Origin of the sequence: Anaerobiospirillum sp. NML120448 (genome assembly GCF_023050945.1) — a bacterium.
In the GTDB taxonomy this organism is placed as follows: domain Bacteria; phylum Pseudomonadota; class Gammaproteobacteria; order Enterobacterales; family Succinivibrionaceae; genus Anaerobiospirillum.
Genome location: NZ_JALKIM010000013.1, coordinates 1 through 57,671 on the forward strand (window position 1 = coordinate 1; position 57,671 = coordinate 57,671).

Below are 57,671 nucleotides of genomic sequence, written 5' to 3' on the forward strand. Positions count from 1 at the left end.
CATCAACAGGCTCTAAAATGAAGCTGGTAACATCTTCAGTTTCCTTTTTCTTGTTGGAAATTCTAAAGCTACGCCAGCCAGACCAACCACCAACAGAGTTAGCGCAGTCTTCATAAAGCTCAGACTCGGTCTTAATTAAAATCTCTGCTAATTGAGCATAAGCTGCTGCCCAAGCATCTAAAATCTCATCATTAGCCTGATCTCCTAAGACCTTTTCAATAGCATCAAGCAAGTGCTTGCCTACAATAGGATAGTGTTTGGCGCGAATATTTAAGGATACGTGCTTGCTGGCAATGTGCTTAACAGTATTGAAAAGAACAGTTGGGTTTTCAATGTTTTGGGCATAAGCTAAAACTGCAGCAGCTAAGGAGATCTGTTGTCTACCTGTTCGCTGGTGTCCTTGGTTAAAAATCTGTCGGAACTCTGGATTGTTAGCTAGCATCTGGCTGTACATGATGGAGGTAATTTCTACACCATGTTCTTGTAAAAAAGGAACAGAGCTTTTAATTAGTTCAATCTGTTTTTCCGTGAGCATCGTGGTGTCCTATTATCTTAACAACAGCAATAAAAATTTTTACGAGCGCATTTAAGAGCGCAAGTTCTAGCTAAATAACAATACTAACATGAAAGAGATTTTTCTAATTTAAGCGAGATAGTAATTATCAATTAAAGGTAAATAAAAGCTTAACTAAAGGCTCATAGCCTGTTTAGTTGTCTATTGGCTATTGATCAAAAGAATTGAGTAGACCTTATGGGATTTGATAGTTGATATGGCTTTTGACTATCAATTCAACAATGGCAAATACTATTTGAACAGTGAATATAATGTACTAAGCAGAGTGGCTATATTGCTAATAGGTTTGCTTGGATCAAACTGTTTTAAATCGATGGTAAAAGCATTGTCCATCATTTACATTTATGAGCCAACTGTTAACTGTAGGTTTAGGCACTTTCATAATAAAGATGTGGGGTATCAATAGGTGGTGCGGGCGATGGTGAAAAGTAGGGGTGAATCTTGCATTAATTTAGTGCGTTAATAAAATCAAAGCTAATTTAATGGGTAATAATGGTGCAAAAATGACCTTATGGCTAAAAGTTGCACTTGAAATAGGCAGGGAAAAACACTGTCGATGAGGGGCTAGCAAACCGCTTAATTATCGGCTTTGATTGAATGGCTGCTAGGTATTTTAGATTTTTTTATCACTAAATCCTGTCTTATGTTTATCTTTTCTAGATTCTATAATGTTTAGCACAATCAAACATACTTAATTGTTTGTATAACTCTTAATCACGGGCTTTTAAGAGGGCAATCAAGAGAGCTTGCATTTTGCATGTTTTGTTGATTGCCAAAATCATGGTTTAAAACTTTAAGCCATGGCTCTTAGGGCCCTCCAACAGAGGTCTAATCTTGTTTTAGACACAGCTTTGCTGAAGATGGTTTTATTATGAATTTACACGAGTATCAATCTAAGGAGCTTCTCCGCTCTTATGGCTTACCTATTGCTGATTTTCGTATTAGCACCAAAGCTCTTGGTATTGGTAAGTTTGCTTATGAATTAGCCCCAGGCCCTTTTGTTTGTAAATGTCAGGTTCACGCTGGTGCTCGTGGCAAAGCTGGTGGTGTAGCTGTGGTTAATACCCCAGCAGAGGCTGAGGCTTTTGCTGCTAAGTGGTTAGGTGCTCGTTTAGTAACTAATCAAACTGGCCCAGAGGGTAAGTTAGTTTCCCGTATTTTGATTGAGCGTGCGACTGAATCAGTACGAGAGCTTTATGTAGGCGCAACTATTGATAGAACCAGCTCTAATTTGACTATCATGGCCTCAGAGGGCGGTATGTCTATTGAGGAGCTAGCTGCCAAAGATGCCTCCAAGATTTTAAAGGTTAATATTGATTTATTAACTGGCCCACAACCTTATCAAGGTAGAGAGTTAGCTTACAAGTTAGGTCTAAAGGGCAAGCAAGTTAACGAATTTGCCAAGATCTTTATGGGTATTGCCCGTGCTTTCTTAGATAAGGACTTATCTTTAGTAGAGATCAATCCATTGGCAGTAACCACTGATGGCTCATTATTATGCTTAGATGCCAAGATTAATATTGACTCTTATGCTCTTTATCGCCATCCAGAATTTTTAGATCTTGACGACCCTTCACAAGAAGATCCTCGCATTGCTCGTGCTGTGGCTTCCAACTTCTCTTACGTTCCATTAACAGGCTCGATTGGCTGTTTAGTTAATGGCGCAGGCTTAGCCATGGGTACTATGGATATTATTAAGGCCTGTGGTGGCGAGCCTGCCAACTTCTTAGATGTAGGCGGTACTGCAACTAAAGAGCGTGTGATGGAGGCCTTTAAGATCATTCTTGAGGATAAGAATGTAAAGTGCATCTTGGTTAATATCTTTGGCGGTATTGTACGTTGCGACTTGATTGCTGAGGGTATTTTAGGCGCTGTTCATGAGGTGGGCACTCAGGTACCTGTAGTGGTTCGTTTAGAGGGTAACCATGCTCAAGATGGTGCAGCAATTCTAGCCAATAGTGGACTAGATATTAGCTCTGCAACTGGTTTGCGTGAAGCTGCTTTATTAGCCGTTCAAAAGGCATCATTATAGTGTTGGGCCGTGTAAGATAAGGTTTTTTCATCATGAGTATTCTCATTAACAAAGATACCAAGATTATTTGCCAAGGTATTACTGGCTCTCAAGGTACTGTTCATTCTGAGCAATGTTTGGCTTATTGTGATACCAAGCTCGTAGGTGGTGTTACTCCAGGTCGTGGAGGTGCTACCCATTTAGGCTTGCCTGTATTTAATACTGTTCGTGAGGCTATGGACGTTACTCACGCAACTTGCTCTATGATTTTTGTACCACCTCCATTTGCTGCCGACTCTATTTTTGAGGCTATTGATGCAGGTATGGAGCTGATTATTTGTATTACTGAGGGCATCCCTGTACTTGACATGTTGCGTGTTAAGGCCCGTTTACGTCAATCAAACTCTATGTTAATCGGCCCTAACTGCCCAGGTGTTGTAACTCCTGGTGAGTGTAAAGTAGGTATTATGCCTGGCTCTATTCACTCCAAGGGTAAAGTAGGTATCGTATCTCGTTCAGGTACCCTTACTTATGAGGCAGTAAAGCAAACTACTGATGCAGGTTTTGGTCAGTCAACCTGTGTAGGCATTGGTGGTGATCCTGTTCAGGGCTCTAACTTTGTTGATATGCTCAAGCTCTTTGAGCAAGATCCTCAAACAGAGGCGGTAGTTTTAGTAGGTGAGATTGGTGGTACCTCTGAGCAAGAGGCTGCTGCTTGGATCAAAGATAATATGACCAAGCCTGTAGTTTCCTATATTGCTGGTGCCTCTGCTCCTGCTGGTCAAAGAATGGGCCATGCTGGTGCTATTATCTCTGGCGGCCAGGGTACTGCTATTGCTAAGCAGCAGGCACTTCGTGATGCTGGTGTCACTGTAGTACCAACAGCAGCTGATATTGCTGATGGTCTACGTGAGGCTACTGGCTGGAATTAATAGTTTAATCATTTCTAAATATGTACTATTCAAGCCCAAAGAGTATTTCTTTGGGCTTTTTAGCTTTATGGAGCTCTAAGTTTCTTTTCATAGATGGCTTATCTGAGCTATTTATCAGCTAACAATAGTTGTCTTAGAAAAGAAGGAGCTAAGCTCTTAACAAAAATGAAAAGGTAGCCTAATAGGGTCACATCTTCCCCTCACCACAGTGATGAATATGGTGTTTTTTAATTGTTGATAAAAACCATAGCCATAACTATAAGTTGGGCGCTGTCAGTTTGTTTGTTTTGTGGTCTGTAGGTTGATGTAGTCGGGGGTGCTTTGCGGTGTTTGTGGTGTGTCTTGTGCTTTGGCACAACAGTATTTTTAGTTGGCTTAGTAATACTGTTAGAAAATTCGATAAATAAGGTAAATAAGCTCCTTAATAAAGTCACTTGATTTTGTGCCTTTTCTTGTGACCTGCGTTAAAGTTTTCTTAATTAATCGCAAAACTGATTATATTTATCGCATTTTATTATCAAGATGCTGCGATAATAGATAGATATTACAACACCATATTTTCTTCCAATGCAACATTTGATGTAGTGTACTATTTGTGGGTTTTTTAGTGTTGATTTAGTGCAGTAGCGTCAGAGGCTGCTTGCTTTGAGTGCATAATAGAAGAATTGTGATGGTTTTTTATGAAATGAAGTGTGTTTGCTATTATTAGCGTTTAAACTAACACTACAACATGCTTACATTAGTGGTAATTTCAACTTTTAAGAGCTCTGCCTTAAGGCTAATTTTGCTTAGCTAAACTATTTTATAGGGCATCTTAGTTCCTTGTTTTAATCCATCCAAGCGTCGTTCTTTAAAGGTTTGGTTAATGAGTTAACACTACTTTATGGAGTTTTCAGCTATGGAAGATCCATCCAATATTCGCAATCAATATCATGGTTCATATGAGCAGTCATTAAACAGCCAAAATGAGTCACAGTTTGATTCATCTTATGGTGCAGTAGGTTCCAAGCTAGTAAAAGGCTTGAGTTCCTTACGCTCATGTATGGATATGGATGGTTTACCTAAGCAATTAGGTCAAGCTACAGGCAAAATGCTTGCTATAGCCAAGGACTCTCTTAATGATAGCTTGCCACAACAAAGCGCTGGTGCCTTGGTTTATGCCTACCATGACACTAATGAGCCTAAATTATTAGCTTATAGTCCAACTAAGATCGCAGCCAATGCGGTAATTCCTGGTGGTAGCTGGGATCAGATCCCTATGCAAGCACAACGTGATAGCGCAACCTGCGCTAGCAGCAATTATGATTTCCACCATATTTCATCGCAAAATATTTGGCAAAAAGTGCGCTCAGCTAAGCGCACCTGGTCTCAATCAAGTAACAATAGCTCTAATAAAGCTAATTCATACTGGACACGAGGCCGTCGTACTTTAAAAGAAACAGCTGATTTCTTTAAAAACTTACCACGCTTAAATTCTAATGAAGACAGTGCTTATTTGGATTTTAATGATCCAGCGCAGACTAATGATTATCCATTAGCCCAAGATAGTCAGCTGATTGTAAATCAGGTGTTAGCTAATCCTTATCAGCCTCATTTTGCCAAAAAAGAGGAAAGTGATTTTTGGGTAGCACCTAATAACGATGATATTTGTGTGCATGGCAGCTCTGATGATAGCATTCGCTCCTTATTATCTTTAATCGAAGATGAAATTGAGGATGAAAATTGCCAGCGCTTAGACTTTGTATCTCACTCTACTAAGAGTGCCACTCAGCCCCATAGTGCTTATGATAAGGTATCAGCCTCAAGCACTAGCGCTATTTTTGATGGCCAAGAGTGCTCTGTCATATCAACTAAGCAACAAAAGAATGCTGTCTATTCTGCTGCCGCTGCGTCAGATTCTGCCATTACTAACGACTCTGCCTCTGACCATGAGGTTGAAGTTGAAGTAGTAGGGTCAAGTAATTGGTCTAAACATTGGCATCAAAGATCGGCCTATCCTAATCAAGAACGCTCTCAGGTTGCTCCTGTGTTGAGCCAAGACCAAAACCTTAGCTTTGGCCAAGGTCTGGGCCTTGACCAAGTTCCAGGCACTTACTCAGGGACTGGGTATGACTATGGTCTTGATGCTAGCTTGGCTAGCAGCTCTCAATTGGCTAATAACAAGCTTGCTAAGGCTGATGTTAATTGTAATGTCCAAGCTCAAAGCAAAGAGCGACATAAGACCAGTAAGAGCTGGGGTAATAATTTATATGTGCAATTATGCGCAGAAAATGCTCCTCCCAGTAGTAGCCAAAGCTCCACTTTTCGCCAGACTGCCTCTAAAGCGCTTAGTGAGGTATCACAGGCATTAGCTTCTTTACTGGGCTTTAATGCTATGAATGAGGCTTATGCTCAGGTAGCTAATAGAGATGAGGTAGGGCTGTTTACCAAGGCTTTAGTTCATCGACCTGTAGCTCAAGGCTTATCACATTTTGTACTGCACCAAAATCCTTTACAATTTAATACTGGACAACTATTGGATAATAAGAGTTTGGCTATGGATTTTACAAACAATAAAGAGCTTGTAGAGAAGCAAGCTGCTAACCAAACATCTAGCTCCTTATCGCTAGCAGATAAGGACAGCCATGAGCTCAGTATGAGGGCTTTTAGTGGTAAAAATGATCTTAACTCTATGAGTAGTGAGCAGGCCTTAAGTAGGGTTTCTGAAAATGATCGTCGCTCTGAGCGCTCAATATGTTCTTACTTTATGCCTAATGATTTAAGTGATCATGGTGCCATTAAAGAGCAAAAAAATATTCGCCCAGCAGACGTGCTGGCCTATGGCATATTTAAGCAGTGGATGCGTCGCAGAGCTTCTGTCCTACGTCCTGATGGTACTTTAGAAGAGGCTAATGAGTCTGCCTTATATGATACTGTCTTAGTTTTATTGCAAACTATGATTTTTGCTATGAGAGCTGATGGTCGTATTGAAAATGATGAACATCAATCACTAGTAGACTTTTGTAGTTCTGTGGCTCCTAAGAGCTTGTTTAACAATATTAGAGGTGAGATTGATAGGCTCTTAACTATAGATTTAGATCCAGCTTTATTAGCTAAAAAGGTACGTTTCCCTGAGGAAAGTTTAGATATTTACCTGCTCTCAGCTGTGTTTTTAAACAATAGTCATTTTTTAGAGTTAGGATATTTGGAAAACTTGGCCGCTTGTTTAGGTATCGACCCAAGTTTAAGACGTAGTTTGGATGATAATGCTCACAAGCTGATATTAAATTATCCCAAGCTGAATGAATCCTGCTCATAGAACATTAAAGCCTTATTTAGACCTCTAACTATTACTTACCAGTTAGAGGTCTTTTATTTTGTAAATAATCACCTCTTACTTAACAATTCCCTCCCCAAGCAGCTAAAACGCAAGCTTTACTAAAAGGGCTGATATGGCCTTAACCTAAGTGAAAATTATTATTTGTGTAAAAAGTGTGATGGATATTGCAATGGGTTGCAATTAGTGTATACTATCTTATGTAAGCTAAAGCTAACCAAGGTTAGCCTTGGCTTTGGTCGAGTTTCTAATTGATCGACTTTAAGTTCAGCATAGGTCTGGGTGCTTATATTCAAAGTAAGCACCTAAGTTTCTAAAGACGAGACTGACGACCTCCTAACAATAGTTAGTCCTTGTCTAAGCCTGATGCTCCTAGCACCAATAAAAGGCTGCCTCTTAGTTTGTGATACCGCTAAAGCACCTTTTAGTGCCCAGTTTCTTCATCATTAAATAAGTTTTTTGCCCAAAGGTAGTTTGGGCAAGAGACTTTACAGATTTCCCTCTAAGAATATGTGTCATCTCAAGCTGTTCTTAGAGTTTAAGCCAAAAATTGGCGTATTTATCCTGAGATATTCATTTTAAGGAAAAGACATGAGCGCAATTGCAGATATTAAAGCCCGTGAAATCATTGATAGCCGTGGTAACCCAACTGTAGAGTGTGATGTTTTATTAGAGACTGGCGCTTTTGGCCGTGCTAGTGTTCCATCTGGCGCTTCTACTGGTGTTCGTGAGGCTATTGAGTTACGTGATGGCGACAAATCACGTTACGATGGTAAGGGTGTGCTTAAGGCTGTTGCTAATGTCAATACCGAGATCCGTGATGCCTTAGTAGGTATGGAAGCAAGTGATCAGGTATTAATTGACCGTACTATGATTAAGTTAGACGGTACTGAGACTAAGGCTCGCCTTGGCGCTAATGCTATTTTAGCTGTGTCTATGGCTGTTGCTAAGGCAGCAGCTGAGGACGCTGGCTTACCTTTATACAAGTACTTAGGCGGCTGCTCCAAGATGGAAATGCCAGTACCAATGATGAACATCATCAATGGTGGTGCACACGCTAACAACAACCTTGATATTCAAGAGTTTATGATTATCCCTGTAGGCGCTCCAAGCTTAGCTGAGGCCGTACGTATGGGTGCTCAAACTTTCCACGCTTTACGTAAGATCATTAACTCCAAGGGCATGACTACTGCTGTGGGTGATGAGGGTGGTTTTGCTCCTTCTATCGATTCCCACGAAGAAGCTATTGAGCTTATTATGGAGGCTATTAAGGCTGCCAACTATGTTCCAGGTAAGGACATTTACATTGGCTTAGACTGCGCCTCTAGTGAGTTCTATAACGCTGAAAAGAATGTTTACGAGTTAACCAAGCAAGGTAAGACCTACACTATTGACCAGTGGATCGACGTATTAGAGTCTTGGGTTGATAAGTATCCTCTTATCTCCATCGAAGATGGTGCCGCTGAGGGTGATTGGGATGGTTGGAAGAAGTTAACCGATCGCTTAGGCTCTAAGTGCCAATTAGTGGGTGACGACCTCTTTGTAACTAACCCAGCTATCTTAAAGGAAGGCATTGTCAAGGGTGTAGCTAACGCTATCTTAATTAAGGTTAACCAGATTGGTACCTTAACTGAGACCTTCGAAGCTATTGAAATGGCTAAGAGAGCAGGTTACACCGCTATTGTTTCTCACCGCTCTGGCGAGACTGAGGATGCTACTATTGCTGATATTGCTGTGGGTACTAATGCTGGTCAAATCAAGACTGGTTCTATGTCCCGCTCAGATCGCTTAGCTAAGTACAACCAATTAATTCGTATCGAAGAGGAGTTAGAGGGTGCTACTAACTACGGTGCAGCCAACTCTTTCTACTCTATCTCTTTAAAGTAAAGCAATGCTAATACTGTAAGGTTAGGCTTTTAGACCCCTTAGTTTATCTTTACAGTAAGTGGCGCTATATTTTCCAAGTCCAATTAAGGCAGAGCCGTAAAGTTCTGCCTTATTTGTCTTTAGCGTTGATAGGATGGCTTGCTAAGCGCTATGGGCTCTAAATTTTTTGCTACCCATAAAACTGCTAAATGGCATAAGCTATCTAAAAGATCGAAGTCAAAGTCGCCTGAGGCCTTAATACTATGGCTAATAGTTTTAGCATTTAATAGTTGACTCTCATCCAAACTATTATGACTCTTAAGGTGCTTTAATAAAGCATTAAGCATAGATCTATAAGTTCTATCCCAATTAGCCCCGCCATTTTGGAAAAATTCGTGTCTTACCCGTCCTGCAATACGAATTACCTCACCTTGTACTGTCGAAGCAGGCCCATTATTAGGCACTAATAGTTCCCAAAGATACTCATATTGCTTATCTAAAGTCCCCTTAGGCAGAGTAATTTTAGTACCAATACTTGGCTTAATTTTATTAGCTACAGGCTCAACCCCAAAAAGCTCATAGAGCTTAGATAGGGCATGATCAGTGTCTTCTAAAAAATTAGGGTTGAAATCGTCCCTATAGTGCTCAAATTGCTCTCCAATATTTCTCACACTCTGGCGCATATTAGGGCTAATCACCATGCCTTGATCGAGCATCATTTGAGAGATTTTAGCCATAGCAACAATATCAACGTTTGAACATAGAGACAGGCCATACTCAAGAGCATTGAGCTTGAGTTGATTTTTAGCATTAATGTTAGCGCCATGCTCTAAAAGTATCTTAGTTGCATCAACTCTGTGTGCTGCTACAGCAGCTATCAAAGGGGTGTTGCCCATACTATCAACACTCTCGATTTGAGCTCCCAACTCAAGCAGTACAGAAACTAAATTAGTGCCATAGGAGCAGTGAGCATGCAAGGGCCGCTTACCATAAGCATTTGGGCACTCAATATCAGCCCCTTGTGCGATTAGGTATTTAAGCAAGTCTTTATTGAGATAGTAATTGTGCAAGGCTGTATTTTTAGCATAGCCTCTTTCATAAGCATCTAAAGCACAAAGTTTGAAAACCTCTTTTTGCTCCTCAGGGCTTCCTTTTTGTAAGATTTCATCGAAATTCTGTGGCAATGTCTTTCGTTTCTTAGTGGCCATAGTTTAACCTCACTCAATAGAAGAGATGCCTTAGCGATAGCAGTAAAGTAAAAACACCTTTTGGGGCTAAAAGCCACCAAAGATAACCCATGCTCATTAAAACGACCATCAACATGGTGTCAGATAATTACTTAGCCAAGCTCCCCAATATCATATAGTGCCCTCTTATTAGTAGCAAATAATCTTCATCCTAAAGTAAAGAGCAATAAAGTACAGAGCCAATTCCCACTTTTGCGTGGCCTAAAGCAACCCAAGACAAGCTCTAGTCATTGCCACAGCATTAAATAGGCTGCTGGTAATTATCTGACCATAGCCATAGTGGCTGAGCCCTTATTATTAGTAGTAAATAGGGCCCATGCTAAAGTACAGTACAATACAGTGCTAATTTCCCATTTTTAAGAGGCCAACAGCCGCCTAAGAAAAGCTCTAGTCATTGCCACAGTGTTAAATAGGATGCTTGGTTGTTGTTTGGCTATAGCCGTAGTGGCTGAGCCCTTATTAGTAGTAAATAGGGCCCATGCTAAAGTAAAGAGCGATAAAGTACAGAGCCAATTACCTTTTTTACGTGGCCAAAAGCAACCCAAGACAAGCTCTAGTCATTGCCACAGCGTTAAATAGACTGCCTGGTTGTTGTTTGGCTATAGCCGTAGTGGCTGAGCCCTTATTAGTAGGAAATAGGGCCCATGCTAAAGTACAGTACAGTACTAATTTCCCATTTTTAAGAGGCCAACAGCCGCCTAAGAAAAGCGATAATCATTGCTATAGCGTTAAATAGGATGCTTGGTTGTTGTTTGGCTATAGCCATAGTGGCTGAGCCTTAGTATTGTTTTGGGAAAGGCTACATGTGTCTTAAGAATAGGGCCAAATTAGTGCAGGTTAGGGGAAATTTAGCTAGTGTAAAAAATTTGCGCACTTTTTAGGGGCGTAAATTAAATGCTCTGTTTGCTAAGATTTGCGCCTTAAACGGCTTTTAATAAGGGAAATTTTGGTGTTTGGGGTGCTTGGTAGGCTTAAATTGGCGGTTAAGTATAAAGCGCCAGCGGTGTGCAATCAGAAAAAAAGCTACTAATGATGCTATCTTATTAGCTATGTTTATAGCGACCTAAAGATATTAAGGTCGTAATTGAGGATATGTTTTTATGAGCGCAACTACCTTAGTAAAGGTGTGCGGTCTCAAGAGGCCTGAAGATATTGAATTTGCTAATAGCTTAGGTGTGGATTACATAGGTTTTGTTTTTGCTCCTCAGAGCAAGCGCTATGTGACTCCTGCTCAAGCTTTAGAGCTTAAGAGATTGCTTAATAAGCAAATTCAGGCTGTGGGTGTGTTAGTTAACGAGCCAATTCTATCAGTAGTTAAATTAGTTGCTAGTGGCACCATTGATGTCATTCAATTACATGGTAACGAAGATAGCTTCTATATTGCTTCTTTAAGAGAGGAGCTGGAGCGTAACCATTTAGGTAATACTCCAATTATTAAGGCCTGCTCGATTAATAGCCCTCAGGATATTGAACAAGCTAAAACTTGGGATTGTGATTATGTGCTGCTCGACTCTAAACAGGGCGGCAGTGGCACTACCTTTGATTGGGCCCTCGTGGCCAGCATGGATAAACCTTACTTCTTAGCAGGCGGCTTGAGTTTAGACAATATCAAGCAAGCCATTGCAACCTGCCACCCTATGGCAGTTGATGTCAGCTCAGGAATTGAGACTGATGGAGTTAAAGATTTTACCAAGATGCATGACTTTGTTTGTTTAGTGCGTAACGCTGCCTAAACCGTGGTCTTGTATTGCTGGTTTGTAGAGGGATTTTAAAGTGACCAATCCTAAAGGACGTTTTGGCGTTCATGGCGGGCAATATGTACCTGAAACCTTAATGAATGCTATCTTTGAGCTCGAGCAAGCATATGATCATTACAAAAATGATCCTCAGTTTAACCAAGAGTTAACTGCGCTCTTTAATGATTATGCTAATCGTCCGTCAATGCTTTATTTCGCTGAGAAAATGACCAGAGATCTCGGCGGTGCCAAGATTTATTTAAAGCGTGAGGACTTAAACCATACTGGTGCTCATAAGATTAACAATGTGTTAGGTCAGGCCTTGCTTGCCAAGAAGATGGGTAAAACCCGTCTGGTAGCAGAAACTGGTGCAGGTCAACATGGTGTAGCCTCAGCTACTGCTGCGGCTTTAATGGGTCTTGAGTGCGATGTTTACATGGGTCGTGAAGACACAGAGCGTCAGGCCTTAAATGTCTATCGTATGAAGCTTTTGGGCGCACGTGTTCACCCTGTTGATAGTGGTACTGCAACCTTAAAAGATGCTGTATCTGAGGCCATGAGAGAGTGGTGTACTCGTATGAGTGATACTCATTATTGCTTAGGATCTGCTGTAGGCCCACATCCATTCCCTACTATTGTTCGTGATTTTCAGGCTGTAATTTCCAAAGAAATTAAAGAGCAAATCCTTAAAAAGGAAGGTCGTTTACCTGATGCCGTGCTTGCCTGTGTAGGCGGTGGCTCTAATGCTATTGGAGCTTTTTACCACTTTATCAATGATACTGGGGTGGCGCTTATTGGTTGCGAGGGCGCTGGCCGTGGTGTTGATACTTTGGATACTGCCGCAACTATGAATGTAGGAAAGGTAGGCATTTTCCATGGTATGAAATCCTATTTCTGCCAAGATGAGTATGGCCAAATTGCACCTGTTTATTGCATTAGTGCAGGCTTGGATTATCCAGGCATTGGACCTGAGCACTCATATTTGCATGATATTGGTCGTGCCCAATATGTTTCTATTACTGATGATGAGGCTGTAGATGCCTTTGAGTATTTATCAAAGACTGAGGGTATTATTCCAGCTATTGAGTCTTCTCATGCTGTAGCTTATGCTATGAAACTAGCTCCTACTATGTCCAAAGATAAGATTATTGTGGTTAATTTATCGGGACGTGGTGATAAGGACGTAGCTGCTATAGCTCGCTATAGAGGAGAGGAAATTCATGAGTAAGATAACCCAGGCTTTTGCTAATAATAAGGCGTTTATTCCATTTATTACCTGTGGCGATCCTGACTTAACCACCACTCATAAGCTAGTTAAGGCAGCTGTGGATAATGGTGCCGACATTATTCAATTAGGCATTCCTTTTTCAGATCCTACCGCTGAGGGACTAGCTATTCAGGCAGCAAATTTGAGGTCGCTCAAAAATAAAATTACCACTGATGACGTGTTTAATTTAGTTCAAACTATGCGTCAGGATATCAGTGCACCTTTTATTTTGACCACCTATGCTAATGCGGTCTTTTCTTATGGTATTGAATCTTTCTTTGAGCGCTGTGCCCAAGTAGGGGCTGAAGGTGTCTTGATTGCTGATGTGCCTTATGAGGAAAAAGATGAGTTTGAAGGCTTAGCCCTCAAGCATGGCGTAGAGCTCATTAGCTTAGTTTCTCCTACTTCTGAGCATAGAATTGCTAAGATTGCCAAGGAAGCTCGTGGTTTTGTTTATATCATTTCCAGCCTAGGCAATACTAAAAGTCGTGATGAACTCCTGAGCGATATTAAGCATATGGTCAAGCTAGTTCGTGAGCACACTGATTTGCCTTGCGCAGTAGGTATTGGTATTAGCACTCCTGAGCAAGCTAAAGATGTAGCTGCTATTTCTGATGGCGCTGTAGTAGGCTCAGCTATTTTAAATATCATTGCCCAATACGGCAAAGAGGCTGCTCCTCACGTAGGTAGCCTAGTCAAGTCCATGAAAGATGCCGTTAATGCTGGGGCATGCGCAGGTGCGGGCGCTTAGTAATTTAAGCATTACTGTAAAACAATCAATACATTCAAAAGCATAATCTAAAGAGCTAGGTTTCACCAAACTTAGCTCTTTCTTATTGCGCCTGCGCCATAGCTAGAGCTAGCACCAGCACAAGCTCCCGCACCAATGCTAGCGCTTGCGGTCGCACCCGCACCAGCGCCCCATCAGTGCTCTCTGTAGCACTTCCTTTTACAGGTTAATATGGCTTTATGGTTGAGCAAATTCCTAAGTGATAAATATTGAAAAAACTATAAGTTGAGTAAAGCTTATAAGGTAAACACTCGTTTAATAGTGGCTTTATGACATTAGAAGGGATGTTTGATAGGGATATTGGGGCTTAAAAGTTGAGTGAAATTTATTTTGTGAGCTGGATCGTAATTTCTATAAAATCTTTAAGCAATAAAACAGCGTAAATATCAGGTTTTTTGATGGGTGAGTCAGCTTAATTCTAGCTTATATGCAAAAAACTTGGTTCTACAAGCATGCTTTTTTAAGAATTGAGATGCAAGAGCTTGCTATGTAAGTGCGTATTTTACCATTCAACTATGCTTTAGGGCCGATAAAGAGTAGGGAAAAGGGGCAAGCTTTAGTGGGGGTTTTGAGTAATATTTGAGCTAAATCTGCTTTATATATCGTATTTTTATAAAGGGCTTGGTTAATTATCGGTGAGTAGTTGAGTATCAAAGAGAGGCTATTTAGATCTTAGGTATTTGTAGGCATTTTAGGATTTTTCCACCCTTAATCTAAACATGGTACCAGCCAGATAAAAAGCTCTTATCAAGATAACTGTTTAGTCTTAAGAGCGTTCTGGGCTGTGTGATCTAACAATGTGCATTATTAAGGATCGTATCATGCTTAGATTTGTAGAATTGTTTGCAGGTGCTGGCAGCTGGCATTTAGCTATTCAACCTTTTTTAAATCATCAAGAACAAACAGTATTGGTCTATGAACCAAATAAAGTAGCCTTACGGGTATTTAAGGACAACCTATCCAACTCCTCAGAGTGTGAGCATACTTGCTTTACTGATAAGCAAGAGGATGTAATGTCTTGTAAGGAAGTTGATTTTTGCGTAGCTTCCATAAATGCCAAAGACATTTACCTCAAATCTAACCAAGCATTAAAGCAAGCTCAAAGTTCTGATGCTCAAGTTCATGCTCACGCTATTGTTCATGTTGCCGATGCCGCTGCTGCTGACGCTTACGCAGCAACAGCTGTCGATTCAGCTGCTGACCATTCTCAAGTTCAAGTTAACCAAGCCCATCCTGTCCCTGGTCGTAATTCTGATAGTGAGCAAGTATCAGATAGCTACTCACTTTGCGACTATGAGGAGAACAGTTCATGTGGCATTTTGTTAAAGTTTTGTCAGCATGCTCAGCCTAAAGTTGTTTTGATTGAGACCTCAAGCAATCTTTTGAATTTTAATCAAGGTATTAGACTTATTAAGTTGGAGCACGAGCTTAAAAGCTTAGGCTATGTTTGCACCTCTAAAATCATGAATAATAAGGATTTTGGTGTGCCTCATAATAAAAACAGACTCTATATTTTGGCTGTTAAAAGCAATATAGACTTTGGTTTTAATAGCTTTGAATTTCCTCGTGCTTGGGGCAAAAAAGTGTGTCTTAGCGACATCTTAGAAAAAGACCCTGTTGAGCAAAAGTACTTTTTGAGTTCTGATTATTGGTGGCATTTAACTCAAAACAAGTTATGCCAGAAGATCAAGGGTTGTAATTTCGGTATGGCTTTGGCAGATATTAATGGCTGTGCTAATGCCATTGTGAAGGGCTCTATGGGCCTAGAGCGTAATTTAGTAGTGGACGATAGGGGCTATAAAGAGTGCAATGTCGATAAGCGTGTCCATAGCTTTAACTCAGGCTGCGTGCGTAAACTCACTGAAAGAGAGTACGCCAGATTGCAAGGCTATCCTGAAAAGTTTAATTTCACCTGCACTCGCAGTCATACCTACTCATTAGTGGCTACTTCTGTTTGTATTCCTGTAGTTAACTCCATTTTTAGAGCTATCTTTAATATGATTTGCAAGAACTATGGCTATTACATCAACAAGAGTACCTCAGCTCAAGCTCCATTAAAGATGATGGAGGCAGCATCTAAGATAGAGGTCTTATCAGGTAGTGCTACTCTTACTAATGCCAATATCAATTACGAGTGCGATCAAAGCGCACTTTCCTTCTTTCACCGCTGCTTAGCTTACAGCAAGGAGCTGTACTATCCTAAGTTTGACTTTAACAACTATTTAACTTGTGCTGCTTAATTATTTGTTTGCCTATTAGCTAACTCCAGATGCCTTTATTAAACATCAAGAGGCAAGCTTCAAACCTCAAATATCCCCAAAAGCAGCAAGTAATTTATGTTTTGCTCCTGCAAAGTGTAGAAGTGACACAGTGGTGGGTGGCCATTGCACGGTGAGGCTTCCCTAAAAAAAACCAAGCCTCACAGTATGGGTAGCAATCACCTTATGCTGTATACCTGCCAGGTTGGCAGTGGCAAGGTAGTTTGGCTCCAAGGCGCTAATTAGACAGGCCTAAAAGATTGTCAGCTGTTAAAGCAATAAGCAATTGATGTTGTTGGCCTACAAGTTGTTACAGCGGCAAGGAGGAGGTATACCACACACGCTGTGGTACTGTACTAAAAGCCGATAAACCATAGAGTGCCAAGGATGCAAGTATTTGCGCTGTTCGCTGTTTACTGTGTGCTGGGTACTAAGTGCTGTTTACAGGTAGGCAGCAAAAGCTTTATGTAAGGAGGAGGGGGTAGCATTTGGTTCTGTTGATGGTACCGATGCTAATGTCTTCTCTATCCCAGTAGGTATTACTTTATCCAAGGATATTGTAGCTGGTACCTGGACTGTTAAGCCAAGCTTAGATTTAACTGTTGCCTGCAACTTTGGTGATGATTCCTTAGAGAGCAAGGTTAACTATTTAGGCGTTGCTAATAAGGCTCTCTCTACTGACACTGAGTTTGTAGATTCCTTTACCTATGGCGCTACTATGGGCATTGCAGCACAAAGCGGTAATGTAAGCTTAGGTTTAGGTGTTAACTACACTGGTTCTTCTAATGTAGATCAATATGGCGTGAATGCTAATGCACGCTTTGTGTTCTAATTTAGATAGAGCTCTCTAAGTTAAATCCTCTTGCTAATTGGCAAGCTTAGCAAAGGATAATTAACGATTTTTATAAGGCAGTTTGTTAATGCTTCAAAGGCTTAACAAGCTGCCTTTTTACTTTGAGTTTAAAAAATTATAAATAAGAGCCAAGATTTGCAGTAAATAATGGGGAGTAATATCAGGATAGTTGTTGGATAGAAAGTTTTGAACAAATGGATAAATATCGTAAAGGAAGAAAATAGAGCTTAATTTGCAGCTGTAATCTTTTATGATAGCTATATTTTGGTAAAGAATACAAGCTTTTTATTTGCCTTTATTTACATGTATATCTATTGAAAAAACCAAGCTCTGTGCTATTATGTAAACACGGTAGAGATACCGTAACTAATGGTTTCTAGAGTATTCGCTAGCAGTTTTGCCCTGAGCCGATATATACTAGAATGGGTCGTCTTCTTGAGTTCCATTGAGCACGCCTAAACTATTCAGCATCTAATGTTGGGTAGTCCCTTGAGAAGCCTAGCGAGCCACAGATAACCCACCTTGAACTTACTGGTTCAAGGAGCTAAACACGGCGGCGGTATTTCCGGGGCCATTAGTTTAAAGCCCTCCATCAAAAGCTCTTCTTAATTTCTCCTTTAATTACCTTTAAAACATTTTGTAATTTTTATTTAGCTAAATACATAGATAATTATCTATGTTTGTTTAGGAGTTGGCTAATGGGATTAGGTTGTTTATTAGAAATTAACACCACTCAAACTAAAGTCTTCTTTACCTCAGACACTCACTTTGGCCATAGTAATATCATTAAATATTGCCAGCGACCATTTAACAGCGCTGAACATATGGATGAAGTGCTGATTAACAATTGGAATGAGGTCGTTAGTCCTCAAGATATAGTTTTCCATTTAGGTGACTTTTGTTTTGGCAGCGATAAAGAGTGGATTAAGATTCTACAAAGACTCAATGGCACCAAATACTTGATCTTGGGTAATCACGATCTTAAGAAAATTGCTAACTCAAGCCAAATACAGGATTACTTTGCTGACATTAATATGCAAATGAGAGTAGTTGTAGATAAGCAAAAGATGTTGTTAAATCATTATCCCTTTTTGTGTTTTGAGGGCGGCTACCAAAACGTTTGGCAGCTCTTTGGCCATGTTCATAGTTCTAAGCATAGTACAGGGCTTGATAAAGAGCGCTTAGTACATCTTTTTCCTACTCAATATGATGTTGGTGTCGATAACAACAACTATCGTCCTGTGTCTTTTGCACAAGTAAGTCAAATCATTACTGAGCAGCAAGCTAATGCCCACAAATAAGCTAACTGCCAATATTAGATAATTGGTAATAGGGCCATATTTGATTACATGGCCAATCTATAGCTTGGTAAATACTTATTAGTAAGCTCATCCCGATGCTACATGCTATAGGCATAGTAGCTGACCTTATGCATAGCGCTATTGAAAGAAATAGAGCTGTTCAACGAAGTTCAAGGTAGCTTAAGGCAGTAAAAGCCTCTTAGCTAGTTGTAAGGTATAAGCCGTGCAGAGTATACCAAACCATGCTGGGGAGCATAAATTGATCTTAGAAGGTTTAAGGCCAACTAAAAGAAGGCATGGCTGGCGATGTTGTCTGCAAAATTTTTAGCGAAGTCGATTGCTATCTTGACTACTTTAGTGAGCGAAAAAGTAATATACCAGAGCAAAGAGTACTGCTGAGCTAATAATACAAAGCACCAGGACTATTGAGAGAATCTTAGCTACATCCATGCAGGATAGCGCATTAGGGTACATAGCTTTGAGCTCTTGGTATTTTGGTTCGTTGTAATAGGAAGAGCACCAGTACCAAAGTCCTAGATTTAGAGCTAATCCGATGATTAAAGCAACTAACCAATTGCTAAGAGCCCCTATACCTAAAAGGATAGGCAGAGTGATTATGGCAGTACAAATTTGCAAAAAGCCTGTGCCATCAAATTTAGATAATTCTTTTTTGCCAATGTCTTCGGCAATAAACCAAAGATAGTTGATTATTTTCATTAGCTTGGAGTTTGAGGGAGTAGGTGTACGCATTATTGTTTAATAATAAGTAATGGCCATTATCGTCTCTTCTTGCCAGACATGCAGTGAGATAGCACATAATGGAGCTGCACCGCACTTTAGAGCGCAGCTTAGCTTAGCTTAATTAATTGGTTTTCCGTGTAAGCGCCTGTAGGAGCTCTAGAGGCGGATGGAGTAGGGGTTAGTGCTTGGGCTTGTGGTTTAAAATTTTGCAGTGGTTTTAGGTTTTGGGTAAAAAAAATGGGCCTTGTGGGCCCATTGAGTGCGACATGATTTCTATGTCGCACAATTAAATTAGTCAGATTTTAGGTATCGACTATTACTTGTTTAAAGCCTGGTCAACAGCAACGGCTACGGCTACAGTAGCGCCTACCATTGGGTTGTTACCCATGCCTAAGAAGCCCATCATCTCAACGTGAGCTGGAACAGAAGAAGAACCAGCGAATTGAGCGTCAGAGTGCATACGACCCATGGTGTCGGTCATACCGTAAGAGGCTGGACCTGCTGCCATGTTGTCTGGGTGTAAGGTACGACCAGTACCGCCGCCAGAGGCTACGGAGAAGTACTTCTTACCCTCTAAGGTACACTCTTTCTTATAGGTAGCAGCAACTGGGTGCTGGAAGCGGGTTGGGTTGGTAGAGTTACCAGTAATGGAGATATCTACGCCCTCGTGGTGCATAACAGCAACACCCTCACGTACGTCATCACAGCCGTAGCAGCGGATAGCAGAACGTGGGCCCTTGGAGTATGGGATCTCTTTAACGATCTTTAACTCGCCAGTTGCATAGTCAAATTGGGTCTGAACGTAAGTGAAGCCGTTGATACGGGAAATGATCTGAGCGGCATCCTTACCTAAGCCGTTTAAAACAACCTTTAAAGGCTTTTGACGGGACTTGTTAGCGTTAAGAGCAATACCAATAGCGCCTTCAGCAGCAGCAAAGCTCTCGTGACCAGCTAACATAGCGAAGGTGGAGGTCTCTTCGGTTAAAAGCATAGCGCCTAAGTTACCGTGACCAATACCAACCTTACGATCCTCAGCTACAGAACCAGGAATACAGAAGCTCTGTAAACCGATACCGATAGCAGAAGCAGCCTCAGCAGCAGTCTTAACTTGCTTCTTGATAGCAATAGCAGCACCAGCTACATAAGCCCAGCATGCGTTCTCGAAAGCAATTGGCTGAATCTTGCGAACCATCTCGTATGGATCAAAACCGTGATCCTTACAAATCTGGTGAGCCTCTTCTAAAGAAGCAATGCCGTTCTCGTTTAATGCTGCGTTAACTTTGTCAATACGACGCTCGTAACTTTCAAATAAAGCCATCTTTAGTACACCTCATTACTCATGTCTTGGGTCAATGTACTTGGCAGCATCATCGAACTGTCCATAGTGACCTTTAACCTTGGCAATAGCCTCGGAGCCAGTAAGCTCTGGGTTAGCCTTTAAGAGATCAATTAACTTGCCTAAGTTTACGAACTCATAGCCAACGATCTCATTCTCTTCGTTAAGAGCTAAACGAGTTACATAACCTTCGGTTAATTCGAGGTAACGAGCGCCCTTAGCCTTGGTACCAAACATGGTGCCAACCTGGCTACGTAAGTTCTTACCTAAGTCTTCTAAAGAAGCACCAACTGGTAAGCCATCCTCAGAGAAAGCAGTCTGAGTACGACCGTAAACGATTTGTAAGAATAACTCGCGCATTGCGGTGTTGATTGCGTCACAAACCAAGTCAGTGTTTAAAGCTTCTAAAATGGTCTTGCCTGGAAGAATCTCAGATGCCATAGCGGCAGAGTGAGTCATACCAGTACAGCCGATGGTCTCTACTAAAGCTTCTTCAATGATGCCGTCTTTAACGTTTAAGGTAAGCTTACATGCACCCTGTTGAGGAGCACACCAGCCGATACCGTGAGTTAAACCACTGATATCTTTGATTTCTTTAGCCTGGACCCACTTGCCCTCCTCAGGGATTGGAGCAGGACCGTGGTATGCACCCTTCTTAACGGTGCACATTTGCTCTACTTCATGTGAATAGATCATTTGTGATACCTAATTGACTAAATCCTAACAATGAATTCCCATACCAAGTAAAACCCTAACTGTTATTACTTGTTGAGAAAACATGTCAATTATATATGTTATTAGGTTTTTTGGTAGAGACTAAACTCACACTCTTTTTACTTTTAGCTTGTTTTTACCTTATTTAAGCCATTTATGAACGTAAATTTTTTTGCATCTATTTAATGCAAAAATGCATTCTTATTGTCATAAAGTAAGCATTAGTTAATTCGTAAAAACTAATTAAATAAGATATACAAGCCATTTGTACTGTTATAATAGCACTTGCTAAATATGTGCTACTTGTCACACAAGCACAGGCGCAAATTGACTAGTAAGGCCGCTATTTTGGGACTGCTTAAGGCAGCTTATTAAACTTATTAGGGCTCAGATACTTTGGTAGGGGAGCAAACCTTAGCATAGGAGAGCATAAACTCTTTAATGTTTGGTAAAAAGGCTATGTCAGCAGGGGCAAAGTCAATATTATCCATTTCATCTACGCCAATAAAACGGATCTCATCGTGGACATCAGATTTATGTGGCTCTTGACCTGGATGTAAATGACATACGTAAATGTCCATGGCTAAATTGAAGTCTTCATACTCATGATGGCAAGTTAAAAAGTAGCTATCGACACTAATAGTACAACCAAGCTCTTCTTTAACTTCACGGGCACAGGCTTGAGCAGCACTCTCTCCTGCATCAATTTTTCCACCAGGAAACTCCCAATAACCCTCAAGATGACGGCCTGAGGAGCGTTTAGCTATCAAAAACTTATCTTGATCAACAATCAGGGCTGCTGCTACAGCAACAACCTTTTTACCATTGCTTGGTGCAGAAGATAGATTAGTACTCATAAAATCATCTCTATTTTCAAAAGATTAAAGATACTGGAACTTAGAATCACTCCTACTATAGTAGTAGTAAGAACGATAAGTTAAGCTCTAGACTGTATATGGTAATTGTGATTACTTATCTACTAATAAGCAACAAAGTTTAAAAACTTTGTCAAAAATGCTTAGTTAAAGCGCTTAGGGCTATTGCAGTTGCGACGATTATTAGTGTTTACAAATTTAGGCTAATAGGCTGTCAGGAGCTTTTACCCCATCAAAAGTGAACTTGATGGATCTAGCGGTGAAGTTGAAAGTTCATCGCCCTCATATCTCTTCAAAATTAGCCAATAAGCTTGTGCCAATAGCTCATTGCAGCTTAATGCCATAGGCATTAGGCAAAAGGTAATGAGTTTTTATAGTTTAGACTCTTGCTTTAGTTAAGTTTGATGCACTGCAACACATGCGCAATACCATGAGTAGTTGTAGACACTGTCTATAAGTGTTTGTTTGGGCTGGTGGGAATTAACCAGAGCAATGAGCTGTGAGCCGTAATCCGTGAGGGGTGAGTGTGAGCATTGAGCGGAGTTTGGTGAGCCGCAGGCACTTGAGATGTGAAAGATTATACGGAGTATTTAATATTGCTGGTCGCTTATTTTGTTTAGTGGGGATAAGTGCTGATAAGAGGTTTTGGTATCTTAGCTGTTAGTGTGTTTGGTTGCTTAATAGTAATTAAAAAGGCAGCTCTATCAGAGATATTGCTGCCTTAAATTAAACTATTGAGGTGATTTAATTATTCTTAAAGAGGGCGTACCATAAGTTGCATTAACTTTTCATTGCCTACTAAGTAACTTAAAAGTTCACCAACATTTTCTAATGAACCAGTGTAGTTGATAGAGTAGGTGCTATTGTCATCATCATATTGACGCAACCATAAAGCAACGTCCTTTTCATTGTCCTTGCCTTCTACTACGCAAGTACCAAAAGCTACGCCAACATCGGCAGAAAGTTGAACTTCATTGGATTTAAAGCCTTCAATAGCTAATTGACAGGACTCATCCACGTTCTTGCGGATAGCTTTAGCTACACGAATGGTTACTAAGGTTGAGTGGTCTTCTTTTTCAACAGAGATGTAGCTTGCTAACTTAGCATTGTCAAAGCTTAAAACCTTCCATCCTTTAGGAATACCTAAGGCAAAGTATTCAGTCTTATAAACTTTTTCTACAGTAGAAAAGAGCTCTTGTGCGCTAGCATCTAAAAACTCATCAGGAGTGGAGACCTTAGTTGGGGCCGAAGGAGAATTGCTTGCACAGCCAGATAACATAAGGGCTACTCCTAAGCTTATAGGTAAAACGTATTTGCTTTTAAACATATTAACTCCCTAAGTGCGCCTGGAGCACACCGAAATACTGTGTATTAGCTATTCTAGATTCTTGTTCTTAGATTAAGCTTAGCATTACTAAAAAATCTAGGCCTTGCAGCCATATTATTACATTAGATAGCCTGTTGGCCACTTTAACATTCAAATTGCGTGATCTGTCTGTTTGTTAGTGCTTAACGTCGGGTTGAGATTAAGTTTTGGTAAAAATTTTGTATAAAGGCTATAAATAAATTAAAATAGCCCTCTGCACGCACTTATCTTGGGCAAAATCATGGTAATTTTGCAATTACATATGTGTATTTGTCATTGATTAAGTTCTTGTATGCATAGTGTTTTGCTCTAACTACATTTGTTCACATATTAGAAAAAACCAAGCAATGATGTTCTGTGGCAACTACATTGTTCTTGGTGTTGCTTTAGTTATTTTGGTAGTTATTAATGATAAAACATAGCGCTAACACCTCGCATCGCAATTAGCTGGATGCTAGCGCTATTTTTTGTCTCTATGTCAGAGCAAAATTTTCTTTAGCTTTTGTAATCTTTTGATTACGGCCATCTTGAGGATGAGTTATGGCTCGACAGACTTGGAGCAGCCGTTTGACCTATATCCTTACTGTAGCTGGTGCTACTATTGGATTTGGTGCAACCTGGCGCTTCCCATATTTAGTGGGTCAAAACGGTGGCGGTGCCTATGTTTTGATGTTCATCTTAGTTATGCTCTTGGTAGGTATTCCTATTATTTTGGTAGAGAATGTCATTGGTAGACGAGCACAAACTAACAGTGTTGATGCCTTCTTTACTAATAATCCTAAGCACTCTCCAAAGTGGAAGTTCTTTGGCTATTTAGGTATCTTAGGTTCCTTTGGCATTCTTTCTTATTACATGCCAATTGGTGGTTGGGTAATTTCTTATATTTATCACATCTTTTTGGGTATTTTAGGTGTAGATGGCGGTTTAGATCTTTCTACCTCTATTACTAAGGAAATTACTTCAAGTTTCTACACTGATCAAATTGAAAATTCTCCTTGGACTATTACCATCTGCACTGGCTTATTTGTTTTAGCCAACTGGTTTATCTTAAAGAAAGGCATTATTGCTGGTATTGAGCGCTCAGTTAAGTTTTTAATGCCGCTACTATTCATCTGCCTTATCATCATGGTAGGTCGTAACCTTACTTTAGATGGTGCGTTAGAGGGCGTAAAATTCTATTTAACTCCTGATTTTTCAAAGCTTTCTGGTAAGTTATTACTTGATGTATTAGGTCAAGTATTCTTTGCTTTATCCTTAGGCTTTGGTGTGATGATTACTTTATCCAGTCACTTAAATAAAGAGGAAAGCTTAGTAAAGACCGCTACTATCACTGGTATTATCAATACCGCTATTGCAGTGTTAGCTGGTTTTATGATTTTCCCTTCCTTATTTAGTGCTGGTTTAAGCCCAGATGCTGGTCCTTCTTTAGTATTTAAGACTTTACCAATTGCTTTTTCTCATATGGCTTTTGGTAACTTCTTTGCTATTGTGTTCTTTATGTTGTTGGTGATTGCTGCACTTACCACTTCATTGACCATTTACCAGGTTATTATTTCTGTTCTTTACGAGAAGTTTAATATTCGTTATAAGGGCGCAATTAATATTACTCTTTTAACCATTTTTATCTTGGGTAATATTCCTTGCATTCTTTCTAGTGGCCCATTAAAGGATATTACTATCTTAGATCGCTCCATCTTCGATGCTTATGACTTTATTTCAGGCAATATCTGCTTTGTATTAACAGCTTTAGGCGCTACTATTTTTGTAGGCTGGCAGTTAAAGGAACATGCTGTAACAGAAATTACTAACCAGCATAAGCTTCATGGTGTTGTTTATACTGCTTGGTATCACTACGTACGTTTCGTGATCCCAGTAATCATCATTACCATTTTTATTTACGGTATTTATCCTTTAATCGCTGGTTAAAGACCAATAGTTTAAATACTGTTTAATTGATGCGCTTAAGTTAATAGACAATTAGCTTAAGCGCATTTTTTTGCTCTTAAGATAAGAGATCTTACTTGATACTTTCAAGCTGTTGTTAAATAGGTGGATAGAGTAGGAGAGATCACAGGTAGGAAATAGAAGTGATAAGGAGGAATGATGTTATATCTAGGATTTTGGGCAAAATAAAAGCAGCTTAACGCTGCCTTATTTTATCTCTGGCGGTGAGGGCGGGATTCGAACCCGCGATACGGAGTTACCGTATACACGCTTTCCAGGCGTGCTCCTTCAGCCACTCGGACACCTCACCGCACCGCTAACAGTGTTTGCCACTGTCGTTGGAACGGTGCTTATTATATAGATTTTTATTTGGTATGCAAGTGTTTTTTTAAATTTTTATTAATTTTTTGGTAAAAACATGCAAGATCAATAAATAAAAGCCCATATATCAGCTATTTTCAATTATGATTGATTTAACCTATAGGACAGCTTAGAGCCTATAGGCCATTAATAATGCTATTTAAGAGCTCTGGTAGTTTTGCCTCAGTCAAATTTAGCCTTAACTATAGGATTGCTCACTTAAGAGACTTATGAGCAGAGTATTACAGCTTAGCTGCTAATGGGAGAATTATATATGCTTATTGAGTGTTTGAATGTTAAGAACTATCAGTCTATTGGCTCTTGGTTTTTTAATTTGCATACGGGAATCAACCTCATTGGCCCAATGCCTAACGAGCATCAGTTAAGCTTTATTAATGCCTGTAAGCTTATTGACGATCTCTTTAGCTGTGAACTTTTAGAGTTTAATAATTTTAGCTATGAGCTTAAAAGTAAGTTAATTGCTTTATTACAAGACTACCAAAATGCTCATGAAATAGCGCCCGCCCCAACTCTACAGACCACCTTAGCTCCAATCACCTCAAGTTCTTTAGCCTCATCACTTCCAAAAGCCAATACCTGCGCCCCTCTTGCTGAGCAAAGCTCTAACCAAGAGCCAGAGCAAGACTCTAAGTGCGAGCAGGAGCACGAACTCGAGTGCAAGTGCAATTGCGATTGTGAGCACGACTGCGTGGACATGCCAATGCAAGAGCAAGAGCTCTTGCAAAGGCCTAATCATAAGGATGATTGTGAGTATGCCAATAGTGAGCAGGTAAGCTTTAGTAGCGATCTCAAAAATAAAGCTGGTGAGTTAATTTTGGCACTACAGCCTAAGCTGGTATTTAAGCTAAGTATGCCTTTTGCGTGGGATGCTCTTAGTTCTTGCGACTCCTTAATCATAGAAATTTCTCTTAGCGACAAAAATAGCGGTCACGATCGCTTTAGTGCTGAGGAAGATTTACATACTGATGAAAGCATTAATGCTGAGAATCAAGCCTTTTTAGCTAATCATGAGATGGCTTATCGTTGTATGTTCAATGACCCTAGAGTAGTAAGCCATAAAATACTCAGCAAAAGCAATATCAGTGAGTTTTGTGGTTTTGGTGCGCTATTTAACCATGATTCTAGATCCGTAGGTCAAAACCAATTTAAGCAAGATGATGTTAGCTTATGTAAGTCTTTGATTAGGCAATTAGATTTGTCTACCAAGGTTAGAGTCTGGGCTAGTGCTGCAAATAATAATGAGGCATTTGCTCTTAAAGAGGAACAAGTAATTACTGTTTGTGCCATGCTAAAACTCATGGCTAAAGTGTCTTTGTTAAAAGATATTGCTCACAGCTCAGAACACTTCCATAGTTTTAAGCTTTTCCAGTCTGATTTTGCTAGAGCCTCTTGGCCCAAGCTTTCTCAATATGAAAGCTCTAACTATTTAGCGCTTAATCAGTTAGCACAATGTACCGAGAGTCAAAATGATAAGGTAGAGTATGATCAGGCTGTAAAGGAAATAGCCTTAGCCATCATTGAGCAATATGGTGATAAATTAATCTTGCCTAAACAGACCGACTTTATTTCCTTTAATGCGCCTTGCTCTATCATCACTCAAGAAGACAATGCTCTTTTAGAGCAATTTGCCTATGATTGGGCCTATCATTTAATCTCTTTAGAGGCCTGCTTTAGCTCATACCACTATCCTTTTAATAGCTTTAAAGAATTGGCTATCGCTAAAGCCGTAAAGATTGCCAATGCCTTTATGGAGGATAGTGAGGCTTTTACCTCTTACAACATAGCTGATCCTAAGAGAGCTAATAGCTTATGCCAAGAGTTGATCTTTTGCTCCCAGCTAGAGACCTTTAAGTATTTTGACATAGCCCATTGGTGCTTGATTAAGCCTGAGGGCTTATATGGTGAAGCTTTGCAGAGCTTATTGCCACAAAATAATAGTGAATGTACAGACAGCGCTGAGGAAGCTCAGGCAATTTTCAAAAAGCTTGCAGAGAAAATCAACTCTCATCAAAGCTCATGGTGGGCTCAAAAAATGGCTGAGCGTTTTGCTCTGCTAAATAAAGGCTCTGGTAGTAATGACGGCCATGATGCCCCAGCTTCTATGCCTGAGCCAATGCTTGCGCCCGTCCCTGCATTTGAGACAGCTCCTGCTACTGTACCTGAGCTTGAGCCTACTTATGCGTCTATGCCTGTGCCTGCGCCTGCGCCTGCATATGTGCCTAAACCTGAGCATGCGGATACAGATGCTACTTGCAATTTTAGCTTATCAAAACTGCGCCTCAATAAGTATGTCAGCTATTCTTTTACCAACACCTCGAAAATGGTAGAAGAGTGCTCTGCCTTCTATGTGTACTTAATAGAGCATACTAACTTATTAGTCAGCCAATTTGTAATTTTGGTTGAGGGGCTATCGGATGTTTTGATCTTTGAGGCGGTAGCAAAACGCTTAGGCTATGATCTCAAAGCTCTTGGTATAGCTGTAGTACCTTTTGTGTCTAATGGGTTGCTTAGGTATTTGGACTTGTTAGAACTATTAGAAATTGATTATCTAGTAGTGACTGATAGCGATTCTGGGGGAAAAAATACTTATGCTGAGTTAATGCCTAATCCTTCTAACAAACTGCTGTCTATTAGTAATTTTAGGCAGGTAGCAGCTTTTAATAATTTATCAGCTAATTCACCTATTAATAGAATATTGAATGAGGTTGCCCCTAATACCAGTCTACAAGCTATCAAGCAGGTGCTGCACAATAGCAATATTGAAGGCTCTTGGGATCATAATTGTAGGGTTAGCTATTTTCTGACCTTGCCTGACAATGATCTTGAGTTTCATTTACTAAATAATGGTTGTGCCCTTAATATCATCAGCCATTGTTTCTTGCCATGCATTAGTGCCAATACAGATAAGTTTGCGCAAAGATGCTCTAATGCTGCCTACAACAAATTTTTAGGGGCAATTCAAGATCAAATTGCCAATCTTGACAGAGAGTACGATATTAAAAAAGAACAGCTGCAAAATGATATAAGTAAGTTCTTAAGCAGTGTAAGTATAATGACTACTTTAGCTACTGCTGACGCTACAGCTACCGCCACCACTGCCACAGCTACAGCAGGTACTGCTATCACCACTGCAGCTGATGCCATTGCTGTTGCTCAAAGCTCTGAAAATGCCATTAGTAATCTGATAAGAGAGTGCCTTGGCAGCAATAATAAGCAACTTACTATAAGTAGTGTAATTGCCACTTACTATCTTTACCAAAGAAGCCAAGGGAAAATTTTGTGTAGCTTCTTTAGGCTAGCTTATCTTTATGCTCTTAAAGAGGAGCAAAACATTGACCAGGCAAAGTTTGATCAAGTTTTTAAAGAACTATTGAAAGGTAAGGTAGAGAACTATGAATGGCCTGATGATGAATTAATGTGCATTGACTTCTTTAAAATGCCTTTGAACCTAGCATTCGATAGCATTGTCTTTGTTCTTAAGATGGCTGAAAGTATCAAGGGCAACAATGTTTTGAGCTATCTTTGCTCTATATCTAAAGGGCACATTGTTCTTTTTGCAGGCGATTTAATCAGCGCCCAAAAAGATAAGTTTTTAGCCTTCATCAGAAACAAAGAAAATACCAAAAAATATGCAACAGTGAATCAACCTATAGAGAAAAGGAGAGCTTATTCTTATATTATTGCTTACTTTAATGATATTACAGCACCTATTAGCGCTGCAAAAATTAACCAGAACGAATTCAATCTCTTTTTTAATGCAAGAACTAATTTACGCCGCATTCTAAAAGCTCAATTAGCCTCTGAAAAGGCATCAGCCCTTACGCAATCAGTAGAGAACATTTGCAAGGATGCTACTGCTGATAGCAATATGCCCAATGATGAACCATTAGATAGTAGGGCTGAGCTTTTTGCTGATATCAGAAAAAGGTTGGAAAGCTTTAGGGAAGAAACAGCTACAGCTGATAGCTTAGCAGTTGCAGAGCTCAATCAAGATACTGCTGATAGCAATATGCTTAATGATGAGCTATTAGAGAGTGAGGATGAGCTTTATGCTGATATCAAAAAACAGCTGGAAAGCTTTAGGGAAGAAACAGCTACAGCTGATAGCTTAGCTGAGCCCAATCAAGATACTGCCGCTCAGCCATCAGTTAAGAGTTGTGCGGGAGCTGCTGTTGATAGCAACATGCCTAAGGGTGATTCTGAGCCATATTCAGAGAGCCAAACTATGATGGGTAGTACTGAGGGTTCTGTGGGAGCTGAGGGATCTAATGATTCTGGGAGCATGCAGGGCACCGAAGAGCAAACAGGTGATAATGGCTGTTTGGAGAGTTTAAGTTCTTTTGGTTGGTGCAAGACTGATGAGGTGGGGCAGCTGTGGGGTGTTTTGCCTACTGATAGTAGCAACATGGTCGCACATAGTCTTATGAGCTACTATTATTTAGCAAAGGAAAAAGATCCTGAACACGTAGGGGATGCGGTGAAGTTTGCGTATTTGCTGGCCTTATCCATCAATCCTATATGTGATCCGCTGTTAGCTAAAAGAGCAGTTTTAATGTTGCAACAAGGTATGACTCATGGCTTAAAACATGTAGAGATCCCGCTTATTACCTCAGGACTGTTAGAGATCACATCTTTAGATAGAAATACTCTATATGGTGCTATTAAGGTCTTGTATAAGACTTACATGCTGCTTAAGGAAAACTTAGCAAAAGATAGTGTATGTGATAAGGATATTGAGCTGATTTCTTACCTTCAACGCTCTTTTGTGGTTAATAATAAAAGCATTGCTAATTTTCTTGCTCATATTGGTAAGCTGCATTTGTTTGAGGCGCACCATCGTTGCCCTTCAACAGAAGATATAGCAACTTTTGAGGTCATTTCTGAACTTAACAACAATATCGACTTATTTAAAGATTCGGTGTTTAAGTTTGAGTATGACAACCAGCTGGCATTGCTTGGTAGAGATAAGCTGCTAAAGCATCCTTGGTATGCTCGCTTATTACAAAATGAGTATCCAGCTGATAAGCTCTCTACTTTGCTTTATGAGGCTGTAGGGTGCTGTAAGTTAAGTGAGGTATCAGCTCTTATCATTAATTACGCCCACTATATGGATAAAGTCCAAGGCACTAAAAGTGAAGTAATAAGTACTGTCTTTTTTGAGTCTTTATTGAGCTTTAACCATGCCTGGCAAGCAAGCTCTATAGTTGCAAGCTATATTGATTATAGAAGGCAACAAGACCAGCAAGACATTAGCTGTTTAGTGTCTTTGTTCAATAAAGATGCTATGCCCCTTAATCAATTTAGTGCTGGTGCCATATTTTCATTTGTTGCCTTGGGTATAGATGAAAACACCAGTAAAGATAATAGCTGGCTAAATTATTGTAAGTTTTTAATTACCATAAACCACAATAAGATAACCAATTTGTTAGCAGATGAGGGCTTTAGGTTTTTCATAAATTATAGGGCAAATGCTAAGCAAAAGATGGCGTATGACCTTATAGCTAAGCAACTTACAACCGCCGTTAGCCCCATCATCGACTATCAGTGGGATAGAGCTTCACTTGAGGTCTTAGACGATATCAATCTAAGCGATACGACTTTGTTAAAGGACTTAGTAGATATTTAGCACCAGTGCTAGCGCCAGCCCCTGCGCTTTTATAGCGCCTGTGCTGGCACTACAAGGCACTGCACGGCACAGCACAGGCTTTTACGGTAGTTGAGGGCTGGAGCGACCGCAGGATAGATGTGGGGCAATTTGATTGTAAGAGGGCAGGAGAAATAGTATGGATGGCGATAAGTTAAGCTCAATGAGTAATGTTGAGGAGATAAGTTTCAATCAAGAGCAATTTGAGCTCTACTTAAATTATTGTGAGCAGTTGGAGGCCTTGCAAAGGGAGCATCATTTGGCCAAGTCCTTGGCTTTAGCCAAGATGAACTTTGCTTTGCGCTACGGCAAGTATTTAACTGACTCTCAGTTAGAGGACTTATTAAGCATTACTGCTGAAAGCTTAATCACTAGACTGATTAATCGCTACGGCAAGTTAAAATTGGCTAATCTTAATGCCCAGTATTTGCAACAATGCGATAGCTCCCAAATGTCTGAGTTTTTAGAGCAATTGTTTGCTGACATTATCCATTATTGGGGCACAAGAGAGTAATTGTGACTATTATTGCGAGCTCATCTTAGCAAAGTACAAGTAATGTGTACCCATAATATGCAATGCTTGCAAATTAGACCATTATTGTCATGGTCAAAGCTACGAAAAAACAGCTTAAGTTGCGCTGAGCTTGGCCGTGTAAAGGTATGCCCTGAGGCTGTTAGGTAATGTTTTTGTTTGGCATAAGGATGTTTGCCCTTAGGATTTTTGGTTTAGTGGGCTTGCCAGAGCTGGCTATTACAGGCCAAAGCCTTGGCATAGCCATAGCCATGGTCTAAGACATGGCTAGGCTATGGCTAGAATGAGCCTCTGTGGGCTACATTATTATTAGGATGCAGGCATGGGTAGGATTGATTTTGGGGCAGGGCGATAAAAAAATAAGATCTTTGATAGGTTTTGCTACCAAAATTATTGCCATGAGTGGGGCAATAAATTAGCATGATTAAAGTCTATCTATATAGAGGCATATGGGTAGATTCTAGGTATATATGCCTTAACTCTCTGTAATTGATAATACATCCACTACCATCTTTTCTTACTGAGTCCTTTAGTAGGAAAGCTAGGATTTCACTGCCTATTTTTTAGGTTCCTGTCTTAGTACATTTCCTTTAACTAAGGAGAAATTATGTCTTCCTCAAGTCAAAATAGTCTTGTAGCCATTAATGATCTCTATGAGGGTAGTGTGTATGAAATTATCACTACTCATGGTAGTAAAGCTGCTAATAAGGCTTTCATTGTGCCTAGCATTCCTGATAAGAAGATTAATGGAGCTATTAAGGGCGCAACCAACAATGCTATTGATGCCGAAGATGTCTATATGGTCATTGACCTTACCGTTTTTGGCAGTGCTACTGACTGTTTACTATTCACTAAAGATTGTTGCTACATCAAAGAATTACTAGTTGATCCTATTAAATTGCCTTATGCCCAAATTAAGGATGCCTCCGAAAAAATTGTAGAAGAGCGTGATGACGATAAGGTCAAAACAAAGACCTTCTTGCATATTGAGCTTAAAAATGGCTATAGCCATGATTTTAACATCTATGATATTAATCCTAAGCATACCGCTAAGTTGTTGGCTTCTTTAGCAAACTGTGTTCAAAATACCTCTAAGGAGAGCTTGCAGGAGAGTGAAAACCTCATCAAGCGCATTCCATTAGAGGAAATGCCAGAAGATATTAGAATCACCTATGTTAAAGCCATTATTGCCCTGTTTATGGACGATGGTGAAATTTCTAGCGCAGAATTTGGTGAAATTTATGCCCTGATTGCTCGTTTAAACCTAAGCGCAGAAGTTAGACAGCAGCTAATATTTTTTAATGACTCTAAAGAGTCAGCCGTGGAGCTCATTAAAGGGGTATTGCCTAAGCTTGATGATGCTGCTAAGCAAGAGATTATCCACTCTTTGGGCAAAGACATGATCTATGTACTGGGCAAGACCTCTGATATTTCCTACCAGGATAGTCCTACCATTAGTGAGTATGTTAAGGCTTTTGGTATTACTCAAGAGCAAATACAGCTTTATTTAGACGCTATTGCCTCTGATGAAAAGCTCTTTGACGACAATGTTGATGATGTGGGACTAGAAAACGGCATGAGAGCAGTGCTTTCAGGTGCTGCTGGTGTAGGTGTGCCTATTGCTGCCTTATACTTCTCTGGTTCTGTAGTAGGTTTATCAGCAGCTGGCATTAGCTCAGGTTTAGCTGCTTTAGGCTTTGGTGGCTTGTTTGGCCTTTCTGGCATGGTAACAGGTATTGGTGCCTTGTTGGTAATTGGCTATGGTGCTAAAAAGGGTGTTGATATCCTCTCTGGAAAGAGCGACATCGAAAAGCGTAAGAAAAAAGAGCTTATGCTGCACGCCGTATGCAATCAGCTTAACAAAACTATTAACTTAGTAATTGAGGATATTAGATTTTTCTCAGATCAATACCAAGACATAATGGCGCGCTATGACTCTCAAAGTGCTGAGCTTGAGCAGACCATGGAAAGGCTCAAAAATATTATGACTCGTATTAATTATATGTCTAATAGTGGTTCCAGACTGGTGGATCGAGCCGATGATGTTAACCGTTTGGCCGTCAAGCAAGCTATTCCACGCTTCTTGGATGAGGATCGCTTATCAGTATTAACTCAAGATGCCACCAAAAAGAAGCTCTATGGTCTCATTATTCAGTTCTATGAAAAGAGTGAGCAAGCAGATTCTGATGGCGAAATTAAAACTGTTTATAAGCTTAAAGATGATGTTTCCTCTGATGAGCTGGAGATGATCAAGAAAGGCCTTGAGAGTTTAGAATATTTCTCTGCCTCTAGTATGGCTATGCAAGGCTTCTCTAAGTTAAAGAAGAGCTTATTTAGCTAAGCAAGACGCTAATTTTTAATAAAGCAAAGAGCAATACTATAAGTTCATAGGTGGTATTGCTCTTTCTTTTAGCGCCTGAGAAAGGGAAGCTGTTTGATGAGAATTTTCTAGAGGGCAAAACATGTTTTTTGACTTATTTAAGAAAAAACCAAACGTTTTGAAACAAAGCGAAGACATTATTAAGGTCGAGCATGATCGCTTATCTAAAACCACGGCTAATATTGGCAAGCTTCACCAACATGGAGCCATGATACGCCGTGCCCAAGATAATTTTGATGACAGGGTTGAGCAGTTTAAGTGCCAGGTAGATGAAATAGAAAACTACCTTGATGCCAATCCTAATATGCGTTTTGACTCTCAGGTAGGTTCTGATATGGAAGATACCATTAACGCATTAGAGGGCATGCTAGAGCGTCGTAAGAGCAAAGAGCTTGGGCAGGGAGAGAGCAAATATGATGCTATCTATAGGCAAAAGCGTAAGGAATACCAAGATCAATATATTGATGTTGATATTTTAGCTACCGATGGCTCTTTTGAAAGCTTGCACCAAAGTGCTGTGCAATATAGCGAGAAATACCAAGTCAATCTCAATGAAAATATTGCTAATTTGCTTAGTCCTCAGGAAAAGCGTGCTCTTCATGATCTTATCGAAAAAGATTTTAGGATTAAGAGGCCACAACTTGATGGCAGCGACTATGTGCTGGCCGCTACCTGTGGACTTATTGCAGGTATAGTGGATGTGCTCTTTGTGGGAGCTCCTGGTGAGGGCGTATTGACCAAAAAGGTTGATGATATGGTGGATAAAGCCGTTGAAGGCTTTGCTCGCTTGCATGGTTGGCCTAATGGAAAAAATATCGATGATATAGCTAATCCTACCGCTAGTGCTATTGGCTTTTTAGAGCGTACCTACAAGGTCAATTATGATCAGAGCATTAGCACTCAAGTAGATAGAGCTTTCAATTTGAGCCCAAGCAACCACCACCTCAAGAATTTAGCTCACTCGCCTGATTTAATTGGCTTATTTTTCTCCATCGTGGATCAATTTAATAGCACCTCTCATTTTGCCTCCAACGGACAAATTTTTGTCATTGACACGCAAGAAATGGAGCTTAGAGGTACTACTTTAATCGGTAAAATCTTGTGTGGCATAGCTAATTGGTTTGGTCATCTTATGTCTGATGTGGCTGGCTCTTCTGGTGCGCAAAACCGAGGTAGTGGCATTCCAATACCATTTTTCAATTTAACCCAATTATTTGGTGGTTTTGGCGCTTTTGGTCAGCACAGGCAAGACTTTGCAACCATATGCTCTAAAGTTTTTGAGCAAGGCTATGACCTTCGCCATGGTATAGCTTTAGCCATTCCTGTCGCCATAGCCGAGGGCTTAGTACGATTAGTACGAGCTATTAAGCTTTTCTATATTGAAAAACAGCCTTTTGATCTGTCTTTGCTTTCTGACAATAATGCCGAAACTAGACGTATGTTGTTAGTGGCTCAGGGCTCTTTATTAGCTGTTGATTTTACTGATGCTTTAATACGCTCTAAAGGTTCAATTGTTAACTTACTACTACGCACTAACATCATAGCTTTGTACCGCTTTTCTTTCTTAGCTTTTCAAGAGGCTAGAAATTACTTACTCAAAGGTGGTATTGATGAGGACAAAGTGGATGAGTATTTAGATAAAGAGTACCGTAAGCTACTCAAAGACTTAAGAGCCTACGGCACTTAAAGCTCTTGGAAGCTCAGATTGCCACTCAGGCGCATGGCCCTCTCAGACCCATGGCCCTCTTAGCTTGCCGCTTGGCCTTGGCTCTTTTGGCTATCTTGAGAGGCCTAGTTCCCTGGACTCTCTTGACTTGCTTGGCTTTCTTGGATGGGGAAGTTTGTGAGGTGTTACGAAAATAGGGCAACCTTGATACGTAGGCACCACATGGGCTTGTCTATGGGAGTTGGTCAGTTAATTTTTCTTTCCTTCATTACCTTACGGGCTAGGTCAAATAGCTTAAGGCTATCATCATAGATGAGTTTAATTTTGTTATCGTTTAAAGGGTCGTCAGGGTCGCATAGCAAAAAGCTTGGGTAGCCTATTATGCAATTTTCTTTATAGTGCTGAAATAACAGCGGTTTGCCATCATGGAGGCCACAATATATGGCATCATATGCAGGGCAGGAGTAGTGTTTTTCTAATTCCTCTGGGGTAAACATAGATTATCCTCTGTTGTTTAATTTTGGGTAAATATTACCCCATTATGAAAGAAAAAGGGCAGCTAAAATCAGCCGCCCTTTTTGATTTAATTACATTTGTGATGAACTAATTACATAGCATCAGCTTCTACTTGAGGAGCTGGGGCAGGAGCAGGAGCTGCTGCGCTATCTTGAGCCTCTGGCATGAATTGTACCTGAGGTGGGATAGCTTCATGGTGAATTTGAGTGTTACCAATAGCCTCTTGATTGGTAATAGGCTCAGGCATTTGATCTGGTGGGTTGCCCTTCATCGGATCCCAGCCAAAAGTTACTAAGTAAACGCCAAAACCAATGATGAAGGCAAAAGGAATGTGCCAGCCATAACGTAACCAGTTCATGAAGGAGCGGGCCTTAGGGAAGACGTTACATACGGCTACACCAGCTGAGGAACCGAACCAAATCATAGAGCCACCAAAGCCTACAGCATAAGACATTAATGCCCAGTCATAACCACCCTTAATCAAGGTTAATTGAGTTAATGGGATGTTATTAAATACTGAGGACACGAAGCCAATAGCCATAGTGGATAAGATGGAGGCATCTGGTACTGAGTCAATAGGAACTAACTCAGCACAGAATACTAATGCAATCAAGAATACGGTGGACTCAATAGCAGTTAAGCCTTCACGGAAGTTAATCTTAACAAAAGGAGTACCAATTAAGATTGCAATCCAAATACCTAAAGCAGGGAACTCAAAGAAGTAGTTGAAAATAATAGCGCCAGCTAAGATTACGCCCACTAATGCGATACGACGATTTTCAACTTTAACACCGCCCTCTGGCACAAAAATATCCTGAGTATAGCGATGTTGCTGACGAGCACCAAAGAAAGCTAATACTAAGAAAGCAGCAGTAGCAGGAATAAAGGCATGAGCTAAAACTAAAGGATCCTTACCATAAATCCAAATTAAGGTAGTGGTAGTATCACCTACAACAGAGCCTGCACCACCAGCATTAGAGGCCGCACAGATAGCTGCAATGTAACCAATATGTACCTTGTTTTTGTATAAGGTAGCTGCCATAGAACAGCCAATAATTGCTGCTGCAATATTATCCAAGAAAGTAGAGAGGATAAATACAAAAGCTAGCAAGGTCATGGCACCAAAGAGGCCATGAGGCAGGTAGCGAGGTAGCACAGCAGGGAAGCGGGACTCTTCGAAAATGCTAGCTAAAATAGCAAAGCCAGGAAGCATTAAAGCTAGGTTTAAATAAGTGTTCCAAGAGCCTTTAACCCATTGGCCATCTGCATTGGTATAGCCAATAAGCTTATGAATTACAGAGAAGCCATCAACAAATTCATACTTGTAAAAACACAAGCATAATAAACCTATAATGGCAACATGCATGGTCTTATTGTAGAACACAGCAACGCCGAGCAAAATAAGACCAAAGATAATCATCTCATAGCGAATGCCATAGATGGTAGTAGTGGTGAAAATAGCTTCACTGGCAAAGGCAGGAGCCATGGACGCAAGGCCTAGCGCCACTAAGCTTAGAAATTTTAATAATAAGGGCATATCAAACCTTTCATTTACTCATTGCTAATAAGCAACACACACACACAAACATATTTAAAGTGCTACACACGATTTTCTGGTGAATTATTGTTTTCACCTGCACTCTTTTCTTGATTTGTAGTAGTAGAGTTATCCTTTAAAAACTCATCAGAGGCGCTAGCACCTGGATCTAAGATCTTCTTAGGTTGGTGAGTCTTAGCTACAACCTTATCATGTTGAATGCGTAACACAAATTCAGGAGCATCAGAGTAGTCAGTGTGGAGGCCTAAGCGCTGTACCCATACCCAGAAAGAAATAATAATGAAGTGAGCATAGAGTAAACGTAAGGTAAGTAAACCATGTTGTTCAAAGTAGTTTAAGGCACAAACTACCACAATAGGGCCTAATGCCCAGCCACCTAAAGTAAGGGCTGAGGCACCACCATTTTTAGCTGCTTTTACTTGGACTTTAAAGTTAGCAGTAAAGTACCAGCTCATAGCGGCACCAGTAACTAAAAGACCAACGATGAGCATGGCCTGGTTCATGGCTAAAGACATGAAAAGTAAGCCAATCATTAAGATTAAAACATCTTGCTCAAATACGGCTTTTACACCAACCTTTGGAATTAAAGGGCGTAAGATCAACATGCCAATAATGAGGCCTGCAATAAAGGTTGCGCTAACCACAATTGCAGCAATTGAAAATTCGCTATTAAAAAATGAGATCCATAAAGGTAGACCTGCAAAAATAGCAACCACTACACCAGCGCATAAATAGCCAGTAGCTATAAAAATGCCTAGTCTTACTAATTGTTCGTTGGTTGGCATAAAATTCACCAGAGTTATCATTAACCATATTTTTAAACTTTAAGAAAAGTTTAAAAAGCTCAACACATGATTGTGATTGATTTTGGTTAACAGCAAGTTAATTGTTTACTTCCTAAATACGCCAATAATGAAAACAAAAGAGGTATTTTTTACCTAAAGCACACTCATAGACCTCAAAAGGCAGCTTTACTCTGGGATCTAAGTGTAATAAGTGCTTTGTAACAAGGACTTAATAGGGTGTAGAAGATCTATTAAAGTTCAGCCAAAATACTTTAAATAAACGCTAACTCAATTGTTAAGGCAATATTGACTCGTCCACATAATAGCGCAACTTTGTGATCTCTTTAACACTCTTTAAAAATAAAATTACCCCTTAGTGAGCAATTGAAAGCAAGTGAGCTAAGAGAATTTATCGCATTTACGAGTAAAGCATCTTGGCAACTAAAACGAGATTTTATATTTAAATCAAGCTTCTAAAATTAGCACAGAGCCGTGCTTTAGCCTAAAAAAGCACGATTATTTTACAAAATTTAGTTGTAACTATATTTTGACCTTATGAATGAATTTAGTGCAAAACGGTTTATTTTGGTGCTCTAATAAGAGAGCAAGAAAAGTCAAATGGATGATTTTTTTAAACAAAAAATATTGGTCATACAAGTTGTGCTTTTGCAATTGTGCACTGTTTTGGTTAAAACAATGAACTTTAGTGCTAGAATTGAGTAAGAGTTTAAGGAAACAGAGGTTAGAAATTGCGATGAAACTTGCAGAAGCCTTACAAGAACGTGCTGATTTAGTTGTAAAGATTAACCAAATTAAAGCCCGTTTAGCTAATTGTGTATTAGTGCAAGAGGGCGAAGAGCCTCTTGAAAACCCTCAGGAGTTAAAAAGCGCTCTTGATAATGCCTTGGAGCGTCTAGAGTTTTTGATTGAGCGTATTAATCTTACTAATGCTGCTACTATGATTGATGGCACTTCCTTAACTCAATTAATTGCCCATAAGGATGTCCTTAATCTTAAGATTAAGCACTATAGTGAGATCATTAATGAGGCTAGTGAAGTTAATTTTAGAGCCCGTGGTGGTGAGATTAAGTTTAAGCCTACCATCGATATTAGTGCTTGGCAAAAACAAAAAGACGATTTATCCAAAGAGCTGCGTCTAGTTGACAATAAGCTCCAACAGTCCAATTGGACAGTAGATTTAATAGAATAGTTCAAAAAGCCCGATTTAGTCGGTAATTATTGTTTAAGGCGAGCGACCAACGCCGTGACAGCGTAAATTGTCATATGCACTTGCAGCTTGATAGCCCTCAGAGCTGGGGTATTATTAATTGTTAAGCTCCCATAGTGCACAAATGCATAATGCATAATTAATTGTTAACACCAGGACGCTGATTAAATAATAATGAGGGTGGGATGTGGGATTCTATCGGGCACCAGTACAAAACCCAAGCAACTTCATCAACAGCCATCTTTATTCCTTTCCCATACAGCGCTCTTGCCGCCGCTGCCGCCACAGCAGCCGCTACTACTACTGCTATTACTACAGCTACAGCCATAGCCTCAATAAGAAAAAACTCATCTTCAATCACATGGAAAGGCACTCTGTCTTGTCCCTAGTGTTTTGCGTATATTGAATTTTGCCTGCCTACAAATAAGCACTCATATTGAACCTTTCTAGCTAAGAGTCATTAACATGACGTAAAAAGAGCACAACTAATAGAACCAAAACAACAGCAGCCTTTAACTATAGGGCAAGACCAAAGCATTCTTTGTCCTCAAGATAGAGCCAATAAAGTAGTTAAGTAAGCTGTTATTTGCAATTAAGGCGAGCGTATGAGGACAAAATATGGCAACTTTATAAGTTGGTGGCCAGCTTATCAGCTTGCGAGCATGTCATCTTGTAGTTTGGTAGCAATCAAGCAAGCAATCAATCAAACTGGCTTGCTTTGCTTGTTGGAAGAGCTTAGTAAGCCAATAGTTAGTGGGGACTGCGATAAATAAACTTCTACTAGTTTTGTGACTAACATACAAGAAGTTACAAAATGTTAAGCAGGATAGGTCTTTTAGGTAGATAATACAGTATCTGGTATACAAGTGACAGGCCAGATGAGAGTAGTTGTATTGCAGAGGCACATTTATGTCTAAACAAGAATTATTTAAGCGCTATTGTGTGTTCATGCTTGGTATTAGCATTGCGTCCGTAGGTGTGACTTTAGTTACACGTTCTACTTTGGGTGTCAATTCTATTGCTTGTGCCAGTTTTGTAATTTCTAGCTATTTTCCAGTGACCATGGGTGCTGTCACCATTGCTTTTAACGTGGCTATGATGGTTTTTCAGTATGCCTTATATCCTAAAGCTCAATGGCGTAGCAGAACTAAGAATATCTTAATGCAAATTCCAGCCATGATAGTGTTTGGACTGCTAGTAGATTTAGCAATGTATTTAACCCAAGATTTTCATCCTGAGTATATTGGCTATTGGGCTTGTTTTGCGACCTTCTTGGCAGGCGTAATCATTATTTCCGTAAATATCGTACTTCAATCAACAGTCAATGTGGCTATGTTGCCTTGCGATGCCTTTGTCATCAAATTAGCTCAAGTAAGAAAATGGAAAATGGGCATAGTAAAGTTATCTTACGATTTAACTTTAGTTGGGCTAGCAGCTGCTATCTCATTATGGTGCTCTAATTTCACAACCATTATAGGAATTAGAGAGGGTACTATTTTAGGAGCTGTATTAATCGGTCCAACAGTACAATTGATTTTGCCATATTTTGCCTTTATTGAGCGCTTTTGGGCAGCTAACCAAGCAGCCCCTGGCAGCAATGAACTCTCAAACAAATCAGATGCCAATTAATTACTTAACTAGGTTAAGCCTTGCAAGCTTTTGGGCCTGAACGCATGCATTCAAAGCTACAGTAAATTTGTCAGTCCTAGGGCGGTGTTGTATAGCACTTGGGCTTTTTAGGCGCAGTAATACACAGTAAGGTTTAATAATATTTGCAAGGCAGATCAAAAAAGGATCGGCCTTTATTTTAATTTTGGGCAGCATTTATAGATAAGTTGCTATGAGTAAAAGTGCATTTATAAGCCAATGACAGCTAAAGTGTGAGCTTTCTCCCAAATATCAACTTGTAATAGGATTTGGACTGTAGCTAGTTTTGTACATGTAGCCATATGCTATAATTGCAATTTACATATGATGCAAATATTTACCAAGAGTGGATAGTTGCCCTTTTTAGATATTTGTTTTTTGTATTTAGCAAAGTTTTTGGCTTTGCATAACTTAAAGTTTCATGGTGTTTGTTTTAGACGGTATAGAGCTTGCTAGAACAAACACACCAAGTGTTCTACAGTAAGTTGCTTTTTTATAATAAAAAGATACTTTTGTAGAGAGCTAAGTCTTGGAAAACTGTTTTGGTAGTTAATGAGCTAACGATAGGGGCAAAAGCCCCTGGATTTGAGCGCTTAGTTTCACGACATTTTCTTTTAAATTAGGTCTGAGGCTTTGGTTTAGTTTGGTAGAGTGCTACTTTGCTAAACCTAAGCTTTAGAAATTGCAATCTGGCTAAAAGCAATGTCTTGGGCACAAGTTAGACAATAGGAAGTTAATTTTGAAAAACCGTAGCATTATTCGCAGCGAGATTAACCATTACTATCGCGCTAAAGTGATCAGTTGGCTGGCAAGTCACGTCAAGGACAAGCGTGAAGTGCCTGAGGATTTTCCTACTCACCTCTATTTAGGTGCTCCATCTAACGAGGAAGATGTTGTTAGCAACAAGGAAGCTTTTTTAAGCTTCTGTAATGAGTGGTCAACTAATTTGCCAGCTGGTCATGTTGAATTTGTTGATCGTACTTTTGAAGAGTTAGGCACTATTAAAGTACCTATTCATTTAGTGTTCGAAACTCCAGAAGAGTTAGCTACTTGGGCAGGTCACAAGGTTGAGTACCACTCTGCTATTCGTTGCCTATCCTTAATTCTTCAAGAAATCCCTGAGCTGATTGATAGTGCCTTAAACGTCATTAACTCATTGGCTAATCTTGATTGGATTGACTTTGAGCGTATGGTGGCAGTATCAAAGTGGTTCTGCTCTCACCGTGACCACATGTGCTTAACCAGACAAATTCCAATTCGTGGTGTTGATACTCACTGGTTTGAAGTTCACAGCCCATTATTGTTAGACTTCTTACGTGATTACTTAGAGTTAAATCCATATCGTAAAGATTTACTCCAATTAGGTGTTGTTCCACCACCAGCTTTAGTTCGCATTGTGATTTTTGATGATGAGCTTAAGTCTAAAGTAGGCGGCATGAAGTTCTTTGCTTGCTCTTTAGAGGAAATGCCATCTCTAAATTTACGCCCTGATCGTGTGGTCTTTATGGACAATATTGCCACCGCTGTAGCGCTGCCAGCTATTAAGGGTACTATTGCTATTATTACTCCGCTCAATCATATTCGTGATGTTTGCCAAATTGAGTGGGTATCTCATAGCCAATGCCAATACTTAGGCTCTATTGATTTACGTTCTTTTGCTATTTTGCATAACTTACGTCTGTACTTACCAAATATCGAGTCTATCTTGATGGATGAGCAAACCTTATTATCCAATCAGGATTTATGGACTAGCAATGATACTTATCAGGCTGAGTGTGCTCCAATTGCCTTAAATCAATCAGAGACTCACCTCTATCGTTGTCTGTTAGATGGCGTTTATGGCAATAAGATCCGCTTAGAATTAGAGCGTCTACCATTAGCTTTAATTGCTACTGCTTTAGGTTCTGAGGATGAAGCTTTAGCTCGTGAAATTGCATTAAATGGTATTGATGGCTTAACTCCAAATAGCCTAAATGGCAATGATCCTTATCCTGAGCTCCAAGAAGAAATTCGCCGTGCTAAAGAGCAAAAGCAAAAGGAAGGCGCTCAAGATAATGGTGATAGCTCTTACCAGCAAGCACAAGAAAACCTAGCTTAATAAGTTAATCAAAGACTAATATAAGCTAGCAAGACCTTGCCATTGTGCAAGGTCTTGTATTGTATGTAAGCATTCTTTTCTTATAGCTACCAAGGGTAAGCTTTTGGATTTTTTATGAACGGTTTTAATGCGCAATATGGTTCTGGACAAGGCTTTGGCTCACTGTCCTCTAACAGCTATGGTAACCAACAAGTACAGGGAACTCTGAGCATAGAGCAGTATTCCTACTCCAATGGTTTGGATTTAGCTGATGACCAATCACGCACTGTAAAACCAAGTAATAAAGTAAAGCAATCGGATAATGATGCCGAGCTTAATGAGTTAGTGATTGAAAATGTAGCAAAAAGTGCTATTGCTCAGGCACAAATTGCTAAGCAAGAGCAAGTTAGCTCTCAAGCTCACACTCAAGAAAAACCAGATCTTCCCCCAAAGAGCGATGCTACTGTAGAGCCTGTACAATCAGCGCCTGAGGCTAAGAGCAATAACTCAAATCAGGTTAATAAGAGTGAACAGCCTATAGTGCAAATTAAGAGTAAGAAAAAGCACAAAGCCAAAAATAAGGCTAACAATGCTCCTGCAGAAAAACTAGCTAACGAACCTCATAATAAAGAGGTCAAGGTTAGTGCACCTATTGTGCATGTTGATGAGGCTCCTGTACGTGAGAATAAGACCCAAGGCGCTGACTATTATGAGTTTAGCATTCCTTTTGGTCGTCGTACTCGTTTACCAGTAATGAATGAGCCTAATGGCATTAAGCATAATATTGGTCTTACTCAAACCAGCTTTGAGCGTTTTGATCATGCCCCAGTAATGCGTGTAGCTGCTTACGGTTTTTCAGGTATAGACTATACTCAAATAGCTCGTAACAAAGACTCACAAGAGTACTTGTTAGAGGAAATTAGAGCCCATAGCGCTTTACATGATAATGAAGTGCCTTTTAGTCATGCTAATGAGCACAACAATCAAAGCTTCTATTATCGTGACCACAATAAAGTGTATCCAACCTCATCAATTAGAAGCGCCCGTGCTCTATCAATGAGAACATCTCATAATATGAATAATCAATTTGTTAGCTCTGGAGAGCTCAAGCAATTTTATAGCGCTCAAAAAACCATCAATGGTACCAGACTATCAATTAAGGCTTTTACTACTGATAGTAGTATTGCTAGTGTTAACTCAACCAAGAGCACCACTATTACCAAGATGTTGCCTCTTGGCTCAAATTTAGTTCGCGAATCAAGTGCACCTGCACTTGTAGAGCACAAAAAAGAGCTTTCTGAGTCTTATAAGCAGCAATTAGCCTTACAAAAAGCCGAGCAAGAAAAACTACAAGCTCAGGCTCATGAGATCCATGATGGCATTATGGAACAGGGCCATACTATCTTGTCTGGTCAGGTATCAGTAGTTAAACCAGAACAAAAGTCTCAGCAATCCATTATAGTTGTAAGATCTAAGCCTGGTGCTTTTGAGACCTCAGGAGAGGTAAAGACTATTATTCGTAATAGACAGGCCTTAGCTTTACATGGTTCTAATGCCGCTCGTCTTGCCGAGCAAGATTACATTCGCCTCTGCCAGCAAGTTACTTTGCCAGAGGATTACTTATTTGCTGTAGAGCAAAATGATAACGAGCCTAATGTTTTTGAGTCTTCACCAAGAACCTTGTTAGGTACAGAATCAACTCGTATTGTTTCTACCACTCGTGCAGCTGCTCAAGAGTTTGGCCAGATTTTTCAACCTGCCCCTCAATTAACCAACCAAAGCGATAGCGTAGCTTTTGTAGATTCAATCACAGCTGCTCAGCCACAAAAGGTTCCAGCTACTGCCGCAGCTACCGCTGCCGCAGCCCAGACCCAAGCGGGCCCTGCCGAAGATAAGGCCTTAGCCCAGGCTCAGTCACAAGCTTTAGAGCAGGAGCAAACTCAAGATCTGCAAACTGCCCCAGAGCAAGATGGTGCTGATGAGACTAATCTGAATGCAGAAAATAAGAAAGTTAGCAAAGCTCGCTCCCGTCGCAAGCGCTAATTTTAGTGAATATCTTTTTGCCAAGGCCCGAACAGTTTAAAGCTTTCGGGCTTTTTAGTGCCTGGTGCTCTTTGAGTTGAGAATAGCTTCCCAAAAGGCCAGTGGTTTTAGTAGTGAATCTAGTAGAAGTTGCTGACCTAACTTCCCCATGGTTGGCTTTTTAGGCAAGCCTGCATGCTTATACATAGCAAGCAAATAAGCTATCCTTGCAAACACCTTTAGTAAGACATAAACCTTGCTTGCATAAAACAGCCTGGCTGGCGTGGCAGCAGCCTTGCTCGCATGATTAAGCGTGCTTGCATGAGCATACATGCTGCTTGCTTATGTGAGTACATAATTATATAGGCCTGTAAGGTTTTACTTATGGGCTGTTTGGGTTTTAGCCACAAAAGCAAGAGAGTAGGGCCATCTTAAGCTACAAGGCAGTTTGAGTACTTATAGGTTTATTGGCAATGCCTTGCTAGTAAAACGGTAAAATTATATGGCTGAGCCATGCTTACCAATGATTACCAAGGGCAACCTAATTCGTCTAAATCGCTGATCTTAAGATCTAAGCATGAAATAATCAGCTTTAAGTCATAAATGCTGGTGTCTTGGTAGAAGTCTAATTGACGTTCTAGTTCTTCCTTTTTACAGCCAATATTAGAGGCAAGAGAGTTAAGGTTTTTATGCTGACTGGCTAAATAGTTGGCAATTACTATCTTAATTGCTGTTTGAGTTGGTAGCTCAATATCAACATTAAACTTGTACTTACGATTGATTACGTTTTTCTCTGGCGCTAAAGATTTTACGTAGGTTGGCTCAGCAAGATCTTGGCTCTTACTGTCTTCTTTCATAAGCTGAACTAAGGAGCGTAATTTAACGTCTAACTCTTGATCAACGTCGTTTTTAGAGTGGATTTCCTTACGATTAGAGACGTTATCCTTGCTAGCAGGAACTGATACTTCAACTCCAGTGAGGGCTTGGGGAATATTATCCTCATAAGACATAGCATGAGCCATATCAGTTATTACTGATTGGGCCATTTTAACGGTATTATCGTAATTGATTCCGTAGGTAACTATGTCCATAGCAATAGTATGAACTACTGCTTTAAATCCATTTTTGCTTCCTTGAACTTCACAGGGTTCAAAGGTTGCAGGATAAAATTTGTAATCTCTCAATCGCATAATTTGCCCATTATTACCATTGCCATGGGCAAAGTACTAATGGCTCCTATTCCTAGCATTAACCTTTTTGCTCTAAATTAAGCCCTAAGCTAAAACAAAAAAGCTCACAGACGTAGAAAGTCAGCCTGACGAATAGCCAAGCGTAAGCATGTTGTGTTATCTCCCTTTAAAGTAAAGGGCAAAAATTAATAAACAAATTACAGGCGCATTTTTCACAACGTCTAAAAGACTATCATAGCTAAAAGCAATAGTATTACAGGTCAGACAAGAAAAACATAAGCTCAAAGGACAATATGTGATTTGATTCACATAAGAGTAGCAATGCTTATTGTGTTCGTGCACATGCCATCAAATTAAGCACTAAAATTTAAGAATAAGCACATGCTATAAATGCCAAACAAACTTACAGCAGATAGTAGAGCACAGCAAAACATAGCCCTTAAGTAAAGACCTTTATCGATGAAGTGGTGCAACAATCATGTGTTGACAGTGTAAGACTATGATTGTTAGTAAGATTAGATTGGATGGTGGTATTAGCTATCGCAGTAAACTTCTAGGTAGAGCTAAGTCAGTTTTGCTAAAGAACCAAGATAAGCCTAGCATTTGAGGTGCTAGGCTGGTAGAGAAAAGCTGTTGTAAAGCGCAGTGAGCTTTAGGTTTGTTGGTGAATTACAGCAGCTATTTGGCAATCAGGGCAAATTTCGATATAGCCGTAGCCCTCAGCGTTATTTAAAACATTTGTCCAAGGGATCTGAGCTAAGTACTTCATTGGTTTACCGCACTTTGGGCAATGCTTAATTTCGACATCTTGAATCCAAAAAGCAAAGCCACCAATACTGCCCCAATCATTCCATTGAGCATGGTAACGAATTGGAGTAGGGTGTTCTCCTAATACATAAGTATTTTGAGTAATGCACTCATAGTCTTGATCACTAATAAAGCACTCAGCCTCTTCATCTCGTTGTAAGTCGTTTAAGACTTTGCTATTGCCCTCTAAATCATAAGAAACAAAGTAGTCCTCATTATAGAAGAAGCAAGAGAGGCAGCACTTAATAGCAATTACGCCATCAATGTTTAAAAACTTAAGCTTTGGATCTCTGCCATCAATCTTAATGACATCAAACATCTTAGCCTGGCATACAGGGCAACGCTCTTCTTGATTAGTTGCTTGAGCAATAGTTACAGGGCTATGTTCGTGTTGTTCTTTAGTACCTTGTACTAATGAATAGCATACAGGGTATTGGGTCTCAACAATATTGAAGTCTTTGTCATATGTCCAACCACCATAGACAGCATATTCATCAGGGTTGACATGCAATTTTGCTCGCCAAGCTCTTGGCTCTTTGTGAAGTTTTACAAAGCAGTCGTAAACAATAGGTCTGATTTCTTTGCGAGCGGCTGCAACTGAAACACAAAGTAAAATTTGGTTAGCAATAAAAGAATCTAAATCATCTTGGCACAGTAGGGTACAGAGGTTCTTAACTACTTGTTCAGAGGCATCTTTGTATAGGCCGCAAGGGAAGTAAATGCCTTTTTCATAAGCAAGTTCGGCAAAAGCGCTGGTATTGATATCACGATAGCATACTAATTTAGAAAAGAGCACCTCTTGCTCATCTTCCATTTCTCCAGTGCTTGCAATAATATTGAGTAAAGAGTTAATCTCTTTTTCTTCTTGCTCTTTGCTCATATTAACAATATCTTGGCGTTCTTCCTCGGCCTGACAAACCCAACAAAGGCCTTCATAATACTTTTCACGTCCGCATTTTGGACAAGGAATTACTTGTTTTACAGCCATAATAAATACTCATCTGTCAAACGGTGCTGTCAATCAGCCTATATCAGGCATATTTTAGTAGAGTCTAAAGAGTAATTCATTATTCACTCCCATGTAAGCTAACAAACTGCCATAAATTACCAAAGATAGCTATCATCAAGGGGCAAATATGATAAGTAGTACAGACTTTTTCTCTCAAGATTAAGAGCGATTCTAGGGCAGCTTTTTAATGATAAGAACTAATAATAGGTATGAGATAGGGTAGTTTGTCGCATAGCAGCAGCCAACACTAAACATTACAAGCCTACCAATAGAAATAATAAGCGCTTTAGGTTAGCCTCAAGGTGTAAAGCTTATGCAGGTACTAGGCCCTGTTCAAGGCTATTACAAAAGACTTAACCAAAATTTGTATCCTCTATAGCTAATACTATTGCCAATGCTAGGAGCGGTCTATTGTTTGAGCTAAGGCTAAGGGTAAGCATGAGCATGAGCATGAGCATGAACTTGAGCTGGAACATGGGCTGTAGCTGTAGTAAAAACTGGAGCGATAATGAAGAGCTGGAGCGGGCGCAAAAGCCTGAGCTGGAGTTGTAGCAAGTGCAATATCGGGAGCCGTGGCGACAGCAGGAGCGGGCGATAGGGCAAAATTTGTAAGCTGTAAAGGTGGTGCTGTGTCGGTGGGCTGGTCGGGGGAGGCTGGATAATGACAAAAGCCCCGCAAAGCGAGGCTTTTGTTAAACCTAATGGAAGGTTTAGTTTTAATGAAAGATTAAGCAGCTACTTCTTTCTTGTTCATAGCACGATCAACGATGGCTAAAACTACGCATAAAACTACGCATGGGATTAACCAAGCTAACTGGCTGCTATAGAAAGGTAATAATGCCTTTACTGAGTCTGGTAATACGCTTAAACCAGCAGCATCTAAACCGTCATTAATACCGAACACTAAAGCTAAAGCACATACTGGAGCAATAACGAAGCGCTGGCTATTGAAGAAATCACGGATAAAGGAAGTCATTACCAATACGATGAACATTGGGTACACGCTGATTAAGCCTGGTACAGAAATGTTGATCAAGGTAGTTAAGCCGAAGTTAGCAATAGCGCAAGAAACTACAGCAAAGATAATGGCATAGGTACGATATCTGATGTTTGGCCATACGGACTCAAAGTAGCTTGAGCAAGCACAGATAAGACCAATGGCGGTTACCATACATGCAACGATAATTAAGATAGCAAGGAAGATATTACCAAAATTACCAAAAGCATAGTTTACGTAGGCACTTAATACTTCTGCACCGTTGGTAGCCTCTGGAGTTAAGGATACGGAGGTATTACCTAAACGGAATAAGCAAATGTAGATGAAAATGAAGCCAATACCTGCCATACAGCCAGAGATAATTGCATACTTAGTTACTGGCTTAGCATCAGTTACGCCGTGAGAGCGAATAGCATTAACAATAATAATGGCAAATGCTAAAGAAGCTAAAGTATCTAAGGTTAAGTAGCCGTTAACAAAGCCTAAGGCAAAAGCACCATTTACAAACTGCTCTTGAGGGGCTGCTGGCTCAGATGGAGATAAGAAGAAAGCAGTCACACACAAGATGATTAAAGCGCAAATCTTAATAGGAGATAAGATCTTACCTACAGTATCAAGAATCTTAGCTGGGTACATAGCAAAGATAGTAGCAATGATAAAGTAGAATACGCTATAACCTGGTAGCAAGTTAAAGTCAGAGTGCACGAATGGCTTAATTGCTAACTCATAAGCTACAGTAGCAGTACGAGGAATAGCAAAGAGAGGGCCAATACATAAGAAGCACACTGCGGTAGCTAAGAAGCCTGCTTTAGCGCCAATTGGTCGACAAAGCTCCTCCATAGAGCCACCTAAACGAGCCATAGCAACGGCGGCAATAACTGGTAAACCAACACCAGTAATTAAGAAGCCAATAGCAGCAGGTGCTACGTTAGTACCAGATTGTAAACCCAAGATTGGAGGGAAAATAATGTTGCCAGCACCGACATACAACGCAAAGTTGGTCATGCCCAGCAAAATGATTTCCTTGATGGTTAATTTTGACATAAAAAAGCCTTATACATTCAAAAGGTCTTACTGACAGCTACAGAGAGGTAAGTGGCCTGTTTTAGCTGTGAGCTAAAAAAATATGATGTATTACTTACCAAGGAGAAATCAGATTTTAGTAAAACTCTATTTGAATTGACATATGGTGCAAGCAACAGAGGATCACTAAATATCTGTAAAGCACTCGAAAGTATTAAGAACAAAAGCATTAATCTTGGGAACTAAGAAAACTCAAAAACTAAATAATGCAGGTTAGCATGATTAGATTTTGTAATTTCTGGAGCTGGTAGGCCTCTTAAAATAACACAGTAAGCTACTGTATGTTACTTAGTTAAATGCATAATCTCTCAATGGACTTAGGAGCACTTGCTCAAGCTTCTTATAGCTTTAACGGCTTGCAACCGATTTAAGACATGGACTTTAGTAAATTCAATATATAAGCTCTAAAGATTGCAAAGGCTCTATAAAGAGCCGTGTAAATGAATAAGCTTATATTTAAGTCAGTAAAGACTGCTAATAGCAACGGGAATCAACGAGTTTTAAAGGGTTAACAAGGATTACTTCTTGTTAGCTCGCTATAGCTCTTGAGTTAAGAGCCTGTCTCTATAAAACTGGGTAAGCTTTAAGAGATTGAGTCTTAAAATTAACTCTCGTATTAAACCATGATTACAATTAGCTTGATAAAGTCTAGTCTCAAGGTCAAAAGCACGGTAATGCTATATGATGCGAGCAAGAAAGTAAAAACATTTGGTTTTCTACTATATCTGCCTTAAGACGTTAATCATCGTTGGGCACATTATGCCATAAAAGATGATAAGTACTAGTCTTTGCCCTTTTATCTCAATTACAGCCCTTATCTAGTGCAATAGCCTAAAAGCGTTTATTTATCTTGGATCCTAGGCATTATCTAGCCATATCTATAAGTATTGCCTTTTTTAAGTGCACTAAAATGATGCAATATTTATGGTCAAAAAGCTATTATTGCGACAATTTTCCCTAAAATTAAGCTCTTTTTTTCGAGCTTTGCACCTAAATTTTCTTAGCAATGTTGGTTGGTTGGAGGATTGATTGGTTGACTGGTGCTCATGGTGGGCAAAGAACAGTAGGAGAGTAAACCATTGCATGGTATATGTGAGGTCTGGTGGTAGGAAGTTGGTGGTGTTGGTATAGCCTCTGGATAAAATTAGCCCAGCGTAGATTTCTCTTAGCTGGGCTTGAAAATTATTTAAGTTCGGTGAGCAATTGCTTAATACAAATTAAGGATACATCCTCTCTAAACGGACGCTTGCCTTTATGTAGCTTAATGTCATTTAGAACATTAATTACTAGCTCATCAGCACGCATGCTCTTGGCTTCTTGGCAATGCTCAAAGAGACGCTCAATACCAAAGCTAATATCTTCGTTATTCTTAACATTAAGTACACCGTTGGTATAAAGCAAGATCATATCGTCTGTAGATAAGCTGCACTTGCTAATTTCAAACTTGAGATCTTTGTCCACACCAAGACGTAGTTCATTTTCATGACCTATGAATTGAGGTTGATTATTAGCAATTAAAATAGGGCAGCAATGACCTGCATTAGAGGTGATCACATTTCCTGTAGTTTCAGAAATAATACCTACAAATAAAGATACTGATGCTACTTTAGAAATAGCACACAAACGCTCATTAATGAACGATAAGATTTGTGCTGGGTCTAAATCCTGACGTAAAGCCTCTTCAAGTAATGTATTGACTACAGTTACGGTATAAGCAGCTTTTACCCCTGAACTAGAGCAATCGCCAATAACAAAGGCTAAATTGCCTGCTTTTAGGCGTTTCATGGTATAGAAATTACCAGAGAGCTCACGGGCTGGAACGGTACAAGCAGCAAAGTCAATAAAATTAGATGACGGCATGGCATCTTCGGCTGGAAGGGCGCTTAGCAGCATAGAGCGAGCTGCCATAAACTTACCTTCCATGCGGTGGATATTAATGCGACTCTTAAACTCGTTCTTGAGATGATCTTTAAGCTCATGAATAGATTGCTGGTAGTCGCTATCCAAAGCAGCTGACAGTCTAAAGGTTTGACCAGCCATCATAGCCTCTAAAGAGGTGTTCTTGATGCCAGAATCCTTTAATAACTCATCAACTAGATAGTTCTGAACAAACAGCAAGTCATCATCAGATAAGTGCTCTATTGCTAACTCACTATCAAGCAAGCTTTGGTTAGCCATATCACCATTATGGTCGCTACCTAAATCAGTAGCTTGCTGGTACTTAGCGTTCATTTCTCCATTAGCTTCGGCCTTGTTAGCCTCTGGCATAGCACGCTCTGAGGTAGCGCCTTTACTGCTCTTAGCATCAGATTTAGCCTCTGAATCTGGAGTAGCAATAGCTTGGGCGCTATCGTGCTCATTCTTGCTCTTTTGAGAATCGGCACTAGGACTTTCTTTTTTATCCTTGAGATCTTGCTCTTTTTTATACTCAGTAAGTGCATCTTTATGCTCAAGTTCACTTGAACTATCAGCACTATGTTGAGAGTTATTCTTATGAGCTAATAAAGCAGCATAAGCATTTTTGAGTCGTTCTTGTAACTCTTGTGGGCTAATGCTTTGCATTTTCTTAATAAGCTGAGCAAAGCGCTGCTTTTTGTCCTGTTCTGCAAGACCAGAGCGGTAAACATTAACCGCTACTAATCCAACAAAGACCAGGCTTAATAGGATAATGAAAATCTTGGCAAGAGTGATAAAGGAATTATCAGACTTATAGCTCTCAAAAGGACGTTGCATTACCAAATAGGAATTTATTGAGCTTAAATAGGAAACACCTAAAATATAAGCTTCTTGTCCAGATTTGAGATTTTGTGGGTCATGAATAATATTGCCATCATGATCAACAATATGAATGCCTACTAACTTACGTAAGGAGCCATTTTGTAAATCAAGTTTAAGCTTAAAGTTTTGAGTTTTAAAAATAGGGCTACCACGACGAACAATCATGACATTGTCGTCTTTTAAAATGCCCTGCATTACAGGGTCAATATCAGAGAAAATCTTTTTGACATTAACGGCTGCATTATTAAGTACACTCAAATAACTATCAACAATAAAGTAGTTACTCTGGGTAGCTCTATCATAAATCTTGAGGCATAAATAAGTATCGCCACCAAAGTAGAAAATACCAAAACTTTGGGTAAGAGTAGAGCGAGTGTTAATTAGATCTTTGAGTTTAGTGCCATCTTGAGCACGTGCATTTAAAATGCGATTTTCGTGCTTGTCATCCTGGGCCCCATGTACTTTAAGCTCTTTAGTAGCAAAGTTATAGCTAACATAAGGGATCTTAAAATAGTTAAGTGCCTCTAAAGCATAGAGCAAGTTTTCTCCTTGGCTGTAAGGAGAAGTATGGCGGAAATTATGTTCAAAGAAAGATAAAAGTGGATCTTTTTTGTAATAAGGTTGGCCTAAAGCTAAGACATTAGCTAAGGACAAGTTTATTAATTGGTAATAGTCATTATTTATTCTTTGTACGTAATGACTAAGATCAGAACCAACAGTGCTTAGATGGGTTTTAAGCTGACGGTCGTACTGAGCATCTAGAGTGCTTTGTGCCTCATTTAAAGAGTAAAAAGCTCCCGCCGCAGTAAGGGTAAATCCCAAAGCGGTTAGGGTAATGACTTTCGAGCAAGCTTGCAGCCTCACAATAATTCCTTTTTCTGGGGCTCCCAGCACCAAAGCTAGAAACGATAGCCTATGTAATCAACCATACCAAATAATTATGGTATACCCATGTATTAGCTTAAAAACAACCAGTCTCAACAAAAACACAGTCTATCTTAAGCACAACAATATTATAGCTTTACAAAGTGTTTAGGCCTCTTATTGGTAGCAATAAATATATTTAGAGCATGGACAAAGAGGATAAAACGAGTTTTGCAAAATCTATGCAAACTTGAATATACAAAATATGCTCAATCTTTAAGGGGTGAATTTCCCTGCGGCCAAAGGCCAATATTTAGGTTTGGCATCTTACTAAGAACTTATCAGATGCAAACTATAAATTAAACTAAGCGACTTCTCTCCATTAAAGCTCTATAGATGACTAGCAGAAAAAACTTAAAATTATCTGCCAAAATACCAAAGCTTTAATCAAAACTCGATAGAGCTTACTTAGGAATATTAAGATTATGGCAAATGCTACAATTTGTGTGCCGCAATTAGTTTAAGTTAAGCCTAAATTTGCAAACAAGTTCGCACTTTTTTCATAAAAGTGTTGGGTTCAAGCAACTGATATCACCTCTATGAACAAAAGCAAAAAAATTATAGCACGATCTATAAAGCTCTAAACTAGCAAAAATAGCTCACACAAATAATCCCAGCCGCTTAACTAGTAAATATCTAGGTTAAACTGCGATAAATATGGCTTTTGTGCCCTAACAAAAAAATTTTTCTCTAAGCAAGTTCAGGCTCAAAATTAAGAGTCTGGGATTTGGTATTAATACTAATACTCTAGCTATCATCAGCAAAGATAAAGCATGGTCATGGTCACGACCATAGCCGTGGCTATGGGATGACCACGCCCATGGCTATGGTCATGCCTGTGGCATAAGGCTAAGGCTAAAGCCAAGATCTTGGCTACAGGAAGGAAAGGCTATGCCATCTACTTTGGAAAAACCAATTTTAGACAGTATAGCAAGATTAGAGCATCCAACTATGGCTATGGGAGAGGCTGGGCTAAATTAGCTTTGTTTAGGCTTAGCTTAACTGAGGCTAAGCTGAGCTCAACTTAGATAAGCTTGAGGGTGGCCTACTTAGCGGGGTAATAAAAGCTTTCTTCTAAAAGTTTGCTTAACTTTAGGGGGCTAAGCTTAAAACATTAGGCTTGCGCTCACTGTTGGCGGCCTTAATCATAGCCATTCGCTCAGCAATGGCCTGATGAACCTTTTGAGGGAAGCCTCTGGTGCAGCTCTTACAAACATTCATACAGGCTCTACAGCCCATACATAAGGCTAAATCTTCATCTTTAACGCTAATAGTGTCTTTATCAATAATGCCGCAAGGACAGGCGCTAACACAGCGTAAACACTGATCGCAATTGTCTGCGTCAGTAATAAATGGGACACAAGGGGCCTTGCCTGGTGCTTTTAAAGGTGTAGTGCAATCAAACTCGTACTCCTTGAGAGAGGCAAAGCCTTGATCCTTAATAGTTTGTAAGATGCGCTGGGCAAAAGATTTTAATTCAACCACATCCTCATCATCAGGGCGATGAGCAGCTAATGTACTTTCTTGAGAGTGTTGAGCAATGGCCTCAATATGACCTAAAACTTTAAAGCCATGGTTGCTTAAAAAGGACATGGTTTCACGAGCGGCATCCTCAATAGCTCTATTGCCGTAGACACTAACTACAATGACTTTAGCTCCATTACCTACTAACTCTGGCCAGTTTTCAAAAGCCCAAGGCATACGGCCAAAGAATACAGGGTAGGCAAAAATTAATAGATCATGCTCAGTAAATTTAGGAACACGCTTAGCTCTAATGGTAGGACTTAAGAAGTTAAAAGGCACAACTTGGCACTCTAAGCCTTCGACTCCTGCTTTAAAACCATTTTGCAGCGCCTGGGCTACCTTTTTAGTGCCGCCAGTTGGTGAAAAGTGAGCTACTACAATGCGTTGTAATTCCATATACCCCTCATAATAATTTTGCGCACTATCCCCTTAGCAACGAAGAGGTAGCGCCATCTTTTTCTATTGCTGTTCGATTAGCAAGTTAATCGTCTTGAAAACATTAAGTACTAAGGATAGTGAACAGTAGAACACCTGAGAGTAGTTGTTTCATCTCATCACCAGATCCTAATAATATCTTACGCAAAGTATATCACTAGGCTTGGTTTTAAGCTTAAGTTAAAGTATGAAGCTTTATGCAGAGGCTTTTTTATGGAGGGCTTGGCCTCATAGTAAAATTCCATGAAAAAAGGCCTTATTAAGAGTTAATAAGGCCTTTTTTAGAGTTTTTAGTAGAAAAGTAGACTACTTGTCGCTCTTACCTGTCTTTAACTTAGCAGAAAGTTCAGTTAAGTTTTCGATACGATCATCATTAGATGGGTGAGTGGATAAGAGATTCTCTAAAGCGTTAGAAGAACCGCCAGAGGCTGCCATCATTTTCTTCCATAAAGAAGCTGCGGCATCAGTATCGTAACCAGCTGCATTCATTAACTCTAAGCCTAATTCATCGGCCTCAGTCTCATGAGAGCGTGAGAAAGGTAGGGAGAAACCAATATTGGAAATAGCATCACCGATCGCTAACTTAGTTTGATCAACGCCAAACATAGCTGCAATATTTAAAGCGCCTTGTTTTGCATATTCAGCTGACATTTGCTCACGGGAGTGCTCACGTAAGGCGTGTGCAATTTCGTGGCTGATAACTACAGCTAACTCATCATCAGTTGGCTTTACGGTATTGATTAAGCCTGTATATACAGCAATCTTACCGCCAGGCATACACCAAGCATTAACCTCATCAGAGTTAATTACGTTAACTTCCCAGTCCCACTTTTTGCTATCAGGACGGTAGATGCTAGCCTTAGCAATTAATTTATTTGCAATATTCTTAACACGCTTAGTTTGCTTAGCGTTGGTATTTAATGCCTTTTGAGCTTTGGCTTGAGCAATAACCTTATCGTACTCTTGAGCTGCGCTAGTGTTAATTTCCTGCTCGGAGATTAGCATGATTTGAGTGCGATCAGTTGTAGAAGAATTGGTGGTAGTAGAGCCTACACATCCAGTCATAGCAGGAGCGGCGGCAGTTAAGGAAACAGCTAGTGCTAAAGCGGTGAGAACATTCTTCTTTGCCATAAAATCATCCTTGTATCAGGCCTCTAGAGGCGCTCATAAAAAACTTTAAACTTATACTATCAATAATAATGTAGGTAAAACTTAGCTATTATTGTTAGTAAAAACAAAATGCATCAAAGCTCACTCCTATGTTTGCCCTAATGACTTTGTGTAAGAATCTATAGCTTGTTAGCATACTATTAGTTTCATAAGTTCGAATACTAAGGCTAAGAAAATTTTAGAGACAAATC

At 39.9% G+C, this 57,671-nt stretch carries 35 protein-coding genes, 1 tRNA gene, 1 other RNA gene and 1 pseudogene; 21 read left to right on the top strand and 17 right to left on the bottom strand.

Translation table 11 applies throughout. The features are described from left to right. On the bottom strand, window positions 1-535 hold a 535-nt coding region (locus MXE38_RS03785), incomplete at its 3' end, for a globin domain-containing protein (protein WP_246911780.1). A 910-nt stretch (window positions 536-1,445) separates the two neighbouring features. Here MXE38_RS03785 and sucC point away from each other — a divergent pair. The 4 genes from sucC (at window position 1,446) to eno (ending at window position 8,720) form a co-directional block, all read left to right on the top strand. Continuing rightward, entirely contained in the window at window positions 1,446-2,606 is a 1,161-nt protein-coding gene (gene sucC, locus MXE38_RS03790) for an ADP-forming succinate--CoA ligase subunit beta (RefSeq protein WP_246911782.1), read from the top strand. 32 nt (window positions 2,607-2,638) lie between these two features. After that, entirely contained in the window at window positions 2,639-3,517 is an 879-nt protein-coding gene (gene sucD / locus MXE38_RS03795; RefSeq protein WP_246911787.1) for a succinate--CoA ligase subunit alpha, read from the top strand. Between the two features lie 898 nt (window positions 3,518-4,415). Continuing rightward, a complete protein-coding gene (locus MXE38_RS03800; protein ID WP_246911791.1) occupies window positions 4,416-6,815 on the top strand; it encodes a DUF533 domain-containing protein in 2,400 nt (799 codons plus the stop codon). 609 nt (window positions 6,816-7,424) lie between these two features. After that, window positions 7,425-8,720: a phosphopyruvate hydratase gene (eno, locus tag MXE38_RS03805; protein ID WP_246911795.1), complete on the top strand. Its 1,296-nt coding sequence runs from the start codon at window positions 7,425-7,427 to the stop codon at window positions 8,718-8,720. A 119-nt stretch (window positions 8,721-8,839) separates the two neighbouring features. Here the strand turns inward: eno and MXE38_RS03810 are convergent, their stop codons facing one another. Further along, a complete protein-coding gene (locus tag MXE38_RS03810; protein WP_246911799.1) occupies window positions 8,840-9,907 on the bottom strand; it encodes an ankyrin repeat domain-containing protein in 1,068 nt (355 codons plus the stop codon). 1,139 nt (window positions 9,908-11,046) lie between these two features. Here MXE38_RS03810 and MXE38_RS03815 point away from each other — a divergent pair. From MXE38_RS03815 to MXE38_RS03840, 7 genes and pseudogenes are all read left to right on the top strand, one after another. Then, on the top strand, window positions 11,047-11,679 hold the full coding sequence (locus MXE38_RS03815; RefSeq protein WP_246911802.1) for a phosphoribosylanthranilate isomerase: 633 nt from the start codon (window positions 11,047-11,049) through the stop codon (window positions 11,677-11,679). Window positions 11,680-11,719: 40 nt separating this feature from the next. Continuing rightward, window positions 11,720-12,910, top strand: a complete 1,191-nt coding sequence (trpB, locus tag MXE38_RS03820) for a tryptophan synthase subunit beta (RefSeq protein WP_348647355.1) — start codon at window positions 11,720-11,722, stop codon at window positions 12,908-12,910. After that, entirely contained in the window at window positions 12,903-13,700 is a 798-nt protein-coding gene (gene trpA, locus MXE38_RS03825) for a tryptophan synthase subunit alpha (RefSeq protein ID WP_246911810.1), read from the top strand. Before trpB ends, trpA begins: the two co-directional genes overlap by 8 nt. An 860-nt stretch (window positions 13,701-14,560) precedes the next feature. Then, a complete protein-coding gene (locus MXE38_RS03830) occupies window positions 14,561-15,979 on the top strand; it encodes a DNA cytosine methyltransferase (RefSeq protein WP_246911821.1) in 1,419 nt (472 codons plus the stop codon). 523 nt (window positions 15,980-16,502) lie between these two features. After that, window positions 16,503-16,829 (top strand): annotated as a pseudogene (locus MXE38_RS12400) (autotransporter domain-containing protein); the annotation flags it as partial. 391 nt (window positions 16,830-17,220) lie between these two features. After that, a non-coding RNA gene (ssrS, locus tag MXE38_RS03835) (6S RNA) lies at window positions 17,221-17,426 on the top strand. A gap of 122 nt (window positions 17,427-17,548) precedes the next feature. Beyond that, window positions 17,549-18,151, top strand: coding sequence for a metallophosphoesterase (locus tag MXE38_RS03840; protein ID WP_246911824.1), 603 nt, complete (start codon window positions 17,549-17,551; stop codon window positions 18,149-18,151). Window positions 18,152-18,505: 354 nt separating this feature from the next. On the opposite strand, the gene MXE38_RS03845 is transcribed toward MXE38_RS03840, so the two are convergent. The 5 genes from MXE38_RS03845 to MXE38_RS03865 form a co-directional block, all read right to left on the bottom strand. Beyond that, the gene (locus MXE38_RS03845; protein ID WP_246911832.1) at window positions 18,506-18,868 is read right to left on the bottom strand and encodes a hypothetical protein; all 363 of its coding nucleotides are present in this window, start codon (window positions 18,866-18,868) and stop codon (window positions 18,506-18,508) included. A 340-nt stretch (window positions 18,869-19,208) separates the two neighbouring features. Further along, the gene (locus MXE38_RS03850; RefSeq protein ID WP_246911835.1) at window positions 19,209-20,210 is read right to left on the bottom strand and encodes a GGGtGRT protein; all 1,002 of its coding nucleotides are present in this window, start codon (window positions 20,208-20,210) and stop codon (window positions 19,209-19,211) included. Window positions 20,211-20,225: 15 nt separating this feature from the next. Continuing rightward, entirely contained in the window at window positions 20,226-20,924 is a 699-nt protein-coding gene (locus MXE38_RS03855; protein ID WP_246911838.1) for a hypothetical protein, read from the bottom strand. Window positions 20,925-21,322: 398 nt separating this feature from the next. After that, window positions 21,323-21,799, bottom strand: coding sequence for a (deoxy)nucleoside triphosphate pyrophosphohydrolase (locus tag MXE38_RS03860; RefSeq protein WP_246911840.1), 477 nt, complete (start codon window positions 21,797-21,799; stop codon window positions 21,323-21,325). Between the two features lie 772 nt (window positions 21,800-22,571). Further along, window positions 22,572-23,144, bottom strand: coding sequence for a hypothetical protein (locus MXE38_RS03865; protein WP_246911843.1), 573 nt, complete (start codon window positions 23,142-23,144; stop codon window positions 22,572-22,574). A gap of 579 nt (window positions 23,145-23,723) precedes the next feature. On the opposite strand from MXE38_RS03865, the gene MXE38_RS03870 reads away from it, so the two are divergent. Continuing rightward, on the top strand, window positions 23,724-25,109 hold the full coding sequence (locus MXE38_RS03870) for a sodium-dependent transporter (protein ID WP_246911847.1): 1,386 nt from the start codon (window positions 23,724-23,726) through the stop codon (window positions 25,107-25,109). Between the two features lie 237 nt (window positions 25,110-25,346). On the opposite strand, the gene MXE38_RS03875 is transcribed toward MXE38_RS03870, so the two are convergent. Beyond that, a tRNA-Ser gene (locus tag MXE38_RS03875) sits at window positions 25,347-25,437 on the bottom strand. 324 nt (window positions 25,438-25,761) lie between these two features. Between MXE38_RS03875 and MXE38_RS03880 the strand changes: the two genes are divergently transcribed. The 4 genes from MXE38_RS03880 (at window position 25,762) to MXE38_RS03895 (ending at window position 35,751) form a co-directional block, all read left to right on the top strand. Beyond that, on the top strand, window positions 25,762-31,134 hold the full coding sequence (locus tag MXE38_RS03880) for an ATP-dependent endonuclease (RefSeq protein WP_246911855.1): 5,373 nt from the start codon (window positions 25,762-25,764) through the stop codon (window positions 31,132-31,134). A 157-nt stretch (window positions 31,135-31,291) separates the two neighbouring features. Next, window positions 31,292-31,666, top strand: a complete 375-nt coding sequence (locus MXE38_RS03885) for a hypothetical protein (RefSeq protein ID WP_246911867.1) — start codon at window positions 31,292-31,294, stop codon at window positions 31,664-31,666. A gap of 625 nt (window positions 31,667-32,291) precedes the next feature. Further along, a complete protein-coding gene (locus tag MXE38_RS03890) occupies window positions 32,292-34,025 on the top strand; it encodes a hypothetical protein (protein WP_246911869.1) in 1,734 nt (577 codons plus the stop codon). Window positions 34,026-34,146: 121 nt separating this feature from the next. Continuing rightward, entirely contained in the window at window positions 34,147-35,751 is a 1,605-nt protein-coding gene (locus MXE38_RS03895) for a hypothetical protein (protein ID WP_246911873.1), read from the top strand. Window positions 35,752-35,975: 224 nt separating this feature from the next. Here the strand turns inward: MXE38_RS03895 and MXE38_RS03900 are convergent, their stop codons facing one another. The 3 genes from MXE38_RS03900 to MXE38_RS03910 form a co-directional block, all read right to left on the bottom strand. After that, window positions 35,976-36,227, bottom strand: a complete 252-nt coding sequence (locus MXE38_RS03900) for a hypothetical protein (RefSeq protein ID WP_246911883.1) — start codon at window positions 36,225-36,227, stop codon at window positions 35,976-35,978. A gap of 110 nt (window positions 36,228-36,337) precedes the next feature. Further along, window positions 36,338-37,783, bottom strand: coding sequence for a citrate transporter (locus MXE38_RS03905; protein ID WP_246911886.1), 1,446 nt, complete (start codon window positions 37,781-37,783; stop codon window positions 36,338-36,340). A 62-nt stretch (window positions 37,784-37,845) separates the two neighbouring features. Next, window positions 37,846-38,589: a hypothetical protein gene (locus MXE38_RS03910; protein WP_246911889.1), complete on the bottom strand. Its 744-nt coding sequence runs from the start codon at window positions 38,587-38,589 to the stop codon at window positions 37,846-37,848. A gap of 754 nt (window positions 38,590-39,343) precedes the next feature. On the opposite strand from MXE38_RS03910, the gene MXE38_RS03915 reads away from it, so the two are divergent. From MXE38_RS03915 to MXE38_RS03935, 5 genes are all read left to right on the top strand, one after another. Beyond that, the gene (locus tag MXE38_RS03915) at window positions 39,344-39,799 is read left to right on the top strand and encodes a DIP1984 family protein (protein ID WP_246911892.1); all 456 of its coding nucleotides are present in this window, start codon (window positions 39,344-39,346) and stop codon (window positions 39,797-39,799) included. A 203-nt stretch (window positions 39,800-40,002) separates the two neighbouring features. Beyond that, on the top strand, window positions 40,003-40,206 hold the full coding sequence (locus MXE38_RS03920) for a hypothetical protein (RefSeq protein ID WP_246911895.1): 204 nt from the start codon (window positions 40,003-40,005) through the stop codon (window positions 40,204-40,206). 520 nt (window positions 40,207-40,726) lie between these two features. Next, window positions 40,727-41,446, top strand: coding sequence for a DUF6198 family protein (locus MXE38_RS03925; RefSeq protein WP_246911901.1), 720 nt, complete (start codon window positions 40,727-40,729; stop codon window positions 41,444-41,446). A gap of 757 nt (window positions 41,447-42,203) precedes the next feature. Next, complete coding sequence (locus tag MXE38_RS03930; RefSeq protein WP_246911904.1) at window positions 42,204-43,562, top strand: Wadjet anti-phage system protein JetD domain-containing protein; 1,359 nt, start codon at window positions 42,204-42,206, stop codon at window positions 43,560-43,562. A gap of 114 nt (window positions 43,563-43,676) precedes the next feature. Next, a complete protein-coding gene (locus tag MXE38_RS03935; RefSeq protein WP_246911907.1) occupies window positions 43,677-45,584 on the top strand; it encodes a hypothetical protein in 1,908 nt (635 codons plus the stop codon). Between the two features lie 506 nt (window positions 45,585-46,090). On the opposite strand, the gene MXE38_RS03940 is transcribed toward MXE38_RS03935, so the two are convergent. The 6 genes from MXE38_RS03940 to MXE38_RS03965 all read right to left on the bottom strand — a co-directional run bounded on the left by MXE38_RS03940 (window position 46,091) and on the right by MXE38_RS03965 (window position 57,441). Continuing rightward, window positions 46,091-46,753: a hypothetical protein gene (locus MXE38_RS03940; RefSeq protein ID WP_246911916.1), complete on the bottom strand. Its 663-nt coding sequence runs from the start codon at window positions 46,751-46,753 to the stop codon at window positions 46,091-46,093. Between the two features lie 652 nt (window positions 46,754-47,405). After that, complete coding sequence (locus MXE38_RS03945) at window positions 47,406-48,548, bottom strand: hypothetical protein (protein ID WP_246911917.1); 1,143 nt, start codon at window positions 48,546-48,548, stop codon at window positions 47,406-47,408. A 748-nt stretch (window positions 48,549-49,296) separates the two neighbouring features. Further along, window positions 49,297-50,610 carry a branched-chain amino acid transport system II carrier protein gene (gene brnQ / locus MXE38_RS03950; protein WP_246911919.1) on the bottom strand — a complete coding sequence of 438 codons (1,314 nt, stop codon included), beginning with the start codon at window positions 50,608-50,610 and terminating at the stop codon, window positions 49,297-49,299. A gap of 1,221 nt (window positions 50,611-51,831) precedes the next feature. Further along, window positions 51,832-54,249: a PP2C family protein-serine/threonine phosphatase gene (locus MXE38_RS03955; RefSeq protein ID WP_246911931.1), complete on the bottom strand. Its 2,418-nt coding sequence runs from the start codon at window positions 54,247-54,249 to the stop codon at window positions 51,832-51,834. Between the two features lie 1,194 nt (window positions 54,250-55,443). Then, on the bottom strand, window positions 55,444-56,271 hold the full coding sequence (locus MXE38_RS03960; protein WP_246911935.1) for a hypothetical protein: 828 nt from the start codon (window positions 56,269-56,271) through the stop codon (window positions 55,444-55,446). 345 nt (window positions 56,272-56,616) lie between these two features. Then, the gene (locus MXE38_RS03965; RefSeq protein WP_246911937.1) at window positions 56,617-57,441 is read right to left on the bottom strand and encodes a M48 family metallopeptidase; all 825 of its coding nucleotides are present in this window, start codon (window positions 57,439-57,441) and stop codon (window positions 56,617-56,619) included. Window positions 57,442-57,671: the final 230 nt, after the last annotated feature.

Coding starts and splice junctions, on each gene's coding strand:
- sucC (WP_246911782.1), top strand. CDS start 1,446: ATGAATTTACACGAGTATCAATCTAAGGAGCTTCTCCGCTCTTATGGC.
- sucD (WP_246911787.1), top strand. CDS start 2,639: ATGAGTATTCTCATTAACAAAGATACCAAGATTATTTGCCAAGGTATT.
- MXE38_RS03800 (WP_246911791.1), top strand. CDS start 4,416: ATGGAAGATCCATCCAATATTCGCAATCAATATCATGGTTCATATGAG.
- eno (WP_246911795.1), top strand. CDS start 7,425: ATGAGCGCAATTGCAGATATTAAAGCCCGTGAAATCATTGATAGCCGT.
- MXE38_RS03810 (WP_246911799.1), bottom strand. CDS start 9,907: ATGGCCACTAAGAAACGAAAGACATTGCCACAGAATTTCGATGAAATC.
- MXE38_RS03815 (WP_246911802.1), top strand. CDS start 11,047: ATGAGCGCAACTACCTTAGTAAAGGTGTGCGGTCTCAAGAGGCCTGAA.
- trpA (WP_246911810.1), top strand. CDS start 12,903: ATGAGTAAGATAACCCAGGCTTTTGCTAATAATAAGGCGTTTATTCCA.
- MXE38_RS03830 (WP_246911821.1), top strand. CDS start 14,561: ATGCTTAGATTTGTAGAATTGTTTGCAGGTGCTGGCAGCTGGCATTTA.
- MXE38_RS03840 (WP_246911824.1), top strand. CDS start 17,549: ATGGGATTAGGTTGTTTATTAGAAATTAACACCACTCAAACTAAAGTC.
- MXE38_RS03845 (WP_246911832.1), bottom strand. CDS start 18,868: ATGAAAATAATCAACTATCTTTGGTTTATTGCCGAAGACATTGGCAAA.
- MXE38_RS03850 (WP_246911835.1), bottom strand. CDS start 20,210: ATGGCTTTATTTGAAAGTTACGAGCGTCGTATTGACAAAGTTAACGCA.
- MXE38_RS03855 (WP_246911838.1), bottom strand. CDS start 20,924: ATGATCTATTCACATGAAGTAGAGCAAATGTGCACCGTTAAGAAGGGT.
- MXE38_RS03860 (WP_246911840.1), bottom strand. CDS start 21,799: ATGAGTACTAATCTATCTTCTGCACCAAGCAATGGTAAAAAGGTTGTT.
- MXE38_RS03865 (WP_246911843.1), bottom strand. CDS start 23,144: ATGTTTAAAAGCAAATACGTTTTACCTATAAGCTTAGGAGTAGCCCTT.
- MXE38_RS03870 (WP_246911847.1), top strand. CDS start 23,724: ATGGCTCGACAGACTTGGAGCAGCCGTTTGACCTATATCCTTACTGTA.
- MXE38_RS03880 (WP_246911855.1), top strand. CDS start 25,762: ATGCTTATTGAGTGTTTGAATGTTAAGAACTATCAGTCTATTGGCTCT.
- MXE38_RS03885 (WP_246911867.1), top strand. CDS start 31,292: ATGGATGGCGATAAGTTAAGCTCAATGAGTAATGTTGAGGAGATAAGT.
- MXE38_RS03890 (WP_246911869.1), top strand. CDS start 32,292: ATGTCTTCCTCAAGTCAAAATAGTCTTGTAGCCATTAATGATCTCTAT.
- MXE38_RS03895 (WP_246911873.1), top strand. CDS start 34,147: ATGTTTTTTGACTTATTTAAGAAAAAACCAAACGTTTTGAAACAAAGC.
- MXE38_RS03900 (WP_246911883.1), bottom strand. CDS start 36,227: ATGTTTACCCCAGAGGAATTAGAAAAACACTACTCCTGCCCTGCATAT.
- MXE38_RS03905 (WP_246911886.1), bottom strand. CDS start 37,783: ATGCCCTTATTATTAAAATTTCTAAGCTTAGTGGCGCTAGGCCTTGCG.
- MXE38_RS03910 (WP_246911889.1), bottom strand. CDS start 38,589: ATGCCAACCAACGAACAATTAGTAAGACTAGGCATTTTTATAGCTACT.
- MXE38_RS03915 (WP_246911892.1), top strand. CDS start 39,344: ATGAAACTTGCAGAAGCCTTACAAGAACGTGCTGATTTAGTTGTAAAG.
- MXE38_RS03920 (WP_246911895.1), top strand. CDS start 40,003: ATGTGGGATTCTATCGGGCACCAGTACAAAACCCAAGCAACTTCATCA.
- MXE38_RS03925 (WP_246911901.1), top strand. CDS start 40,727: ATGTCTAAACAAGAATTATTTAAGCGCTATTGTGTGTTCATGCTTGGT.
- MXE38_RS03935 (WP_246911907.1), top strand. CDS start 43,677: ATGAACGGTTTTAATGCGCAATATGGTTCTGGACAAGGCTTTGGCTCA.
- MXE38_RS03940 (WP_246911916.1), bottom strand. CDS start 46,753: ATGCGATTGAGAGATTACAAATTTTATCCTGCAACCTTTGAACCCTGT.
- MXE38_RS03945 (WP_246911917.1), bottom strand. CDS start 48,548: ATGGCTGTAAAACAAGTAATTCCTTGTCCAAAATGCGGACGTGAAAAG.
- brnQ (WP_246911919.1), bottom strand. CDS start 50,610: ATGTCAAAATTAACCATCAAGGAAATCATTTTGCTGGGCATGACCAAC.
- MXE38_RS03960 (WP_246911935.1), bottom strand. CDS start 56,271: ATGGAATTACAACGCATTGTAGTAGCTCACTTTTCACCAACTGGCGGC.
- MXE38_RS03965 (WP_246911937.1), bottom strand. CDS start 57,441: ATGGCAAAGAAGAATGTTCTCACCGCTTTAGCACTAGCTGTTTCCTTA.